The organism is Bradyrhizobium sp. Ghvi, from assembly GCF_900115265.1.
Lineage (GTDB): Bacteria > Pseudomonadota > Alphaproteobacteria > Rhizobiales > Xanthobacteraceae > Bradyrhizobium.
This window is the reverse complement of record NZ_FOVU01000001.1, coordinates 166,515-221,547: the sequence shown is the minus strand read 5'-3', so window position 1 is coordinate 221,547 and position 55,033 is coordinate 166,515. Positions and strand designations below refer to the sequence as shown.

Sequence of the window (55,033 nt, the reverse complement as noted above, 5' to 3'; positions counted from 1 at the left end):
ATGCGGCGGCACGCGGCTTCGTCGAGGCCCATCAGCCGCAGCGCTTCCATCAGGTCGAGATGCGCTTTGCCCGTGGTCACGATGCCGTAGCTCGCATTGGGGATGTCGTAGATGTGGCGATCGATCGGATTGGCCTTTGCGAAGGCGTAGACCGCGTGCTTCTTTGCTTCGAGCCGCTCCTCGATCTGCGGGCCCGGCAGATCCGGCCAGCGATAGTGCAGTCCGCCTGGGGGCGGCGTGAAATCGGGCGTGCGGAAGAGGCGTGGTGGACGCAGCGTGACGGATGCGCCTGACTCAACAATTTCCGAGATGGCCTTGAAGCCGACCCACATGCCGGAGAAGCGGCTGAGTGCGTAGCCATACTCGCCGAATTCGAGGTATTCGCCGACGCTTGCGGGATGCAGCGTCGGCATGAACCAGCTCATGAAGGCGACGTCGGATTGGTGCGGCATCGACGAGGACACGCAGCCATGGTCATCGCCGGCGACGACCAGCACGCCGCCATGCGGCGATGAGCCATAAGCGTTGCCGTGCTTGAGCGCGTCGCCGGAGCGATCGACGCCGGGGCCCTTGCCGTACCACAGGGCGAACACGCCATCGACCTCGCGGTCTCCTTGCGTCTCGACCTGCTGCGAGCCGAGGACGGCGGTTGCCGCGAGGTCCTCGTTCACCGCGGGGAGGAATTCGATACGGTCTCGCTTCAATCGCTCCTGGATACGCCAGAGCTCGAGATCGATGCCGCCGAGCGGCGAGCCGCGATAACCGGAGATGAAGCCAGCGGTGTTGAGCCCGTGCGCGCGATCGCGCCTGATCTGGTCGAGGGCGATGCGGACGATCGCCTGCGTGCCCGTGAGGAAGACGCGGCCCTCCTTGCGGTCATAGCGGTCGGAGAGTTCGTAGGCGTCGAGTGACGGAATGGCGTCCATGGCGGACCTCGTGCGGCATCCTGCCGAATAGGCAAAGGGTAAGCCTGGGGCCCTGGTAGGTCTTACCTATTTATCCGCATTAAGGTGCCGTTTCGGTAATATTTTGCATATCGAGTTGTTATTTGGTAGGATTAGTCAATTTGAGGACGATCGATGATCGAATACCAGGACGCGCGGATTCTCGCCCACCTGCAGAAGGACGGCCGCGCCACCAACCAGCAGCTTGCCGATGAGGTCGGTATGTCCACCTCGGCTTGCTGGCGCCGGGTGCGTGCGCTCGAGGACGGTGGCGTCATCCGCGGCTATGCGGCACTGGTCTCGCGCGAGCAGGCGGGCTTTGCGATGTCCGCCATCCTCCATGTCTCGCTGGAGCGGCACGACGCCAAATTTGTCGACGAGTTCGTCTCACGCGTGACCACGCGCCGCGAGGTGCTGGAGTGTTTTGCGACCACGGGGGATGCGGATTATCACCTGCGGGTCGTCGTGCAGGACATGGCCGCCTACAATCGCTTTCTCGACGAGTTCATGTTCCGCATTCCCGGCATCCGCTACGTCCGCAGCAATGTGGTGTTGAAGGAGATCAAGACGGGTGTAGCGCTGCCGTTCTGAGAGGCTTGCACAACTGTCTTCGCGTGGTCAAAGCGGCTTGTCGGCCATAGCGCGAAAAGCGAAGGCGGAAGCGTGCCCACCACCTTTTCGACTGGAGAAAGATGGTTGGCACGGCGTTGACGCGCCTTTGCCCACCCGGTCACGATTTCTGTGCTTCCGATCCGGGCCTCAGCAGAAGCATGAAGATGAGAGCGTGCCCGACCAGGAGCAAAGGCACATAAAGCGCCGGGACATAAATGCCGGCGCCGATCAGGCCAGGACCCAGGATTTTCGTTGCGCCCATGTAGTACGCATTCAGGAGATCGAGCGTACCCCAGACGTTGAAGATCCAGACGATCGGAATGGCGACCGACCACCGCCAGGACAGCGCCGCCATCGAGATGAGTGCGAGAGTGGCGGCGATGAGATCTCCCCATCCGACTTGGCTGGCGAAGTCCGGGTTCAACTCGGGGGAGACGAACCCGGCGACCATGAAGTTCATGCCCAGGAAACGGAACGCATGGAAGGCTACGAGAAGCCTCAACGCGTCATGGCGAGGCATTGCACGGACAAAGGGCCACACATAGACCGAGGCCACCACTGCGCTCGTCAGTAAGGCGCCGGCGACGCTGAGGATGAATGGAAGATTGAATCCCGTTGGCACGTTCGATCTCCTTGTCATGCTTCGTCCGGTCGGAGGGGAGGCCAGCGGCGTCAGGGCTTCGTCATCAACAGGCGGAGCGGCATGAGCGGGCCGACCGCGATGTATTCGTGGTCGACGAGATCCTGCCTGGCGAGCGGCAGGGGATCCATGATCGCGTGCGCTTCGGCATCATTCCTGGCGTCCAGCAGGAAGACGGCGCCTCGCCCATCGGAGCGCGAATACCATTCACGAACCTTGCCGGTGAGATAGAGCTGGACGGTCTGTCTGATTTCATCGGGCATGACGGCCATGATCTGCTCGCGTGTGATGCCCGCCTTGGCGGTCAGGATGACCATCACTCCGGTGGTCGTGGGTGATGGCGCTTGTGCTTGGGCGGCGGATGGTTCGGTCATGGCGGTAATCCCTGTCAGTGTGAGGGCGAGTGTCAGGATGGCGTTTCGAATTGCCTTCATCGGCTTCGCGTCTCCGGTGGGGCTCATTTGCAATCCGGATATAGGGCGCCTTTCCGTGGCCAACTATTCGCGATAATGTTGACGGGCTATGAAGCAGAACTTCACAGTCAGGCAGGGAGCGCTCGACGGGGTCGAGGCTTTCCTCAGTGTCGCCCAGCACCGCAGCTTCCGGCGGGCAGCTACAGAGCTCGGTGTCACACCCTCGGCGATCAGTCAGGCGGTCCGCGCCCTGGAAGCGCGCGTCGGGGCCGCGCTGTTCATTCGCACGACCCGCAGCGTTGGTTTGACCGAAGCCGGCGAGAGATTTCTTGCCCGCGCAAGGCCGGCCTTTGAGGAGCTTGTCGCAGCCAGCGGGGCCGCGCGCGAGCTGGGTCAGCGGCCGGCCGGGCTGCTGCGCCTGACCGTGCCGCGTTCGGTCGTTCCGATCCTGCTCGAGCCGCTGATCGCCTCGTTCTGCCAGGCCTACCCGGAGATCGAGGTCGAGCTTGCGGCAAGCGAGGAGCTTGTCGATCTCGCAGCCGGAGGCTTTGATGCCGGCATCAGGATGGGCCAGTTCATTTCTCCGGACATGGTCGCGGTGCGCCTGACCAAGCCGTTTCCTTTGGTCATCGCCGGCAGTCCGGCTTACCTCGCAAGCCGCGGTCGGCCCGCTCGTCCGGAGCAGCTGCGTGAACACGCCTGCCTGCGATTGCGACGATCGAATGGTGCGCTCGCGCCCTGGTCGCTCGACGACGGAGGTCATTCGATCGAGATCGCGGTGTCCGGACCTTTCATTGCCAATGACTTCCCGACCATGCTCGGTGCCGCGGTCGAGGGTTTAGGTCTGGCCCAGGTGCCGGCGCCGTTGGCCGCTGACGCTCTCAGGACGGGAAGCCTTGTGGCCGTGCTGGAGAAATTCGTGCCAATGGCGCCGGGCGTGTTTCTGTATTATCCGGGCCATCGACAAATCATGCCCAAGCTCCGGGCCTTCATCGATCATGTGAAGGGTCGATCGAGAGCGGGGAGCTGAGCTATCGCCCCTCCCGCACGAACCTGTTCCGCAGCGTCCCGATGCCGGTGATCTCGATCTCCACGACATCGCCGTGCTTGATGTCAGGGGAGGCGCCATCGGTGCCCATCCAGATTACATCGCCCGGCCATAGCGTAAAATACTTGGTCAGCTCGACCAGGAACGGCACCACGCCAAAGATCATGTCGGAGGTAGCGAAGCGGTTGGTCTCCTCGCCGTTGACGCGGACGATCGTCTCCATCTTGTCGAGATCGGCCTCGGTCTCGATCCAAGGGCCCATCGGCTTGAATGTGTCGGCGTTCTTCGAGCGCCACAAACTGCGGTCGGCCTTCTGCCAGGAGCGCTCGCTGACGTCATTGCCGATGGTGTAGCCGAACACGCAATCCATCGCATTCGCTTCGGTGAGGTGCTTCACCTTCTTGCCGATGACGACGACGAGCTCGCCCTCGTAGTGGATTTTCTCCGTCGCGAAGGACGGGATCACGACGTCCTCGTCATGCGCGATCAGCGCGTTCTGGGCGCGGTAACCGATCTCGGGCCTGTCAGGAACGGCCGGGACCTCGCCGCGTTTGTCGGCGGCTTCCTTGAGGTGTTTCAGGTAGTTCAGGCCGACGCAATAGAAGGTGCGCGGGATCAGCGGCAGCTCGATCTTGACGTCGCTGAGTGGAACTGTCCGCGAGGTGCGGTGCCACTCGCCAAAGGGATCGCCGTCGATCGCGACGACCTGGTTGCCTTCGACCAGGCCCCATGAGGTCTTGCCGGAGGCAGTGAATTTCAGCCAGCGCATTGTGTCTCCTCGTCATTATTCCGCGGCATCGCGGGGCCGCACCTTCCACGCGCCGGCGGCAGGTCGCTTCAAGCCGAGATTCTCCCGCAGTGTCTTGCCACGGTAGTCTCTCTGAAACAGGCCGCGCCGCTGCAGTTCCGGCACGATATGCCGCACGAAATCGGCGTAGGAGCCGGGCACATAGGTGGCGGCAATGACGAAGCCGTCGCAGCCGCGCTCAACGAACATTTCCTCCAGCTTGTCTGCGATCTCCTTGGGGCCGCCGACCATGGCGTCATGCACCTGGCCCCGGCCGGAGTAGGTGACGAAGTCGCGCGCGCTTGGATTGCTCTTGCCCGAAGCCTTGAGCACGCCGTCGCGGATGCCCAAAATGCCTTGCATGCTCCTCAGCTCGTCCGTCGTCAGCGGCTCGTCGAGACCCTTGGAGGCAAAGTCGTAATTGAGCGCTTCGGCGAGCAGTGACAGCGCGTCGATCTCGAGCGGCAGCTTGTTGATCAGCGCCATCTTGTCTTCGGCTTCCGCTTTCGTCGCGGCGCAGACCGGCGTCGTCAGGTTGCAGAGGAACATCTCATCAGGATCGCGCCCGACCTTCGCGGCCTCGTTGCGCACGGCCGCGTACCCCTCCTTGGCAGCAGTGAGGTTGCGCGCGGCGGTGAAGATCACCTCGCCCCATCGGCCGGCAAAGCGCTGGCCGCGGCCCGATGCGCCGGCCTGGATGATGACGGGGTGACCCTGCTGCGAACGCGGCACCGTGAACGGCCCGCGCGACTTGAAGGCCGGCCCGTTGTGATCGAGCCGCTTGACCTTGGTGGGATCGGCAAAGCGGCCGCTCTTTTTGTCCATGATGAGCGCGCCGTCTTCCCAGGTATCCCAATGGCCGAGCACGACCTCCATGAACTCGTCGGCCTTGTCGTAGCGGGAATCGTGCTCGGGATGTGAGTCGCGCCCCATGTTGAGGGCTTCACCGTCGTTGAGCGAGGTCACGACGTTCCAGCCCGCGCGCCCGCCCGACATCAGATCGAGCGTGGCGAAGCGGCGTGCGACGTCGAATGGCTCGTAGTAAGTGGTCGAGCAGGTCGCCCCTAACCCGAGCCTGTCGGTGACCATGCCCATCGTGGTCAGCACGATCAGCGGATCCATCTTCACGCAGCGGATGCCATATTCGACGGTGTGGGCGTGGTCGTTGCCGTAGCGGTCGGGCATGGCCAGGCGATCATCGAAGAAGGCCATGTGGAATTTGCCGGCTTCGAGAATTCTGGCGATCTCCTGGTAATAATCCGCCGACATCGAATCGCTGCGGGACTCCGGATGCCGCCAGGAGCTAGGCAGATTCGTGCAATTCTGCGCCTGAAGGAAGCCGACCAGGACCATCTGCCTGTTCATATTGCTGTTCTCCGGATTGCGTCAGGACAGATCGAGGACGGTGTCGAGCCTGTACTCGCGCGCCAGCGCGCGCAGCTTCTCCCAGGTCGCATCCTCGACCTCGATGCCGTCGCGCAGGCGCTGCTGTTCGCGCAGGCCCTCGATCTCGCCTGGGTAGTAGACGCCCTTGCTGCCGTCGGAGGGCGGTGTCGATTTCAGGTAGCGCGCGAACTCCGCGACCTCGCGCTTGAACTCCTTCAGCGGGCGGAACGCGGCGACATTGAACACCGCCATGAAGCATCCGTCATTGTGCCGTCCCGTCGGCTCGACACCGAAGCCGAGGCCGGTGAGCAGGCCGCACAGCACCTCGACCATCGCGGCAAGCCCGCTGCCTTTGTAGCCCTCGGTGCCGCCGAGCGGCAGCAGCGCGCCGCCCTTGCGATATTGCGTGGGATCGGTGGTGTGCCGTCCGTCGGCATCGATGATCCAGCCGGTCGGGATCGTCTCGCCGCGGGCGGCTGCGAGCTGGATCTTGCCGGCGGCGACAGCTGACGTCGCCATGTCCAGGTAGAACGGCGCTTCGAGGTCGGACGGCACCGCGATGGAGATCGGATTGGTGCCGAGCCGCGCCTCCTTGCCGCCGAACGGCGCGACGTGCTTCGGCGAGCGGCCGGAGTCGGCCGTCGCAATCCCGATCATGCCCTCGCGTATCGCCATCAGCGGATAGGCGGCAAGGCGGCCGACATGGCTCTGCCGGAACACGGTGCAGGCGGCGACATTTGCCGTCTTCGCCTTTTCGATGGTCAGCGCCATCGCCTTGGCATTGACATGGAAGCCGAAACCCCAGTGACCGTCGATCACGGTCGTGGTGGGCGATTCCTGGACGATGGTCCAGGTGGCGCCGGGGACGATATGTCCAGCCTTGATCCGGTCGATATAGGTGGGAATCGCGATCACGCCGTGGGAGTCATGGCCGGCGAGATTGGCGTTGACGCAGCCGACGGCCACGGCGTCGGCTTCTTCCTCGGAAGCTCCGGCAGCACGGAGCAACGCAGCACTGATGCGCGTGAGGCGGTCGGCCTTGACGATCGGCATGGCGTTCCCTCGGCTTTCGTGCCCTTCACGGGCCGCTTGTTGGAAGCCATCGTCTCAAAGCGGAGCTGCGATATCAATCTCCCGTAAACCAATACAGGGCTGCAAATTCGTAAAGAGAGCGTCCTTTGGTCGAGGACCCCTCCCGCGCAGCGGTATTTTCGACAGTTCGGCGCCCCATATTCGCAGCTCGTTCACTTTGATCGAGGGTTTGCAGCGCGCAATAACGACCACTTAGGTGATCGGCGCCGATAAAGTCCCCCGGGAAAGAAAGGCAGAAATGCCCGGGAGCTGAGATCGTGTCGACGACACTCGCGCGCACATTTGCGGCGTTGAGCGCCATTAACGAAGCGATTCTCTACGCGAAATCGCCGGATGAGCTGTACCAGAAGGTCTGCGACGCCGGGTTTTCGAGCGGGGATTTCCTGGCTGTTGCCGTGTTTCTGGTCGAACGGGATGGCAATCGCCTGCAGTTTGCGGCGGGCTGTGGCGACGACGTTCCGCGCCTGCGTTCACTCCTGATCACGACGGAGGCCGGCACGCCCGAAGGCTCCGGCGTCGGGGGGGAGGCGTTTCGCGATCAGAAGCTGTGCATCAGCAACGATTATCTGAACGATCCGCGCTCGCTGGCGTGGCGCGCGGGCGCAGCGTCGGCCCATATCGGCGCGGCGGCGGCGCTGCCGCTGCTCTGCAATGGGCACAGCGTTGGCGTGCTGTATGTGACGCGCCGCGAGCCCAATTCGCTGAACCAGCAGATGGTTTCGCTGTTCGAGCGCATGTCGGCCAACATCTCCTATGCGCTGGATAATTTCGCGCGCGAGACCGCGCGGAAAACCAGCGAACGGGCGACGCGGCGGCTCAACCGCATGTTCGGCGCCATCAGCGCCACCAACGAAGCGATCCTGCGTGCCAAAACCGAGCAGGAACTGTATCAACTCGTGTGCAACGCCTCCGTGCATAGTGGCGAATCGTTGGCCACCATCGTCTTGCTCCGGGAGCCGAATTCGCACTGGATGAAGCCGGTCGCGTCCACGGGACAGAACCTCGAGCTCGTCACTCAGGCGCACTATTCGATCGATCCAGAGAATCCTTACGGCAAAGGCATCTCCGGCCAGGTGTTCCGGACGCAGAAAGCCGTCGTCGAGGACGATCTTGCCAGGCGCACCAAGGGGACGGTGTGGGAGCAGGCCAACGTGGCGACCGGCGTCGCCGCCTGCGTGGCCGCGCCGCTGATCAGGCACGGCGAAAGTGTCGGCGTGCTCCTGTTCTTCATCAGCCGCTCCTGGGCCAAGGACGAGGAGATCGTTGCGCTGCTGCTGCGCATCGCCGAGAACGTCTCGTTTGCGATCGAGAATTTCAGTCGCGAGGCCGAGAAGGCCCGGATTGCCGCGGAAGAGGAGCGGCTGGCGCGCATGTATGCGGCGCTCAGCGCTACCAACGAAGCGATCCTGCGCGCGCGGTCGCGTTCCGAGCTGTTCGAGCTGGTCTGCGAAGCGACGGCGAAAGGCGCCAAGTTCACCTCTGCCAGCATTGCGCTGGTCGATCATGACGCCGGGCTGTTGCGCATTGTTGCCAGCTACGGACCGAATGCGGACCAGGTCCGCAATTTCAAGTTTTCCATCTCGTCCGAGGTGCCGGAAGGGCGCGGGTTGACCGGCAGCGCATTCCGCACGCGCCAGCCCGCCGTCAGCAACGACGTGCTCGCCGACGGCCGCATCGCGCCCTGGCACGCCAGCGCGCGCCGCAACGGCATCGCGTCTTCCGCGGCGCTGCCGCTGCTCAACGGCGATCGCCTCGAAGGCGTGTTCTTGTTCAACTCTCCGGAGCGCGGCACTTTCACGCCTGAGCTGGTCGAGTTGCTGCGCAAGCTCCAGGCCAATGTCGCCTTCGCGCTGGAAAATTTCGACCGGGCGCAGGAAAAGGCGCAGGCCGACAGGCTGCGTAATCGCCTGAGCGGAATGTTCGAGGCGCTGAGCGCGACCAATGAAGCCATCATGCGCGCCAAGTCGCGCGAAGAGCTGTTCGAGGCCGCGTGCCGCGCCGCCGTCCTTGGCGACGTGTTCGCTTCGGCGACCATCGGCATTATCGACGAGGATAGCGAGCTCCTTCGCGTCGTCGCGGCGAAGGGACGCATGCAAGGCCGGATGGTCGGGCGGACCTGTGTGATTTCCGCCGACCATCCCGAGGGCCAGGGCATCATCGGCACCTCGGTTCGGACCTGTCGGCCCTGCGTCATGAACGACTATCTGAGCGAGCCGAGGTCTGCCTACTGGCGGGCAAAGGCGATCGAGGATGGGACGCGGGCGGCCGCCAGCTTTCCGCTCCTGAGAGCAGGTCAGCAGCCAATCGGCATCCTGCTTTTTCTTGCGCCCGAACAGAACACGTTCACGCCCGACTTGGTCCAGCTGCTCGGGCGGCTCGCCGAGAATGTTTCCTTCGCGCTCGACAATTTCGATCGCGCCGACGAAAAGGCCCGCACCGAGGCGCAGAAAGAGCGCCTGACGCGCATGTTCGCCGCGTTGAGCGCGACCAACGAGGCGATCATGCGCGCGAAATCGCGCGCCGAGCTGTTCGACCTCGTCTGCCTCGCCGCATCGAACGGCGCCAAGTTCACATCGACCACCATCGCACTCGCGAGCGCCGACAGCGATCAGATCGAGATCGTCGCCAGCGCCGGACCGTCGTCCAACACCACTCGCACCGTCCGCCTTTCGGTCGATCCCGAGCGCCCCGAGGGGCGCGGGATGGCCGGCACGGCGTTCCGGACCCGGCAACCCTGCATCAGCAATGACTATCTCAATGACTCGCGCGTCAGCGCCTTTCACGCCATCGTTCGCGGTGACCGCGCCCGGGCCGGTGCGGCGTTCCCGCTGATCGTGCACGATCAACCTGTCGGCGTCATGATCTATATGTCGACGGAAAAGGACATCTTCACCAGTGAATTCGTCGAACTGTTGCAGCGCCTTGCCGACAACGTCGCGTTCGCCATGGAGAATTTCGATCGGGCGGACGAGAAGAACGAGGCCGACGAGCGCATCGAGTATCTCGCATGCCACGACAGCCTGACCAGCCTGCCGAATCGCGAGACCTTCAACAGCCTGCTGCGCGAGGCGATCGGCATGGCACAGCGCGACGATTACCGCTTTGCGGTGCTGTTCATCGACCTCGATCGCTTCAAGGTCATCAACGATTCGCTGGGCCACGAAGCGGGCGATCTGCTGCTGCTCGAGGTCGCCGCTCGCCTGCGCAACGCTCTGCGTGCCAGCGACGTGGTGGCGCGCCTCGGCGGCGACGAGTTCGTCGTGATCCTCCATCAGTGCGGTGAGATCGACGACGTTCAGCGCATCGCTGGCGAGTTGCTCTCGGCGCTCGCCCAGCCCATGGAGCTCGCTGGCCACGAATGCCACACCACGGCCTCGATCGGCATTGCGATGTATCCGGCCAACGGTGCCGATGCGCAGACGCTGACCAAGAACGCCGATATGGCGATGTATCTCGCCAAGGAAGACGGCAAGAACGGCTATCGCTTCTTCTCCAAGGAAGTGAAGACGCAATCGATCGAGCGGCTGTCGCTCGAGAGCGCGCTGCGGCGGGCACTCGAGCGCGAGCAATTCTCCTTGAACTACCAGCCCAAGGTCGACATGGCGAGCGGCCAGATCACCGGCGTGGAAGCGCTGTTGCGCTGGACCCATCCCGATCTCGGCAACGTCTCGCCGGCGCAATTCATTCCGCTTGCGGAGGAAACGGGCCTGATCGTGCCGATCGGTCGCTGGGTGTTGAAAGAGGCCTGCGCGCAGGCCATGGCCTGGCAGCGCCGCGGCCTGCTGCCGCTGTCGATGGCGGTCAATCTGTCCCCACGGCAGTTTGCCGACGAGCACCTGTTGCAGGACGTCGACGAGGCCTTGGCAGCTTCCGGCATGTCACCGGTCCTGCTCCAGCTCGAAGTGACCGAGAGCATGATGATGCGCAATGTTGGTCGCGCACTGAAGGTGCTCGACGCCATCCAGAGCCGCGGCATCCGCCTGGCCATCGACGATTTCGGCACCGGTTATTCGTCGATGTCGCTGATGAAGCATTTTCCGATCGACACCATCAAGATCGACCGCTCCTTCGTGCGCGACCTGCCGCAGGATTCGGAGGACCAGGCGATCGCACAGGCGATCATCAGCATGGGCAAGGCGCTCGGCATGACCGTGGTCGCCGAGGGCGTCGAGAACGCCGAGCAGGAGGCATTCCTGCGCACCCACGGCTGTGACGAGATGCAGGGCTTCCTGATCTCCAGGCCGCTGCCGGCAAAGGAGATGGCCGAGTTGCTGCGGCCGATGATCCTGCCCATCGCGCCGCCGCTCCAGCCGGAGACGGACCCGGCCCTGGTGGAGGCCGTCGCGCTACGGCTGAAACGCGCGGTCGTTTGATCGCGTCTGTCGGGCGGGACGTGACTTTGTCCTAACGGACCTTGAGCGGATGCGCCTTTTGATGCCAGGCCCAGGCGGTCCTGATCACGGTCGGCAGGTCGGAATGGCGCGGCACGAAGTTGAGAACCTTTCGCGCGGCGGAGGCGTCGGCGACGAGATAGGTCGGATCGCCGGCGCGGCGCGGCTTGACGGTGTGCGGCACCTCGCGCCCGGTCTCCTGCCTGATGGCGTTGAGGATCTCGCGCACCGAGAAGCCTGAACCGGTCCCGAGATTGAAGCTGCCGCCGGCGTGCCCTGTTTCCAGCAGCTTCAACGCCGCGACATGCGCTGCGGCGAGGTCGGTGACGTGGATGTAGTCACGGATCGCGGTGCCGTCGGGGGTGTCGTAATCGTCGCCGAACACGGCGAAATCGGCATGGCCTTGCAACGCCATCATGGCGCGCGGAATGAGATGGGTCTCGTTGTCGCGCAATTCGCCGATGCCGCCGGCCGGATCGGCGCCACTGGCATTGAAATAGCGCAGACAGAACGCACCGAAGCCGTAAGCGGTGCGGTAGTCGGCGAGCATGCGCTCGATCATCCACTTCGAAGCCCCGTAGGGGTTGATCGGTGTGCAGGGAAAATCTTCCGGCAGTGCCTTGGAATCGGCGTTGCCGTAGACGGCGCCGGTCGAAGAGAACACGATGTGACGACAGCCTGCGTTGCGCATCGCCTGCAGCAGCGACAATGTGCCCTGGACATTGTTGATGTAATATTTCTGCGGGTCGGTCATGGACTCGCCGACGAGGCTTGCTGCCGCGAAATGCATCACGGCCGCGACTTTGTGCTCGGTAAAGGCGCGCGCCAGCGCTGCGCCGTCGAGCAGATCGCCCGTGACAAGTTCCCCCGACACAAAATTGCGATGACCTGTCGAGAGATTGTCATAAACGACGGGCTGATAGCCGGCAGCGGTCAGGGCGCGGCAGGCATGCGAGCCAATATAGCCCGCGCCCCCTGTGACGAGGACTGTCGGTCGATCGGTCATGTCGATTTTCTACTCTTTCAGCGATTCAGGGGCCGGTTGCGGCTGAAGAGAAGATAGATCGCGCGGGGGTTGGTGGTCAAATAGCGCCAGAACAGGCGGCGCGGCTCGAGCCAGGTGCGCCAGGCCCATTCGAGCCCGATCTTCTGCATCCATTGCGGCGCGCGAGAGCGGGTGCCCGACAGGAAGTTGAACAGGCCGCCTGACGTTTTGATGACGCCGACATTGGTCAGCTGCGGTGTGTATTGTTCGACGAAAGCCTGCTCGTTGGGCACGCCGAGCGCGACCCACAGGAAATCGGGTGCGAGAGCGTTGATCTCCTCGACCTTGGCGCGCAACGCCTCGCCACGAAGATAGCCATGGCTGTGCCCGACGATCCTGAGCTTCGGATACAGGTTCTGAACGCGTTTGACCGCCGCTTCGTTCTCTTTCTCGCTGGCGCCGAACATGTAGAACGTGCGGCCGGCGGCTTCCGCCTTGCGCGCGACGACATGGAACAGGTCCGTGGTAGCAACGCGCTCCGGCAGCGGAAACCAGGATTGAAGCTTCGAGGCCGTCACCAGCGGCTGGCCATCGGCATTGATCAGATCGGCGACGCGGAACAGGCGTTCGGTCTGCGGCTCCGTCGAGCAGCGCGCCAGCACCTCGCCGTTGGCCGAGGTCAGGTACAGGGGCCGCCCGATGCGGTGACTTTGATCGGTCGCCTCGATCATGAAGTTGGCGGTGGCTTCCAGGTCGAGTGCGGCCATGCGAAGGCCGCCGACGGTGATCCGTGGCACCTCGGCGGTTGCGGCCCGGCCTTCAATATTGACGCGGCGCTCAAGCATATTGTTTGCCTCGCTGGCGCGGTTGGGGTGCGGGAGTGAGCTCGTCGAGCACGACGCCAACGAGCTTGCATTCGGCACCGCCGAGCGCGCTCAGAATCTTTTCCATGCTGTCGTTGATGTCGAGGCTGGTCGGCAGCACCGCCACCAGCGCATCGACGCTATCGAGCAGCTTACGACCGGCGGCGGAAAGCGGCATCGCGGGGCCGTCGAGAATAGCGACGTCGTAGCCGCCGGCCGAGCGCGCCTGCGCGATCGCCTTGCGGACGGCGTCTGCGGCCTTGTCGGCGTCGTTCTCGATCGTCGGCAGTACCGAGATGCCATTGACGGTCTTGATCTCGCGCGCGGCCTTGCTGCCGATCGAGAGCCAGCCAAGCTTGCCCGGCTCGGTCTTGCCCGGACGATTGACCTTGTTGGAGAGCGTGTGCGCCTGATGATCGGCATCGATCATCAGGACGCGGCTGCCGTCACGCGCGGCTGCGAGCGCGAAATTCAGCGCGGTCACGCTGCGTCCGGTGGTGTCGCCGGCGCCGACCAGGGCCATCACCGGCATGGTCGTGCCGCCGGCGCGGCGGGCCATCGCCGCGCGCATGTCGCGCAAGGCGTTGAGCAGCGTCGTCAGCGGGAATCCGGGGCGCAGCGTCGGCCAATCGATCCGCGTCAGGTCGACGCCGTCGCCGGTGGCAAGAATGGCGCCGAGCGTGCGGATCACGTCCGCCTCCTGGAGGCGGGCGATCAGCGGTTTCTCCACCAGCGTAAGCCCCGGTGGTGGTGCGGCAGCTTCCCCCAGGGGTTTCGAAACCTCAGGCACCGGTGTGCGTTCGCGGCGGTCGGGCTCGGGCGCGTTCGTGCCGTTGAACAGATGCTCGGCTGCGACAAACCAGCAGGCGGCAGCCAGCGCGCCGAAGCCGAAGCCGATCATCGCAAACAGGCCCATTGTCGGCGGGAACGAGCGCCGCTGCGGCACCGTAGCCTCGCCGATGACGCGTGCGGCCGAGGTGTTCAGCGTCTCCTGCTCCTCGGTCTCGCGCGAGCGCTTGAGGAACGATTGGTAGACCTCGCGGCTGGCGTCGGCCTCACGCTCGAGCTCGCGCAGGCGTACGGCGGCCTGGCTGAGCTGCACGCTCTGCCGCTTCTGCGCTTCGAGCGCGCGGTTGAGAGAGGCCTCGTAGTCGCGGGCGCGGGTCAAATCGTTCTTGGCTGAAAGCGCGAAGCGTTCGATCTCCTCGTTGATGGTGCGCTTGAGATCCTCGACCTGCTTTTCGGTCTGGCGCAGGGCGGGGTGCCGCGGGCCGAGCTCGGCGGTCTGCTCCGCATATTTCTTGCGGGCGTCGGCATATTGGGCGCGCAGGTTTGCGATCGTCGGCGATTGCAGCGCTTCGGGAATCGCGCCTGCATCCGCCGCGCTCCGTTTGTTCGCCTCGATCTGGTCCAGCCGCGCCTGCGCGTCCATCGTCGCCGCGCGGGCCGCGGACAGCCGCTGGTTGCTGGAGGAGAGCTGCTGATCGGAGATCAGCGCGTCCTGGGTGCCGACGAAATTGTTCTGGGCCTTGTAGGTGGCAAGCGCGGTCTCGGCATTGCGTAGCCGCTCGCGCAGCTCCTTCAGACGACCCGACAATTCGCTGGTGGCGCGCCGCGCCGCCAACGCCTGGGAGTTGCGGGATTCCGTGAGATAGACGTTGGTCAGGGTATTGGCGAGCATCGCCGCCTTCGCCGGATCAATCGACCAGACCTCGACGTCGACGATGAAGCTCTTCTCTGTCTTGCGGATAGTGATGTGCTTGTTCAGCGCGTCGAGAGCGGCGAGCTGCACCTCCTTGGTCTCCGCAGCGGAGGGCGCGCGGGGCTGGAGGCCGATCAGGCCGAGCAGGGACGAGGTCAGGGTCTTGCCGTCGCTACCGCCGAATTCGGGATCCTTGTCGAGCCCCGCCTGCTGGATCACCTGCAACAGCACGCTGTTGGAGGTCATCAGGCGCGCCTGGCTCTCCACCACCATGGACATGCCGGAGACGTCCTGCGCGCGCGGCGTGAGCTCGCGATCGACGAGCTGAAGCTCGCGCGGGTCGACATAAAGCTGGGCGGTCGCGGTGTAACGGGGCGTCAGGCTCTTGCCGACGGTGACGGCGAGGCTCGCGCCAATCAGCGCCGCAGAGGCGATCGCAATCTTGCGCCGCCACAGCAAATTGACGAGCTCCAGCACGTTGAAGCCGGCCTCGGATTTCCGCTGCGGGGCCGCCGACCTGACCCGTTCTATCGGCTGGTTGTAGTCAAGCATAATCCCCAGCTTTCATTCCAACGATCGCGGGCTGAGGGGTTACTCTTCGCTTTACGCCTCGCACCCGGAATATAGGTGCGTAACCAACGCAACAGGGAAAATTAACCATACTCATTGAGGGACTATTCACCGAAATGGCAAACAAAGCGTTTAAGTCGAGCGCTGCGCGCGGCCTCATCGCAAGCCACGTCGCGCCTTGCAGCAAAAGTTAATCGACCGTTACTCCCCGACATGACGCCGCGTCGCTGTCGCGATTGATCGCTTCCTTCGAAGATCCCACTGCACGGCGATGTCTGCCAGTTTCAAACGAGCAAGTGCCAGGCCGGTTCGCAGCCGCCTACGCGCGTGGCAGATGTCGAACAGCCAGCACAAGGCGAGATAAGTCGTCAGGCCCACCGTCACCAAGGTGACGCAGGCCGCGAAATCGGAGATACGTAGGCTTGCATCGGCCATTGTGACGACCGAGGCCATCAGCAGGCCCGCGATCATGACCAGTGCCAGCCGGGCGATCGGGATCGGAACGGGGAACGCGCGCCTGGAGAGTGCAAGCGCCACGACAAATCCGAACGCATCGGCGCAAAGTCTCGCCCACGCGGCGCCGAGCGGGCCGTACTCACTGACGAAGACATAGGACAACACCACGTTGGCGGCGATGATCGCGCTGATGTTGATCAGGTAGAAGCTGTTTCGCCGGGACAGCAGAAAGCTGGCGTGAAGGTACTGTTGCGTAAGAATCTGGAAGACGACCGCAACGGCGAGAATGGGCATGGTTTGCGCGGCAACTTGCCGAAAATCAGCGCCAAAGACCACGTTGGCAATATGCGCAGAGATCACGGCGAAGCCGAGGCACGCGGGCAACGTCACCCCGAACAGCAGCTCGACGCATTCGGCCAGATGCGACCGTACTGCGTCGCGGCCCCGGCTGGAATTGATTTGCACGGCCATCGGAATGAAGGCGGCGGCGGCACTCATCGCCGGCATCATCAACGTCTGCCGGACGAGGTCGAGCCCCGCAATGTACCTGCCGGTATCCGCCGACCCGATCAAATTCGCGATCATGAAGCGGTCGGTCACGCTCGACACCGCAAGCAATGTGAGCGAGAGCGTGAGCGGCAGGCCCTGGAGCGCAACGGATCGAATCGACGTATCGGACTTGCTCCTGCTTCCGCGCCAGGTCGTCGACCATTGCACGACCACGGCAACGCAGCAGGCGAGCGCCGCCGAGCTGAGCAGGAAAGCGCCTTCAGGTGCGACGAAGGCGACCGTCACGCCGAGGCAGAGAGCCGATATGGCGCGAGCCAGTGTTCCCTTCAGCGCTTCGAGCGCGCGGAGGCGGGCACGCGCCAGATCCTGCGTAAGCTCGAACAGGCCAATGGCGATGGCGAGCGCTACCGCCGCGGCAGTCGGCGCCGCCTCGAGGCCGACGAGGAGTCCCAATCCATAGGTGGCGGGCGCGATGAGGCAGCACAGGATATAGCCTCGAAGAACGAGACCGCGAATATCGGGGCCGTCTTCCCGCGCGTGCTCGCTCAAGATCAAGTTGCGGAACCAGCCTGCCAGGAAAGTGCTGACGACGGACGCGAACCCGACGCCGAGAAGATAGACGCCGTATTCGTGCGGGGCGAATAGCCGCGTGAAAACGAAAACGCCCAGCAGTCCAAGAGCCGCGGACAGCGCGTTGGCGGTCAGATTGATGCTGGCCAGCCCGATCATCATCGCACGTCAAGTCCTGCTGGCCCTTGCAGCCCGACGGGCGAGCGCGGCCGCGGCCGCTGTTGGTCGATGACCTCGCGGATGGTTGCCGCCGGCGTTTCTGAAAAGGAAGTCGCGGAAAAGGCGAAGTCGTCCGCGGTGGCCGTGCCGAGAAGACGAACGAGTGCCGCCTTATCGAGCTTGAACTCGTCCCAATAGCTGATGCAGCCGGTCTGCAAGGAGGGCGTGTGCATGGCGAACAAGTCCGCCTCGTTCTGCACGAAATAGCCGTACAGCAGATATTCGGAAAATTCCCGGGTGCGGCACAGGGCCTCGATCCAGTCACGTCGGGTGGTACTTTCGATCTTGCGGATCATGCGGCGGACCGCCGGTTGATCCCAAAATATGATGTGACCAATGAAGTCTGCGGCGGGGAGTGAGGGCGCCGTCAGGCCGAGCAGACGATGCGTGGTCTCGATCCATCGCGCATGTCTGACGTGATCCGACGTGATGCCCTTCGGTGCCCAGTACAATGGGAGCGGTTGAGGAACTTGAAAGCGCGCCAGATCAAAATCGCGGAAAAGCACAACGTCCGAATCGAGAATGCAGAAGCGCGAATGCGGGAGCGTTGCCGCCGATGCAATTTTGAGAATCTGCTGAATGTGCCAGCCGCTCACGGGTCTGGCGCGAAGCGACCACCAATGCTGGCGCCGCTGACGGCGGATGATGGCGGGCAGGGGCCGCAGCCATCGGGGCAGGAATTGGCTTGCCGGCAGGACTGTTCGTTGCGGCCCTTCGAAGCGGGAGAACAGTGCGAGGTCGGAATCAGGAACCAGCAGATAGTGCTTGGAGAACGACCGGGCATGGTGGTCGACGCTGTCGCAAAGCAATGCGCAGAGCGACAGATCGCGCTCATAGGTCGGGGTTAACAGCGCGACGCTGTTCCGCTCGGGCGTCTGTTCGAAGGCGTTGGAACTCATGATGTCCTGCGGACAGTTCTATGGCAGGCCCAGGAGAGCAAGATCAATGCCGCGGCACGCGTTTTTGCGCGACAAATGCAAGGTGGTTAATCGGGCATGTTAACCACACCGGCAGAGGGTGCAGTTCTGATCACTTCCGTTGGACCGGATTTTGCTGCTGATTGGCATAATGGCCCAGGCGGCAACCCGCCCGAAACTTGTTGCGCGATTCCATGACGATGTCGCTTCCATCCCGGCGTAAATTTTTGACTCAAACGGCTGCCGGCCTCGCCTTGAGTCTCTCGGGCGCCGCCGCTTTTGCGGAATCGCGGAGGCCTTTGGGTTCAGCTGAATCAACGCTGATTCCCTACGGTGCCGCGGTGCGCGCCGGGGCGCTGGCGTCCGATCCGACCTACCGCGCCACAATCGCCAGAATGTGCGACATGATCGTCCCGGAAGGGGAAATGAAGTGGTCCGACATTCACCCCAAACGGGACGAGTATCGGTTCGAGAATGCCGATGCGCTGGTTGATTTCGCGCGGCAAAACCACCTCGGAATTCGCGGCCATACGCTGGCCTGGTATGGCGCGCTCCCGGCATGGACCTCTGAGCTTGCCAGCGCGGCGGAGGCCGAGCGGGAACTGGTCGATCATATCGAGACAGTTGTGTCTCGATACCGAGGCGCCGTTCCCTCGTGGGACGTGGTGAATGAACCGCTGATCGATTGGCCGCAGGACCGGTCTTCCATCCGGCCTTCGATCTGGATGAACCGGCTCGGACCGGAATACCTACCGATTGCGTTGAAGGCCACGGCGTCAACGGATCCGGACGCTAAACTCGTGCTTAACGAATATGACGTTGAATACCGCGGCGCGCGCTTCGAGGCCCGGCGCCGCAGCTTGATTCAGTTGCTGCGATGGCTGCGGGATCGGGACGTGCCTCTGCACGCGGTCGGCCTGCAAGCGCATCTATTTGCCGGGCGCGGGATCGATCGCGACGGATTGCAGTCGCTTTTGGCCGAGATTGTCGCTCTCAAGCTCGACGTTCTCATCACAGAGCTCGATGTGATCGATTTCGACTTGCCTGGAAAAATCAAGGAGCGGGATGCGCTTGTCGCCGCAACGGCTGCCGAATTCCTTGGCGCGTGTTGCGAAGTGGTCCGGCCAAAGGCGATCCTGACGTGGGGGCTGACCGATCGATACACCTGGGTGCCGACCTACTTCAAGCGCGCCGACGGCATGCCGAACCGCCCGCTACCGCTTGATGCCGAATTCAAACCGAAACCATTGTTCGACGTGATCGAAGAGTATCGCCGAAAGCTCACCTAACAGCGCCTCGAAGGCGCTCTCTTGCAAGCATCATGAGTAACATCGAGACCATATTGCCAAACGACAGCAAGCTTACCCCGGCCGTTTCCCGCGAAGTCGTGATAACGTCGGCCGCTCTTGATTCTTCGGTCGACATCGTCGTCTGCATTCCCTGCTTCCGCCGTCCGGACGATTTGCAAAGAACGCTTCAGTCGCTCGCCGGCCAGCGCTCGGATCGGCGTTTTGCCGTTGTGATGGTCGAAAACGATGCATCGGCACGCGGTAGCGTGCCTGTCGCCAATGAATTCCTGCAATCCGGAAAACTGAATGGCCTTTGTGTGGTCGAGCCAAGGCAGGGCAATTGTCAGGCGATCAACGCGGCGTTTGAGACGGCGCAAGCGATCTTTCCGAATGCGACCAACTTCCTGATGATCGATGATGACGAGATCGCCGCGCCGGACTGGCTGGAGCGGATGGTGCAAGCGGCCGAGGCGACAGGCGCCGACATCGTTGGTGGGCCGGTGTTTCAGCACTTCCATGACGAGGCCAAGCGTGGACTGCAGCAACATCCGGCGTTTCGCCCCGCATATGAAACCAGTGGTCACGTGCCGATCATCTACGGTTGCGGAAACTGTCTGATCCGGCGTGGCGTGTTCGAAAAGCTCGGCAGTCCCCCCTTTGATCTTCGTTTCAATTTTCTCGGCGGCGGAGATGTCGATTTCTTCACCCGCTGCCGGCGGATCGGACTGGAGTTCTACTGGGTCGCGGAAGCGGTCATCGTCGAGACCGTTCCGGACACGAGAACACGCCCATCCTGGATCGCGCTGCGCGGACTTCGAATCGGCGCGATCAACTATCGCGTTCAGCGCAAGGTCGCGGATACGCGATGGTCGCGCCTGAGGCTCACCGCCAAGGTGCTGGCGCTGCTGCCGCTCTCGGTGCTCCGCGCGCTCCGCTTGCTGTTGACCGGGTGGACACCGCTGATCGCCCTGCATCCGATGATCGTGGCCGCCGGCGGACTGCTGGCGGCGATCGGTATCGAACCTCAACCCTACAAAGCTTCGAAGATTACAGCTTGAGCCGGTTCTTGACCCAGCTTTCTGCGGTTTCCGATTTTGGCGCCATCGCCGAAGAGCTTCGTGGGCTGCTGCTCGTCGATATCGCGCGGGCGGCCGCTTTCATCGGTGCGTTGCTGCTGGCTTGGATATCGATGCACCCGTTCATCGATCTCAGCGACATGCTGCTCACCGAAGTGACCATGGGTAACGAGGCCTGGACCTACGCAGCGTTTGCCGGCTTTGCAGTCCTGACGGTCGCGCTGACGATGCGCGACGGCGCGAGGGGATTTGCGACGCTGCTCTCGCCGTCCTATCTCGCCATAGGCGGATGGATCGTCGTGATGGTGATGATGTCGATCGAGCCCGGCACGTCGGCCCGCCGGTTCTTGCTTGCGATCAGCGTCGCCACGGTGGCTGCGTCGTTGATGTTATTGCCAAGAACTCAGACCGAACTAAGAAACTGGCTCGCGACCGCGATCCTGACGCTGCTGACGGTTTGCTATCTCGGCTTCCTGCTGGCGCCGAATCTGTCGATACATCTGGCGACGGACGCCCAGGAACCGGCGCTGGCCGGGGCTTGGCGCGGCGTGTTCGGACACAAGAACATGGCCGCGGGCATGATGGCGATGCTGCTGTTTCTCGGCATTTACATCATGCGCGCCGGTTCGTGGCTGGCCGGCGGGGTCGCGGTTGGTTTGACGCTTCTGTTCTTGATCAAAGCCGAAGGAAAAAGCGCACTGGCGCTCTGCTTCGGCGTGCTGGTCTTGACGTCGCTTTCCTCGATGATTCGTTCGTTCTGGTTCCGCGCGGTGGTCCTGCTGACGCCGCTCGTGCTGCTCAACATGATCGGCATCGGCAGCGTGATGAGCGAGATCCTCGCGTCGATTTCCAGGGCGCTGCCGTTGGATGCAAGCTTTACGGGCCGCACCGACATCTGGACGTTTGGTTTGGAGGCGGCGCGGCTGAAGCTCTGGACCGGATATGGATTCTCGGCGTTCTGGGGCAGCGCTGCCGTTCGAAACTTGCCGCAGGGCATGGAGTGGGCGGCGACCGCCGCCCACAGCCACAACGGATATCTGGATATTACGCTTGCGTTGGGGCTGCCGGGGCTGGCGCTGCTGATCGCGGCGTTTGTCATCAAGCCCTTGCGGGATTTCCATAGCGCCGGCGAAGGCGGCAACGACGGACCGCTGGCGCAAGCCCTGCTCCAGGTCTGGCTGTTCGGACTATATTTGTCGTCGCTGGAGAGCTTCTTCTTCGATCGCGCCGATCAGATGTGGTTCACCATGATGGTGGCGATGTTCGGCTTGCATTATCTCGGGCGGTTCCGTCTCGCCGAGTAAGCCGCGCGGTCTAAAGCCGGGCCTTGATCGCGCTCGCCGCGTCATACCACCAGCTTGGGAAATCGAGCGGAGGATATGCCGCCGATCGCTCGAGCGAGTTGAGGATCGCGTCGGCGTACACGTCGTCGCTCGAGCCACGCGGCACCAGGACGATGGCGCCGTGCTCGATCAAGCTCTTGAAGCGCAAGTGGTGATCGAACTCGTCAGCGTGGGAGGGGCCGGTGACGATCACGGGACGGCCGGCTTGCACGGCGGTGAGGATACTGGCGCGGCGCGCCGTCAAGCCTTCCTCGAGCGGATAGCAGAACGCATCGACCTCGTCGAACAGCCCGAATACCTCCGCGCTGGAATCGACGTAGCCTGAGACGATCACGTCGTCCGATAATCCGAGCTCGCTCAACCGCGAATGAAAACCCGCTTCAACGTTGTCGAGCGCCTTGATGAAGGACCCGATGTAGACGGTGAGCGGACGGTGTCCGCGATCGCGGAGAATGGCGCTGACGTTGAGCAACGTGTTGGGCTGCTTGCCGGGATAGATCGATCCGAAATGTCCGATCACCATGCGGCCGTCTTGGCGCGCGGCCTTCAGCCGTCGGCGCAGCGGGGTGTCGGTCGTTTGCGAAGGGGCCTCGATATTCGGTGGCAGCGGGGCGAGCACGCATTTCGCTGCGGTCCGGCCGATGATCGGATCGCTCGCGAGTTCGCGGCGTACCTGCGGCGAGAACATCACGATCGTGTTTGCAAGCAGCAAAGCCGGGAGGTAGGTGAGGCGACGCAGCCAGTGCAGGCTTGCCCATTCGTGCTGAATCAGGACGACGCGCCGGCCGCGCAACCGCGCGAACGCAAGTGCCAGAAACGGCCGCAAAATCACGCGTTTCCAGGCGACTATCGGGAAGTTGCAAACCACGGTTTGGGCCGAGCCGATTGCGCGCCAGATCTCGCCAAGCGAACCCGCCGATCGCGTCAAGGTTAACACCGTGCAGCTGGTGCGGTCGAGCTGCTCGACGGCCTCACGCAGCAGGTGCGTGAATTGGCCGACCCCACACTGCATTTGCGGCCCCGCACCGAGAAACAGCGCTTTGTATTCTACCGGTTTGCTCATGCTGCTTGGGGGCTTGCGTTAGGGATTCCGAAGGGATGACGGTGGCGAGAGGAGGCGGCCCGCAGTTCCATCCGGCGGGGAAGTTAGCCATATATCCCTGTGATTGTCTTACCATCGGCCGCTGCGATTGCATTGGCCCCCATTTTCGCGGGATAACAACCCAGGCTTGAGCGTCCACCCGAACTCTGAACAATGCATAAATTCATTCGGGCGGAGTGAAGATTGGCGGCGATTGGCGGCGAGCACGGACCGGGATCGCACGGTCGTGCCGTCGAACGATCGGGGCAAGGGCCGGGTGAAGGAAGTTGATGGGCGATGGCGATCGTGGAAGCCGAGCGAAGCATCGGACGCGCATCCTGTGTGTCCGCGTCGGGATTCAAGGTTGATTTTGTTGCCGACTGGGCTCTGGCCGCTTCCGGCTGGACTGCCGATGGTCAGGAGACGGCCTTTCAACATCCGCTATGGTTCGATGTCTGGTACGGTGCTTTCAAGAACGCCTCGCCACTCGTGGCGATTGTGAGCGACACCACCACGGCACGTAAGGTCGCTCTCGTGCCGTTGATTCGTCACGTGCGCCACAGCGTGCGGATCGTCGAATTCGCCGACTTGAACGTCACCGACTACAACGCGCCGATCTTGCGGGCAGGCATCGCCTTCGAACCCGCGGAGGCCCACGCCGTCGTCAAGGCGCTGCTCGCCGGGCTGCGCAAGGTGCCGGGCGGTGTTGATCTCGTTCGCCTGCGAAAAATGCCCCGCCGTATTGGACGCGGCATCAATCCGCTCGCCATGCTTGGCCGGGACGGCTCCAGTTCGCTCAACGGCAACATCGTCGAAGTGGGCGAGGACTTCGAGGCCTATCGCGACTCGATTAAACGAATCCAGATGCCGCGCTACTGGCGCGTCTTCAACCGCCACCCAGGTGCGGCATTTCGCATGATCGATTCGGTCGACGAAGCCTTGAAGATCGTCGATGTGATGGACGGCCAGCAGCAGCACCGCATGCGCAGTCTCGGCCTCAACTTCGTGCTCAACGACGAAAGTCACGGCAGCTTCTACCGCAATCTGGTCAGGCGCGGGCTCGCGCAAGGCTATGTGGTGGTGTCGGCGCTCTCCTGCGAGGAGGCGGTTGTCGCGACCATGCTCGGAATTCGGCACGGCGACTATTTCGCGGTGTTGAGGATCAGCAATGCCGGTGAGGGCTGGTCGCATTGTTCGCCGAGCAAGCTCGTCGTCGAACGCACCATGGCCGCGCTCCACGCGCAGGGCGTTCGCCGCTTCGACTTCAGCGTCGGCAATTACGCTTTCAAGCGCCGTTTCGGCGCCAAGCCGGTTCCACTGACCGATGCGAGCATCGCGATCGGCTGGCGCGGCATCCCTTACGTGTTGCGCGACTACGCCGCGCAAGCTGTGCGCCGTTCCCCACGACTTTCACAATTGGTCGGACGCGCGTTGGGAAGACCGTCACGCGAGGAATGAGATGGAACTGGCTGCAGAAACCACGAAGATGCATTTTCGGGTGCTCGACGGTTGGCGCGGAATTGCCGCGTTGCTTGTTGCGCTGTTTCACCTCAATCTCTACAGTGCCATCTACCCGCTCGATTTCGTTCGTAACGGCTATCTGTTCGTCGACTTTTTCTTCGTGCTGAGCGGCTTCGTGATCACCTACAGCTATGGTGGTCGGTTAAAAACATCGGGCGATTTGGCCGCATTCGCCGTTCGTCGGTTCGGCCGACTGTGGCCACTCCACGCTGTCGTGCTGCTGGCGTTTGTGGCCGCCGAAATTGCCAAGGCCGTGCTCGCGGCGCGCGGCGCGGCGTTTTATCTGCCGCCGTTTGCAGGCGCCAATTCGCTCGACACCCTTCCGATCAATCTGGCCCTTGGGCAATCCTTCGGCCTCGTCAGGCATTTGACCTGGAATCCGCCGAGCTGGAGCATCTGTGCAGAGTTCTGGACCTATCTCGTTTTCGCAGCGGTGCTGGTTGTCAGCTCGACATGGCTGGCGCGATTCCGGTTCGCTGCCTTGAGCCTGATCGGGATGATACTGGCGATCAGTGTGTCGGTGCTTGTCCTGTTCGCTCCGCATGGCATCGACGTCAGCTACGACTTTGGATTTGTCCGCTGCCTGTACGGATTCTTCGTCGGCCATCTGACGTATCGGCTGTTTCAGATTACGCCGAGAGGCGCGCTCGATTCCAGGTTCCCCGAATTGGCGATGCTGATCGGCATCGTTTGGTACGTGTCGGCAGCCGGCCGCGGCGAGACGTCGTTTTTCGCACCGTTGGTCTTTGCAGCCGCCGTTTTCGTGTTCGCGTTCGAAGCCGGACCGGTTTCGCGCCTGATGTCGAACAGGGTCAATGACTGGCTCGGCAAGGTCTCCTATTCGGTCTACATGTGGCAGGCGTTCATCATCTTCAACTTTGTCGATCGTCCGGTCTCGATCGCGGAGAAGGTCACAGGGCGCGTGTTGACGACCACCGAGGGCGTCAGCTCGGCGCTCGGAGGCGAAGCGGGCAAGCTGATCCTGCTCGGCGGACAGGTGTTGCCGATCATGGCGACGTTGCTGTTTCTTGTCGTTCTCGTCGCCGTCGCCAGCGTCAGCTACTATCTGATCGAGCGGCCGGGACAGGAGCTGTTTGCGCGTCTGTCGCAATCGCGATGGCGCCGCTCGCCGACGGCGGTCCGTGGGGTCGGCATCGCGCAGTAAGACACGCGGGCTGCCTGATCGACCTTGTAATGGAGGCTTTGGCGACCTCGGCCGGCACCGGCTCCGGCACGCGCTTGACGGATCCTGCGCAAGCGATGGACAAGGCCGCGCGCTAAGGTCTCCAGCGCCTGCGGGTTGCAGCGCCGCTCGAAATCGCACTGATTGTGGTATCGTCACCTCCACAGCCAGGAGGCGACATGGACGATCGTTCGGGAAAACTTCGCACGTTCTTTGCGCAGTTGATCTGCGCCGCGGCCAGGGCCACGGACCCGCGCCTCGAGCAGGCCTTTCGTACGGTCAGGCGCGAGGCCTTCGCAGGGCCCGGCCCGTGGTCGATCACGCTGGGAGGGCACCCCTATGTCGTGACCCCCGATGACGATCCCGCCTTTCTGTATCAGAACGTGCTGCTGGCGCTGGATCCGGCACGTGGCATCAACATCGGCATGCCCGGCGCGCACGCTTACTGGCTCAGCGGCTGCGGCGTGAGGGAGGGCGAGACCGTGGTCCAGATCGGCGCCGGCACCGGCTATTACACCGCCATCCTCGCCGAACTCGTCGGACCCAATGGCCGCGTCTATGGCTATGAGATCGACGAACGACTGGCGGCGCTTGCGCGCGAGAATCTGAAGGACATCGCCACGGTCGAGCTGCGCGAACGCTCGGGCATTGCGTCCGATCTGCCTGATGTCGACGTGATCTATGTCTGCGCGGGCGCGGCGCAGCCGGCCGTGGAATGGCTCGAGGCTTTGCGGCCGGGCGGGCGGCTGGTGTTTCCGCTGGCGCCCGAGGGCATGCTTGGCGGCATGTTGATGATCACACGGCCGGAGCAGGGGACGGCCTGGCCGGCCAAATTTCTCAGCCGGGCCCAGTTCATCGGGTGTGCGGGGCTTCAGGATTCCGATGCCGCGCGCCGATTGGCCGAGGCGTTCGGCAAGGGATGGGAACGTGTACAGTCGCTGCGGCGAGGGGATGCGCCCGACGACACCTGCTGGTTTGCCGGCGACGGCTGGTGGCTGTCGACCGCGCCTGCTTCCGCACCGGTTGAGAGCATTCCGCCTCACGCGGACATCACGCGGGCCTGAGAGCTCGGGCGGCATTTCCTGGGGTGAATGCCGCCCAGCCGCGTGCTTGGCGGTGAAGCTCAGCCGTGCAGCTCAGCCGTGCAGTTTCTTGGCAGTCTCGGCGATCTGACGCCCCTGGTAGCGCGCGCCGGCGAGTTCATTGGCGCTGGGCTGGCGGCTGCCGTCGCCGCCTGTGATCGTGGTGGCGCCGTAGGGCGCGCCGCCCGTGATCTCGTCGAGCTTCATCTGGCCGGCAAAGCCGTAATTCATGCCGACGATCACCATGCCGAAATGCAGCAGGTTGGTGATAACGGAGAACAGCGTCGTCTCCTGGCCGCCATGCTGGGTCGCGGTCGAGGTGAAGGCACCGCCAACCTTGCCGTGCAGCGCGCCCTTGGCCCAGAGTCCGCCGGCCTGATCCAGGAAGTTTGCCATCTGCGAGGCCATGCGGCCGAAGCGCGTGCCGGTGCCGACGATGATCGCGTCGTAATTGGCGAGGTCCTCGACCTTGGCGACTGGTGCTGCCTGGTCGACCTTGTAATGGGAGGCTTTGGCGACCTCGGCCGGCACCAGCTCGGGCACGCGCTTGATGTCGACGGTGGCGCCGGCCTCGCGCGCACCTTCAGCGACGGCATTGGCCATCGCCTCGATATGGCCATAGGCGGAGTAGTAGAGGACGAGAACTTTGGTCATGTTGGTCTCCGTTGACTGGATTTGATGAGTTGAGTTGTTTGGTTGGCTGTCATTGCCGGGCTTGACCCGGCAATCCATCGCTCTTCGAAAAGCTCCTTGCGAAGGGATGGATGCCCGGGTCACGCCCGGGCATGACGACTTCTCGTGTGGTTACGCCGCGTCGACGAGCACGAGCTCGGAATCTTCGAGCGCCGTGATCTTCAACTTGCTTTCGTCGCGGATCGCAGCGCCGTCGCGGGCATTGACGCGCACGCCGTTGATCTCGACCGCACCTGCTGCGGGCACGAGATAGAGATGTCGCGCCTTCTGCGGTTCGTACTCCGCGCTTTCGCCGGCCTTGAGCGTGGTGGCCAGCACCCGCGCGTCGGCGCGGATCGGCAGCGCGTCGCTGTCACCCTCGATGCCGCTCGCAATGGTGACGAGCTTGCCGGAGCGATCCGCCTTCGGAAACGGCTTTGATCCCCAGGTCGGTTGTCCCCCGCGCGCAACGGGCTCGATCCAGATCTGGAAGATCCGCGTCCTGGTCGGCTCGAGATTGTATTCGGAGTGGCGGATGCCGCTGCCGGCGCTCATCACCTGCACGTCGCCGGCTTCGGTCCGGCCCTCGTTGCCGAGGCTGTCCTGATGAGTGATCGCGCCCTCGCGCACATAGGTGATGATTTCCATGTTGGCATGGGGATGGGCCGGAAAGCCGGTGTTCGGTGCGATCTCGTCGTCGTTCCATACCCGCAACGCGCCATGGCCCATGTTGTTCGGGTCATAGTGGCTGGCGAAGGAGAAATGATGCTTGGCCTTGAGCCAGCCGTGATCGGCGCCGCCGAGCTTTGCGAAAGGTCTGAGTTCGATCATGGACGTGTTTCCTTGGGTTTGGTGATGGCTGCCTTGTTCCTGATGACCCCTTGGATAAGCTCCCGCCCGTGGTATAGAAATAGAAACTGTTGAAACTCATTGTTTCCCTAAATATCTTGATTGGACCGCGGCCATGGCCAAACTCCCCGATTTCGAGGCGCTCGCGATTTTTGCAAAAGTCGTGGAGTTACGGTCGTTTGCGGGGGCTGCGAGCGAGCTCACCATGTCCAAGGCCACCGTCTCCAAGGCCGTGACGCGGCTGGAGGAGCGGCTCGGCGCCCGCCTGTTCAACCGCACCTCGCGCCGGCTCGCGCTGACCGATGCCGGCCACAAGCTCGCCGACCGCGCTACGCGCCTGCTGGCCGACGGCGAGGCGGCCGAGAACGAGGCATTGGCGCAATCGGTGGCGCCGCGCGGGCTGGTGCGGCTCGCGGTGCCCATGACGTTCGGCATCAAGGCGGTGGCACCACTGCTGCCGGAATTTCTTGAAGCCTATCCGGAGGTCTCGGTCGACCTGCACTTGAGCGACGCGAGCGTCGATCTCATCGGCGAAGGCTTTGACATGGCGGTGCGGATCGCGCGGCTGCCGGATTCCTCGCTGATCGCGCGGCGGCTCTTCACCATGCCGCGCTTCACCGTCGCGGCGCCGTCCTACTTGAAGAAATACGGCAGGCCCACGCATCCGATGCATCTCGCCCAGCACAAATGCTTCAGCTACGCCTATCTCTCGACGCCGAACGTCTGGCACTACACCAATTCGGCCGGCGAGCAGGCGAGCGTCCGCCCCGGCGGCCAGCTTCGCGTCAATAACGGCGAAGCGGTGATGCCGTCGCTGCTCGCCGGCCTCGGCATCGCCGAGCTGCCCGAATTCATCGTCGGCGACGCCATTTCGTCGGGCGCCGTCGAAGTGATCCTGAAGGACTGGAAGCAGGCCGAAGGCGCCGTGCATCTCGTCACCCCGCCCGGCGGCCCGCGCCCCGCGCGCGTCGAAGCGCTCGGCGACTTTCTCGCCGCGAAGCTGCCCGGCACCTGCAAGCGGCGGCCGCGCGGGAAGGCCAAGGCTTAGAGCGAATCGCTTGCAATGAGGTTGTCGGACTACGACACCTTCACCCCATCGATCGCGACAATGCGCAGACTCGGCTTCAGCGTCTGCTCCAGCTGCGACTTCAATTCATGCACGCGGGGATCGGTCGAGCGCGCCGCGCACACCGCGTATTGTTGGACGGATTGCGCCAGGGCCCGCCGCGCTTCCGGCGTTCGCGTTGTTTCGGGCTTTGACAGCCGCAGGACGATCGCCGCTAAGTTCACCAACATCTCGTCCAGGGCCGTATCGATGGTCGCAAGGTTTCCCATGGCGCACTCCTTGGCAGGGCAACGGAGGCTGCAGGAATGCGTTCCGACGCGGGCCGAACATGGCTAACGCTTCGTAAAGGGTCGTTGTTGCCGATCGCCGCCGCGCAAAGCCTTCTTCGACCTCGTTGGCTGTCGACAGCGCGCGGCGGATTGCAGCCGTCGAGACGATCGGTCGAGTGGAATAGGTTCCAGTCCTGGCTTCACATTTTTTTGTTGGTTCCGAACCTGCCCGCGTCTCATTGATTGATGAGAATTCGAGGGATATCGGAAGGATCAGAACCATGCGAACAGAGCGGATTGCGCTTGGCGTGGCGCTTGCGATCGGCAGCATCGTCGCGCAGAGCGCCGCCGCAGAAGAATATCGCGGAACCCTGGAGCAGCAGATGGCCTGCACGCCCGATGTCTGGCGACTGTGCAGCGATCAGATTCCGGATGTGAGCCGAATCACCGCCTGCCTGCGCCAGAATACGCCGCAACTCTCCACCGGCTGCCGCGCGGTGTTCGAGTCCAACAACCAGATGCCGCCGCAACATCAGGTCCCCCGCAATCGCGCCGCACCGGCGCCGCGCTACAACAACGCACCGCCGCCACCTGCGCAGCCGCGGCCTTACGATGATGATGATGATTAGCGTCGCCTACGGCTTATGCTCGCAAACGTCGACCCACTCGGCCGCGGTCAGCTCCGCCATCCGTTCCGGCGTGATGCGCACCGCGCTGTGGGTCGAGCCTGCGGCGGGCACCACCACGTCGAAGGACTTCAGCGACACGTCGCAATAAACCGGCAGCGGTGACTTCAATCCGAACGGACAGACGCCGCCGACCTCGTGGCCGGTGATGTCGGCGACCTCTTCCAGCCCCAGCATCTTCGGCTTGCCGCCGAACTGCGCCTTCACCTTCCTGTTGTCCATGCGCGAGGTGCCGGCGGCGACGATCAGGATGACGCGCTCGCCGACGCGTAAGGACAGCGTCTTGGCGATCATTCCGGGCTCGACGCCATAGGCTTCGGCGGCCAGCGTCACGGTCGCCGAGCTGATCGGGGATTCCATGACTGATATGTCGGGGGCTTTCTCGGCGAAGAAGGCGCGAACGGATTCCAGGCTCATTCCAGTCAGCTCATTCCAGACTTACGGGCGGCGGCGATGCTCAGGCGATCCCGGGCAGTTCCGAGAGTGAACGGACACGATAATCCGGCGCAAAGCCGAGCTCGTCCATCTGGGTGCGGATCGCCCTGAACATGGTGAGCGGTGCCACGAGTTCGGTCTCGACGCAAGCCAGCGCCATCGCTTCCGGCGTCACCCGCTCGATCCAGGCGACGTTGAGGCCGAACGCTTTCGCGCCCGCGACGTCCCAGGGATTGGAGGACACGAACAGCACCTCATCAGACGCGGTGCCGAGCACCTCGCCGATCAGCTCATAGGCCTGCGGGCTCGGCTTGAAGATCTGCTTGGCGTCCACGCTGATGGTGGCATCGAGCAGCCGGTCGAGGCCGGAATTGCGCACCAGCGCATTCAGCATGTCCGGGCTGCCATTGGAGAGGATGGCAAGCTTGCGCGGCTTCAGCGCGGCGAGCGCTGCGGTCGCCTCGGGATAGAGATCGAGATGCAGGTATTTCTCGATCACGCGCTCGAAGGCCTCGTTCTCATAGGCAAGCCCGAGCACGCGCAGCGTATAGGCCAGCGAGTCGCGCGTGACGGCATAAAAATCCTGATAGCGCCGCATCAGCGAGCGCAACCAGGTGTATTCGAGCTGCTTGATCCGCCAGACCTGCGTGATGATGTCGCCATAGCCCGGGAACGCATCCTCGGTGATCTCGGCGACCGACTGGATATCGTAGAGCGTTCCGTAGGCGTCGAAGACGACGGCTTGGAGATTCATCGGCTGTCCTTCCCGGCGCTCGTGGTCACTCCGCTTGGGGAGTGGGCATAATCGCCAGCTTACCAGAGCAGAGCGGACGTTTGCCACTGCAAGCGCGATCGGAGGCTTGTGACCCGGTGCAGACATCTTCCCCTCTTCGACGAGTCACGGGAGTCGATTGCACGCCGTAATTGAGCTATGATGTCCATACTCGTTTATTGGATTTCTTCATGGCTACAGCTCACTTGATTCACGGATACATTGGTGCGGGAAAGACGACCTTTGCCCGGCGCTTGGAGGAAGAGCTGCCAGCCATTCGTTTCAGCCACGACGAATGGATGGCGAATTTGTATGGCGATGATCCACCGATGAATCAGTTTGCTGAACTTCATCAACGGGTATCGAAGCTGATCGACACATATTGGACACGGTCTCTGGCGCTCGGCCTGGATGTCGTACTTGATTTCGGCTTCTGGTCGCGGCGCCAGCGTGATGAGACAAAGGCGACTGCTGTAGCGCTAGGCGCTCGCACGCGGCTCTACCTTCTCGAGTGCTCAGAAGACGAAGCGTGGCGCCGCGTCGACAAACGTAATGCACATCTCGGCGGAAGCCTGCTCATCGTCCGAAACACCTTCGAGATGCTAAAGAGCCGCTTTGAGCCGCTGGCAGACGATGAGGACCGAACTGAAGTCAGTTCGTAAGATGGTTGAGCTCTTGCGAAACCCGTCGCCTGACGGGCGGAGCTAGTACCAAGCAATCGTTGGTGCGCCCTGATTAAGAGAATGAAGTTGGATGGGTTTCGCTTACACTCTACCCATCCTACACGCTGGCCAAAGATGACTGGCCGGATTGTCCTCGACCACAATGGTGAGCGGCGCAAGGAAACGAGAGCATGCAAATCAAGCGCTGGCAACGTCTCGGCCTATTGGCGTCGCTGATTTGGGTGATCGTAAGTGGTCTGCTCGCATCCTGGAACGAAACCTGGCTCGCGGCGTGGAAGCTTTATTGCTCTTTCACGGCTGACCCTGCGTGTGCAGGCGCCACTGCCTTCCTCGTGGTGCATTGGGGTGCAATCGCGGGCCTCGTGATCCTTCCTCTTGCTCTGGCGTGGCTCATTGCCTGCGGACTGAGGTGGGGGATACGAGAATCCAGCTCGTAGACCGGCGGACTTGCGCCAGGCACCTTAGAGCAGGCACATGCGCGGCTCTGATTCCGCCGCGCACGTGTGCCATGATCATGCTCACCCGGCTTAAGCAGCCTGCCGCATGCGTTCGATGCTCTGAGTTATATGGTTTCCGGCATCGTCAGCCACCTTCAGAGACAACTCCGCCATGCGGCGGCTGGTATCCAAGGCGCTACTGATCGTGTCGCGCATCAGATCGGTCTGTACGGCTGCCAAATCGTGAGGCGTTCGGCAGCGCCAGAGTTCATTCATGCGGTCCATAGTTCTATCGATCTGCTGTCGAACGAAATCGAAGTACTCGCGCGACGCACCATTCATTCCTTTGGCGACTGCGGTCGTAGAGTACATGATGGCTTCGGCATTGCGGACCGAGCGTTCCGCTGCCCGCTGCGCTTCATTGCCCGTAATACCGAACGTGCGACCTAGCTGATCAGTTGAGCGGCCCATCATTGCCGTGATCATGTCGGCGCCGAAGCGCCAGGTGTTTTGCAACATCTCGGTATTTTGTCGGAGGAGATGGCTGCTGGCTTGCGCCACCTCCTCTCCGGCCTCGGCTGTAGCCAAACCGATCCGTCTGGTCTGCTCGGCGGTCCTCTCGCCGGCGCGGCGGATGGTCTCCTCGGGGGGGCGGGTAGGCTTTTCCTCCGGGCGTGGATTGGCCATTTGTTGCTCCATCGTTGTTGTTGGTGAGGTCGGATCCTGTGCTCACAGGTGCGATCCTAAGCGAGCAAACGTGGGCTTTTCTCGACCGTTCCGGGACGAGCGATTTTTTAATCAATCCTCCGCCACTGCGCGCAGGAACGAGCACTTCAACTTCCGATTATTCCCGGGGGTTGGCTCATCTGCTCCGCACTGGGGCAGATGATTTTAGCACCTCGATCACCAAGGCGCGGCAATGACCACCACTGAAACCGTATTGCTCATCGCTGCCTCGTCATTGGCACTTCTCGTCATAGGTAACATCGGCTTCTCCAAACTGGCCGAGTGGAGAAATCCACCGATCGGCAAGTTTCTCGAGTGCGACGGCGTCGTACTCCACTGTATCGATCGGGGCGATCCCGCGGCTCCCTGTGTCGTGCTGCTCCATGGCAACGGATCCATGATCCAGGACTTCACAATCAGTGGGCTGGTCGATCTTCTTGCTCGCAGCAACCGCGTGGTGTGCTTCGATCGCCCGGGCTTCGGCTATAGTCAGCGGCCGCGGCTCCGAATATGGAGTGCAACTGCTCAAGCAGCTTTGTTGATGAAGGCGCTCGACCAGCTCGGGGTCCGTGATCCCGTGTTGCTGGGCCATTCTTGGGGCGCCTTTGTCGCTATCGCTCTCGGCATGCGGAAGGATTATCCGATCCGGGGTCTTGTGCTTGCGTCCGGGTATTACTTCCCGACCGTCCGATTGGACGTGTGGCTGATGTCTGGTCCGGCCATACCGATTCTGGGCGACTTGGTCAGTTACACTGTCGCGCCTATCGTCTCATGGGCTCTTTTGTCGGGAGCCCTCCGCAAGATTTTCGCGCCCCGATCTGTCCCCTCGACGTTCAAGAATGAGTTTCCAAAGTCTCTCGTTCTCAGACCCACACAATTGAGGGCAGCTGCGGAGGAAAGCGCACTCCTCATTCCAACTGCAGCGCAATTCCAGGCGTATTATTCGACCATGCACGAGGACGTGCAAATATTCCATGGAATGGAAGATCAGGTGATCGAACACAAACAAGCGCGAGATTTACATCAAGCACTGCCTCGGTCCGATCTTCACCTGGTTCCGAACGCTGGACATATGGTCACCTACGCAGACCCAGCTGCCATGACGGAGGCCGTCAATTCAATGATCAATTCTTGAGACCGTTTGAGGCATGACCTCCTGCCCGTGCAATGGCCGCTCCCGAAGAGCGACATGGATCACCCCTGGTCCGAGGGCAGACTAAACTGAAACACGGCGCCCCGTGGTTCATTCGCATCAGTCCAAAGTCGTCCTCGGTGCGCCTCGATGATTGATTGGCAAATCGACAAGCCCATGCCGGTCCCGTGCGGCTTGGTGGTGTAGAAGGGCTCGAACAGGCGATCAACCATTGCGACGTCAAGTCCAGGTCCGGTATCCCGTACGGCGACAACAACGAGATTTGAGGCATCTGCAGCCGTGCTGATCCGCAGCTCTCGTTCGCCGACGTCGACGCCGTTCATTGCTTCGATCGCGTTGAGGATCAAATTGAGAACCACCTGTTGCAGCTGAACGCGATAGCCCTCCACCAGCGGCAGGCCCGGAGCGAGGTCGGTCTGGATCAAGACATCATGTTTGAGCAGCTCGCTACGGGCCATGGTGATCACGTCCATGATTGCGCGATTGACATCGACGCTCTCCTTCGGCGCCGGAGCTTTCTTGATCAAGGAACGGATCCAACTGATGATCTCGCCGCCTCGGGTGGCTTCAGCGACGATGGATGCGAGCGCCTGCTGCGCCTTTTCGAGATCCGGAGATTGTGTTCCTAGCCAGTTCAGCGCGGCCTCTGCGTTGCAGAGCACCGCGGTGATTGGTTGGCTTAGTTCGTGTGTCACCGAAGCCGTGACCTGGCCCATTGCCGCCGCGCGGTTGGCGTGTGTTAGCTCAGCCTGCATCTCGCGGAGCGTCTCGGCGGTTCGCTTGCGTTCAGTGATGTCGCGGCTCAAACATATGACTCGTGACTGGCCGCGTTCGCAGAATTCCCGCATACGGACTTCGACGGGAAACACAGTGCCGTCCTTTCGGCAATAGCGCCTCTCGAGCGTAGCGATGTCGCCGGCTTTGAGGCGCTCGCGGTTGCTACGCCAAGTCGCTTCATCCATGTCCAGATCGAACAAGGCCGCAGTTGCCCCAACCAGTTCGGCCCGGCTATAGCCGAGACTTTCGCAGGCATTCCGATTCACGTCGAGAACGTGACCATCTTCGCTGTGGAGCATGAACGTATCGGTCGCGTGGTCCACGAAGGTACGGAAACGAGCCTCGCTCTCGATCAGCGCTTGTTCGGCGCGCTTGCGCTCCGTGATGTGGCGCCCCACACCCCGGTAGCCCACGAAGTTTCCCGTCGTGTCAAAGATGGGCAGGCCGGAAACCGAGATATAACGCTTGCCACCCTCGGGCGTCGGCCGCGCGAGCTCGAAATCGCGAAACGGGAGGTGAGCGTCGAGCATCTCCCGGTGCTTGCGCCAGCCATCTGCGTCAGGCTCCAGATACGGGACCTCCCATCGTGTCTTGCCGATCTCGGAGACCGGCGGCTCGGGAAGTGTCTCAGCGAACTCCTGGCGGATGAAGCGATGCTGCGCATCCGTTTCCCAGTACACATCAAAGGAGAATTGCACCAGCGTGCGAAAGCGTTCCTCGCTCTCGCGCAGTGCCTCCTCGGGCCGTTTGCGCTCGCTCGAATCGAGCGCGACCGACGGCGCTTGAATCGGATGTTGCATGATCATCTCTTGCTCGCGCGCGATGGATCAATCGACAGATTTCTGGTCCCGGCGGGCGCCGTCTCTTCCCCGGGGGGCGCCCAAGATCGATCAGGAATATGCCTTTGACGACTATACTCACGTATACGGGGCTTCTCTATGGCGATATGGCTGTGACGACCGCGACCTGAAACAACGCGCGCTGAAACCCCGGTTCCGTCAACGCGTGCGTGTGAGGCCGACTCGTCAACGTGCTGTCGCCGGGGCCGACCAGGACCGAGCTTGCGCTGGAGGCCGTCGGCAAGGAAGCCTTCGATGCGCTCGGCAGCGCGACGCCGATCGGCCGCGTGGGCGACCCTTCCGAGACAGGCGCGGTGGCGGCGTTCCTGGCCATCACCGGCGGTGAAGTGTTCGTCGGGAGGCCTGGCGCAGGTGTAAGGTCTTGCGCGAGGGGGCTTCGGACATTCGACCGAAGCCCTCATGGCGATTGGCGAGGCGACGCGATCCGGCAAGACATGCGAACCGGGGTCCGGGCGCAAAGCCGTCCGCTTCTAAAGCGTCACGACGACCTTGCCGAAGTGTGAGCCACTCCGCAGGTGTTCATAGGCGTCAAGGACCTCGTCGAAGCCATAGATTCTATCCACGACCGGGTGGATCGCATGTTCAGTCAGGAAGCTGCTCATCGCCGTGAAATGTTCGACCGATCCGACGGTGACTCCGATGATGTCGGCATTCTCCCATTGCAGACGGGCGAGGTCCGGTTTCGGGCCGAACCCCGTCAGGGCGCCAATCTGTATGATCTTGCCGCCTGACGCGACGGAACGCAGCGACCGGTCATAGGTGCCTGGGCCGCCGAGCTCGAGAATGTGGCTGGCGCCTTTCCCATCCGTCGCCTTCATCAGGGCGACATCCCAGTCAGGCGTGTCGCGATAGTTGATCAGGATCGAGCCGCCCAGCGCCTTGGCACGGGCGAGCTTCTCATCCGAGGAGGAGATGACGATCGCGCGCGCGCCCAGCGCAGCGGCAAATTGCAAGCCGAAGAGCGCGACGCCGCCTGTTCCCTGGACCAGCAGCGTGTCGCCCCTGCGCATCCGGCCGCGCGCGATCAGGCCGTGCCATGCTGTGACAGCCGCGCAAGGCAAGCTTGCCGCCTCGACCAGAGACAGATGCGCCGGCACGGCGATGAGCGCCGTGGCCGGCAGCACGACATACTCCGCGAGCATTCCATCGGTCGTGTTGCCGCCGAGGGATGACGAAACGTAGCGGGACTTGAACGGCCCCGAAACCCAATCGCGAAAGAACGACGCGGCGACGCGGTCCCCAATGTGCCATTGCGCGACATTGGAGCCGATCGAGTCAACGATTCCCGCGCCGTCGGAGAGCGGCACGCGGCCGTTGAGTCCGCCTTGTCCTGCGCGGTCGAGGGTGATCAGGTCGCGGTAGTTCAGGCTGGTCGCTTCGACGCGGATGCGAACCTCGCCTTCGCCGGGCTCGGGTTTGTCGACCTCGACGGGTTCGAGGCGGGCGGCTCCGGCATGGCTGTTCAAATGGTAGACTTTCATGGTGGCTCCCTCTCAAGCGGCATTCACCTGGGTGAGCAGAGTCTGTAAGGTCTGACAGCGCTGTGAGGGTCAAGAGGTTTCCAGATGAAAATAGGCGAGCTCTCCCGAAGGACGGGAGTCAGCGTTCGAATGCTGCGTTATTACGAAGGTGAGGGTCTGCTTGCGCCGCAGCGCACCGATAGCGGCTATCGCGATTATGGCCGGGCCGAAGAGGAAACCGTACGGCGGATCAAGATGCTCGGCGCGGCCGGGATGACGCTCCAGACGATCCAGCAATTGCTGCCCTGCGTTCGCAACAATGATCCGACCTTCACGCCGTGCAATGAGCTGCGAAAAATACTCACCGAGCAGGTTGGCCTGATCGACGAGCGCATCGAGACGCTCAGCCAGAGCCGGACGATCCTGGCCGGCTATCTGGCAAGCGTGAACTGATCGCGCCGACGTTCGCGGATGAGCGGACATCAGCGCTGGTCGCTGGGCCTTTCTTAGATCGCGAGAATCTTCCGCTAGATCCCCAAAATCTTGCGCGCGTTGGCCTTCAGCACCTTCGGCCGGATCTCGTCGCGGATCTCGATCTTGGAAAAATCCGACAGCCAGCGGTCCGGTGTGATGACAGGCCAGTCCGAGCCGAACAGCATCTTGTCCTGCAGAATCGAGTTGATGTAGCGCACCAGGATCGGCGGGAAGTATTTCGGCGACCAGCCGGAGAGGTCGATATAGACGTTCGGCTTGTGGGTCGCGACCGACAGCGCCTCTTCCTGCCAGGGGAAGGAGGGGTGGGCGAGGATGATCTTGAGGTCGGGGAAATCGGCCGCGACGTCGTCCATGTACATCGGGTTGGAATATTTCAGCCGCATGCCCATGCCGCCCGGCATGCCCGAGCCGACTCCGGTCTGGCCGGTGTGGAACAGCGCGATTGCGCCGCCATTGTTGATCTCTTCATAGAGCGGATAGGCCATGCGGTCGTTTGCGTAGAAGCCCTGCATGGTCGGGTGGAATTTGAAGCCGCGCACGCCGTATTCCTCGATCAGCTTGCGCGCCTCGCGCGCGCCGAGCTTGCCCTTGTGCGGGTCGATCGAGGCGAACGGGATGAGGACGTCGAGATGGTCGGACGCGGCCTCGATCATCTCGTAATTGTTGTAGCGGCGGAAGCCGGTCTCGCGCTCGGCATCGACGGGGAAGATCACCGCGGCGATGTTCTTGGCGCGATAGTAGGCCGCGGTCTCCGGCACGGTCGGCGGGTGCTTGTTGGGCGACTTGAAATACTCGGCCATCTGGGCCTGGAAGTCGTCATAGCCGTCGTCGGGATGACAGCCGCAGGGCTCCTCGGCATGGGTGTGGATGTCGATCGCGACGACCTTGTCGATATCAGGCAGCTTCAGCTTCGGCATTGGTTTCCTCCCGACGGGTTGGCAAATTGATTATATGATATAACGAATTTGGCAAGGTGTTGCTGGCGGCGAAATCGCAGGCGGCAAAGGTCTTTGGACGGCTCGGCCTCGGACACGTCGGATTGGACCGATCCGGCCGCATCTACTGTGCATGGGGTTGTTTTCACGATTTTGCCTTGAGGGATCCGGGCAGTTAACATTGACATCACCTGCCGCCATGCCTTAAGAACCGCCCCATCCCGGGCGGCCGGTCCGCCAGCGGGAAAGATCTCATTTTGCCACATTCGCGCGTGCCGAAACGGTAGTGCCGAACACGGCCTTTCGAACGTTCAGGATTCTGCCATGAAGGTCCGTAACTCGCTGAAGTCGCTGCGCGGTCGCCATCGCGCCAACCGCCTGGTCCGCCGCAAGGGCCGGGTCTATGTGATCAACAAGGTGCAGCGCCGCTTCAAGGCTCGCCAGGGCTGATCAGTCCCGGCTGCGCCCTTCCGCGCGCCCCGCAAGACCACGGCTCACACGAGTTTGACGCCGCCTTTGCTTTGCAAGGGCGGCTTTGCGCGTTTAGACTTTCACCATGACCGTGAGATTCCGTTTCGCGCGCACCCTGTGTCTGGCCCTCGCTCTGGGAGCCGCCGGCCTCGCCCCGGCGGTGGCGCAGGATGATCCGGCCCCGCCGGCGAAGCAGCAGAAGAAGCTGCCGGAGGCGCCGGCCAAGCTGCCCAAGGCCGACCGCACCAAGAATCTCGATTTCCTGTTCGGCGCGTTGAAGGCCGCCCCTGACGAGGCCAGCGCCAAGCATGTCGAGGCACGGATCTGGGCGATCTGGCTGCAGACCCCGAGCGATACCGCGGCGCTGCTGATGGCGCGGGCCAAGGCCGCGGTCGATGCGCAGAAGGTCGACGTCGCAATCAAGTTGCTGGATGCCGTCATCAAGCTGCGGCCCGACTACATCGAGGCCTGGAACCGGCGCGCCACGCTCTACTATATGCAGAACGACTATGCCCGCTCGCTCGCCGACATCCGCGAGGTGCTGATCCGCGAGCCCCGACATTTCGGCGCGCTCGCGGGACTCGGCATGATCATGCAGGACGTCGGTGACGAGAAGCGCGCGCTCGAAGCCTATCGCAAGGCGCTCGCCGTCAATCCGCACCTCGAGAAGATTCCCGATCAGGTGAAGGCCCTGACCGAGAAGGTCGAGGGCCGCGACATCTAGTCGATATTTCGAGCGGTTGCGGCGCGGACCGATTAACCACGATCGGAAGCACTGTGCCGCGGCGGCTACTGTCGGCGCCGCCGCAGGTCTACCTGCAAGGCAGGAGCAAAAGCCATGAAGCGCTTGATCTTTGCTTGCAGCTTGCTGTTGGCGTCGGGGACGATGAGCCTCGCCGACGGACTGTTCTGGGTGGTCGGCAATCGCGCCACCGGCAAATGCCACATCGTGACCAGCAATCCGGTCATCATCGGCGATATCTGGTTCGGCGACGGTCCTTACAAGTCCAAGGCCGATGCCAAGCTGGCCCGCTCGACCATCCGTGCCTGCCCGGCGCCCACGCCCGACGAGGAAAAGGCCGAGGATAGCGCCGGCTAGTGCAGGACGCTGGTGCCGCGTTCGGCGAGACCGCGATCGGCGGCTGCGGCATAGGCCTTGGCGAGCTCGCTCTCGAGGTGCTCGTTGATCAAGAGCAGCGCCCGCACGGCGCCGCGCAAATCGCCGTTGCAGCTCGCCACGATCTCGTCGATTGCGGTGTCGTTCGATCTGAAGCGCATCGAAAATCCTCCGGTTCAAACCAGGACAATCCTGCCGGTCTTTCCCGCATCCTCTGGGGCTGCGAGGAGGGATCGGCGCCCATCCGCGTCTAAATGGCGGAACCGACCGTGGCGATTATATGGACAGCGCGATGACGACTGCATGAAACCGGTCCGAAGCTTGGCGGATCAAATGGGGTCTTTGATTCCGTTGGACTTTTTGGCTCTTGATTGTGCACATATCCACAGGGGCGGCATTTACCGTCGAAGCGCGGGGCCGCCTTGCGCGAAACTGCCGCCCGCGCCACCCGTAACGTTGATGTGCCCCGGATCGCCCGGACCCTCTCCATGATCGTGCTCTCAGTCGTGACCGCGCTGGTGCTGCTGGCGCTGGTCACACAAGCCGGCGTCATTGCCCTGCAACGCGCGTTTCCGCCGCAAGGCCGGATGATCGAGGTCGATGGCGCGACGTTGCACGTCGTCGATATCGGCCCGCGCGAGGCGGGCCCGCCGATCGTGATGCTGCACGGCGCAAGCTCAAACCTCGAAGTGATGCGGCGTCCGCTCGGCGACCTCCTGGCCAAGCAGCACCGCGTCATCCTGATCGACCGTCCCGGCCACGGCTGGAGCACGCGCGCATTGCGGCAGGATTCGACGCCGGAGATCCAGGCGCGGATGATCGACGCGGCGCTTGGCGAGCTCGGGATCGAGCGTGCGATCTTCGTCGTGCATTCCTGGAGTGGCGCCCTCGGCGCGCGGCTGGCGCTCGATCATGCGAGCCGCGTCGCTGGTCTCGTGATGCTGGCGCCGGTGACCCATCCCTGGCGCGGCGGCGTCGGCCGCTATAACGAGATCATCGCAATGCCGGTGATCGGCCCGCTGCTCGCCTACACCATCACGCTGCCGCTGGGCTATTTCGTCACGGACTCCGGTGCGCGCAATGTCTTCCTGCCGCAGACGATGCCGGATGGTTTCGTGAAGGACTCGGCGACGCCGCTGTTGCTGCGCCCGCGCGAATTCATCGCCAATGCCTATGATCTTGTGACCTTGAAAGCGTCGGTGGCCGCACAGGCCGCGCGCTACGGCGAGATCAGATTGCCTGTCACGATCATCGCCGGTGAGCCCGACAAGACGGTGAAGACCGACATCCACGCGCGCCCTTTCGCCGCGACGGTGCCGAATGCAAGGCTGATCGTGCTGCCGGATCTCGGCCACATGGTGCAGAACGCAGTGCCGGATCTCGTGAAGGCGGAGATCGAGACGATGATCGCTCATATCGCCCCGATGCAGGCGGCCGCCGATTAGCGGCCGCCTCTAGCGCGCTTACTGCTTGATCTTTCCGTCCTTGTCGAACTGCGACACATAGGCCCAGAGATTGTTGATCTCGGTCTCGTTCTTGATGCCGGCGAACGCCATCTTCGTGCCGGGGATCTTGGCCTTCGGGTCCTTGATGTATTCCTTGAACTGGGCCTCGTTCCAAGTGATGCCGGAGTTCTTGTTGGCTTCCGAATAGTTGTAATCCGGCGCGGTGCCGGACTTGCGGCCGTCGAGACCGTTGAGCTCGGGGCCAACCTTGTTCTTGGCGCCTTCGCCGATCGCGTGGCAGGCCAGGCACTTGTTGAACGACGTCTTGCCGGCTGCGACGTCCTGCGCCATCGCACTGGACGCTGCGGCAGTCATGGCAAGGGCAACCAGCGCGCCGAAAGTCAGTTTTGTCATAGGATGCTCTTCGTCTCTTCCCGGGGGTCAGATGGTGGGTCGTCGTTTTGGCAGGTCCGGTGCAAGTGGACAAGCCGCGAAACTGTGGCAGGTTTCCTGCTAGCAGACTTGCCCCAGAGAGAACTTGCGCTGCAACAAAGCAATGCGACCTTCGGACGACCCTACCCAAACGGCGGGAGACATGGTTGATTTGCTGGAACGAATTCCAATGCCGGACGAAGGTTTCGTAATATGGCCATCATCATGCCCGCGAGCGATCAGGCGGTGCTGGCGCGCCGCGCTGAGATCGTCGCTGCATTGCGCGCAATCGTGCCCGGCGAGGGCGTGATCGATACGCCAACCGAGATGCGCGCCTATGAATCCGACGGGCTGACGGCCTATCGGCAGCCGCCGATGGTCGTGGTGTTGCCCGATACGACCGAGCAGGTTTCGCTCGTCCTGAAATATTGTGCCGCCCACGGCATCAAGGTGGTGCCGCGTGGCTCCGGCACCTCGCTGTCCGGCGGCGCGCTGCCGCTGGAGGACGGCGTGCTGCTTGGGCTCGGCAAGTTCAAGCGCATCCGGGAAATCGATTTCGACAACCGGGTCGTCGTCACCGAGCCCGGCGTCACCAACCTGGCCATCAGCCAGGCGGTGGCGCATGCCGGCTTCTACTACGCGCCCGATCCGTCCTCGCAGATCGCCTGCTCGATCGGCGGCAATGTCGCCGAGAATTCCGGCGGCGTGCACTGCCTGAAATACGGCATGACCACCAACAACGTGCTCGGTTGCGAGATCGTGCTGATGAGCGGCGAGATCCTGCGGATCGGCGGCAAGGGGTGCGAGAACTGCGGCTACGACCTGATGGGCGTCATCACCGGCTCGGAAGGCCTGCTCGGCGTCATCACCGAGATCACGGTACGCATCCTGCAGAAGCCGGAGACGGCGCGCGCGCTGATGGTGGGATTCGCACAAGTCGAGGCCGCCGGCGAATGCGTCGCGCGGATCATCGGCGCCGGAATCATTCCCGGCGGCATGGAGATGATGGACAAGCCCGCGATCCACGCCGCCGAAGCCTTCGTCCACGCCGGCTATCCGCTCGACGTCGAAGCTCTGCTCATCATCGAGCTCGACGGCCCCAAGATCGAGGTCGACGAATTGATCACGCGCGTCGAGGCGATCGCCAACGGCTGCGGCTCCACAACCTGCCAGATCTCGAGCTCGGAGGCCGAGCGCAACCTGTTCTGGGCAGGCCGTAAAGCGGCATTTCCCGCCGTGGGCCGCATCTCGCCCGATTATCTCTGCATGGACGGCACCATTCCGCGTGGCGCGCTGCCGAAAGCGCTGGCGCGCATCCGCGAGCTCTCCGAAAAATACCAGCTCGGCTGCGCCAACGTGTTCCACGCTGGCGACGGCAATCTGCACCCGCTGATCCTTTATGATGCGAACAAGCCGGGCGAGATCGAGCGCGCCGAAGCCTTCGGCGCCGATATCCTGCGCGCCTGCGTCGAGTTCGGCGGCGTGCTCACCGGGGAGCACGGCGTCGGCATCGAGAAGCGCGACCTGATGCCGGACATGTTCACCGAGATCGATCTCAACCAGCAGCAGCGGCTGAAATGTGCGTTCGACGCGCAGGGTCTGCTCAATCCCGGAAAGGTGTTTCCGACCCTGCACCGCTGCGCCGAGCTTGGCCGCATGCATGTGCATGCGGGCAAGCTGGCATTCCCCGATATTCCGCGGTTTTGAGCTCTGGCCGACTCCCCCTCCCTTGTCTCGGGGAGAGGGCGAGCCAGTATTTTCCTTCACATGAGCGCGTATTGCGTCCGCTCGCGTTTCGCCAGCAGCGGCAGCGCTTGCCCGGCGATGTAGCTCTTGAAATGCACGCTCTCCTGATGCGCCTTAAAAGCCGCTTCGTCGCGGAATAATTCGTAGAACAGGAACTGGGCCGGATTGTCCTTGGCGCGGCTGATCAGGAACAGCTTCACGCCGGGCTCGCTTTGAGCTTGTGGCAGGAAGCCGCGCAGGATCTCAGCCACGCGATCGGCTTGCTCGGCCTTCGCTTCCCATTGCGCCACGACCAGAAGACCACCGCCGCTGACCGCCTGGTGGATGGCTTGCTGATTCATCGACTGCTCGTTCATGAGGGAACTCCATTGCAGAGGGAACAGTTCGACCAATAACGAAGTTTGTGCGGAAATGATTCGATAGCGATCGAAGCACGAGTGTGCCCAATGAGCCGTGCTCGACCGCCGCGCGCTCGCCGGATCAGCCGCCGCAAGATGCGTGCACCTCCTTTGGAATGAGGCCGCGAAAGCTCCGCGCGAATTGATTTTGGCTGCGAATTTCGCTACCGCCTTTCCCCGTGGATACGCTCAGGGTCAGAGACGCCAAAGACGTCGAAGAGGTGGTGCGCGCGGCGATTGCCAACGAGCAGCCGCTGGAGATCGTCGGTCATGGCAGCAAGCGCAGCATCGGGCATGCGATGGCGACCAACGCGGTGCTCGACGTATCCGCGCTGAATGCCGTCACCTCCTATGAGCCCAACGAGCTGATCGTTACGCTGCAGGCCGGCGCGCCACTGGCCGACGTGCTGTCGCTGATCGACGCCAAGAACCAGCAGTTCGCCTTCGAACCCGTCAACACCGCGCCGCTGCTCGGCACGTCTTTATCGGGCACCATCGGCGGCATGATCGCTTCTGGCCTGGCGGGGCCGCGCCGCATCAGGGCGGGAGGGGCGCGCGACCATCTCCTGGGGGCGCATGCCGTCTCCGGCTTTGGCGACAGCTTCAAGACGGGCGGCAAGGTGGTCAAGAACGTCACGGGCTATGATCTCTGCAAGCTGCTGGCAGGATCCTGGGGCACGCTGTCCGTCATGACCGAGGTGACGCTGAAGGTGATGCCGAAGCCAGAGGCCGAGCGGACGCTGCTGCTGCGCGGGTTGGATGATGCTGCCGCCAACAAGGCGATGACAGCGGCGCTCGGCTCGGCCTTCGACGTCTCCGCCGCCGCGCACCTGCCGAAATCGGCCTTCCGTGCCAGGACCGAGGGACTTGGCGATATCGTCGGCGAAGGCGAGGCGCTGACGGTGCTGCGGCTCGAGGGCATCACCGCTTCTGCCAGCCACCGCGCCGGCTCCTTGCGCGAATTGCTGAGGCCGTTCGGAACCGCTGAGGTCATCGAGGATGCCGAATCGTCCGCGCTGTGGACCACCATTCGCGACGTGTTGCCGTTCGCGGCCAGCGGCGCGCTCGGGGCCTGGCCCGTATGGCGGATCGTCTGTCCGCCGGCTTCGGGCGCTGCGCTCGGGACGCAGTTGGCACGCGAGACCGGCGGCGATATCATTTATGATTGGGGCGGCGGCTTGATTTGGGCGGCACTGCCGCCCGCGGGTGATGCGCACGCCGCAGCCGTTCGCCAGCGGACCAACGCGTTCGGCGGGCATGCCACGCTGATCCGGGCGGCCGAGGATGTCAGGCGTGAAGTCGATGTCTTCCATCCGCAAGCACCAGGTGTTGCGGCCCTGAGCGAACGGGTCCGCACCAGTTTCGATCCGAAGTCCATTCTGAACCGGGGACGGCTGACGCGGAGCTCTCCGGCATGAAGACCGAATTCTCACTGGCACAGCTCGCTGACCCTGATATCGCCGAAGCCGACAAGATCCTGCGCGCCTGCGTCCATTGCGGCTTCTGCACCGCGACCTGCCCGACCTACGTCCTGCTCGGCGACGAGCTCGATAGCCCGCGCGGCCGCATCTACCTGATCAAGGAGATGCTGGAAAAGGACCAGGCCCCGACATCGGAGGTGGTCAAGCATGTCGACCGCTGCCTGTCGTGCCTCGCCTGCATGACCACCTGCCCGTCGGGGGTGAACTACATGCACCTCGTCGATCAGGCCCGGGTCAGGATCGAGCAGCGCTATGAGCGCCCGCTTGCCGAGCGGCTGCTGCGCCGCCTGCTCGCCTTCGTGCTGCCGGACCCGCAACGATTTCGTATCAGCATGCGGCTGGCGCAGCTGGCTCGGCCGCTCGCTGTCTTCCTGCCGACCCCGCGGCCCTCGGCCATTCCAGGCCTGATCCAGCGCCTCAAGGCGATGCTGGCGCTGGCACCCGGCCGGCTGCCGGCGCCTGGTGCTCTTCCGGGCAGCGTGTTCGCGGCGCTCGGCAAGAAGCGTGGCCGCGTCGCGCTGCTCCAGGGCTGCGCCCAGCAGGTGCTGGCGCCGCGCATCAATCAGGCCGCCATCAATCTGCTCACCCGCCACGGCATCGAGGTCGTGCTGGTCAAGGATGAGCAATGCTGCGGCGCGCTCACCCATCATCTCGGCCACGACGATGATGCGCTGGCGCGGGCTCGCGCCAACGTCAGGGCCTGGCAGAAGGAGGCCGCCGGCGAGGGGCTCGACGCCATCCTGGTGACGACCTCCGGCTGCGGCACGGTGATCAAGGACTATGGCTACCTGCTGCGCGAGGACGCCGCATTCGCAGCCGATGCGGCGAAGGTGTCCGCGCTGGCGAAGGACATCACCGAATACGTCGCGGGTCTTGCGCTCGCGCCGAGCACGCAACAGGGCGATGTTGTCATCGCCTATCACTCCGCGTGTTCGTTGCAGCACGGACAGAAAATCACGGGGCTTCCGAAAGAATTGCTTTCCAAGAATGGATTCGTGGTGAAAGATGTGCCCGAGAGCCATTTGTGTTGCGGTTCGGCGGGGACTTACAACATTCTCCAGCCCGAGCTTGCGGGCCGGTTGCGCGATCGCAAGGTCGCCAACATCGCGAGCGTCAAGCCGGACATGATTGCCGCGGGCAATATCGGCTGCATGGTGCAGATTGCCAGTGGCACGTCAGTTCCGGTCGTACACACGATTGAGCTTCTCGATTGGGCTACGGGCGGGTCGCGGCCGGCATTGGATGCGTCGCGCTGAGCTTTCGCCTCGAGGTGACGGCTGAAGGGCGCCCGATCGACCATTGTTCGGCGGCAACAGGAGGACCACGATGGCGAAAGCGAGCAAGAAGAAAAGCAAGAAGGCCAAAAAGGCCAAGAAGGTCGTAAGCGCGAAGAAGGCGACGAAGAAAAAGGCGGCCAAGAAGTCGGCGAAGAAATCCGCCAAGAAGGCCGCACCGAAGAAAGCTGCCAAGAAGTCAGCAAAGAAGGCTGCGGCCAAGAACGCTGTGAAGAAGGCGGCGCCGAAGGCCGCCAAGAAAGCAGCGCCGAAGAAGGCGAAGGCAGCTCCCGCGCCGAAGCCAGCGGCCCCCGCGGCGCCGGAGCCGGCCGCTGAGACGAGCTGGGCGATGCCTTCGTCTTCTGCGGAAGCAACGCCGGCCGAAGGGCAGGGTTAGGCCCAAAAGGGGACAAGCCCAGACCGAACGCCGGGTCTGTCCCCTGACAAGGGATCAACAGCGGGAAGGCCGTAGCGGTGACGCTGCGGCCTTTTTGCTTGGCCGCCGATGGCTGCTCGTTTTTGAGTCACCTGATTCGTAGCAGGCGCGCCACGGTGCCTCGGCCTACGTAGTATCCCGGATCAATTTCTGCACTTTGGCGTGAAAATAATGTGATCAAGAAGCAACACCGGCTGACAACCTTTCGTGGAATCATCAGAACGCCCAAAAAGGCGGCAGATGCTCGTGTTTTTTGCTTCTCGGTTTTAGTTCCTCCATCCAGATTGGCCCGGTTACGAAATTTGCAATCAGGTCGGGCGGCCCCGGGGGGCTTCAGGAGCTCGACCGGGGTCTAGAACTGGTGATGGGGATCGAAATGAAGAAAGTGGCTTTGTTGGCAACGGCGCTGGCAATGGTGACGGGTTCGGCTTTCGCGGCGGACATGCCGTTGAAGGCCTTGAAGGCTCCCCCCGCGCCCGCCTTCGATCCCTGGGATGTCGCCTTCGGCGGCGCGATCATGAACGACTACGTCTTCCGCGGCGTGACCCAGTCGAACCACAAGCCGTCGGTCGCCGCCTATTTCGAGCCGCGCTACAACATCAACAAGGACCTCCAGCTCTACATCGGTACGTCCGGCGAAAGCATCTCGTTCACAAACCGCGCTGCTGCCGAAATCGACATCTACGGCGGTATCCGCCCGACCTTCGGCGCATTCGCGTTCGACATCGGTGTCTGGGGTTATCTGTATCCGGGCGGCACCTGCTACTACGGCGCAGCCAACGCCTTCAACGGTGGTTTGACGGACTCTGCCGGCCGGCCGCTTAGCGCCGAATGTCTGGCAAATGCGGTGCCGAACGCCAACACCATGAAGAAGGACGTCTCCTTCTACGAGGTTTACGGCAAGGCGAACTACACGGTGAACGACAACTGGCAGTTCGGCGTGACCGAGTTCTACTCGCCGAGCTTCCTGAATTCGGGAGCCTGGGGCAACTACGCATCGGTCACGGGCAAGTATACCGCGCCGAGCACCTTGTTCGGATCCAGCGGCGTCGGCATGTATGTGTCGGGTGAGTTTGGTCGGCAATGGTTTGGGACCACCGACAGCTTCTACGGCACCGCAGCGTTCCCCACTGGTATTCATTACGCGGACTACAATACCTGGAACGTGGGTGTCGGCTTCACTTACAAGGTCTTCACGCTCGACCTGCGTTACTCCGACACGAACCTCTCCAAGGGCGATTGCAGCGTCTTCACAGGAGCTTTCAACGCCAGCATCGGAACCGCCCCCATCACCGGCAACAATCCGGGTGGCAACAGCTCGAACTGGTGCGGTGCCACCGGCATCGCCAAGCTGTCCTTCGACCTGACGGCGATGACCAACCTGAAGTAAGTTTTGTCCCGAGAGTACTTACGAGGGCGGCAGAGCAATCTGCCGCCCTTTTGTTTTGAGGCAGTGCGAGCGAGAGAACGGCGCCGGCGCTTCACACGAGGAGAGCGGACGCCTCCAGCGCGGAAGCTGTCCTCGATTCCTTCGATCGCCTGGGTGTCGCTTCCGCTCTCGCCTCAGCGTGCCGCACTCGCCTCCGGCTCGGCCGGGGCGCCGTCCTTGCCCAGGACATGGATCTCGCCGTTCTCCGCCAGCGCCACCTTGCGGGTGTGGAAAGCGTCGAGCGTCGAGCGGTGTCCAATCGAGACGATGGTGGCCTGCGGCAGCCTCTCGACCAAGAGACGGTAGAGCCTGGCCTCTGACAATTCGTCGAGCGAAGCGGTGGCCTCGTCCAGGAACAGGTAGTCCGGCGCATGTAGCAGCGCCCGGGCAAGCCCCAGTCGCTGTTGCTCGCCGAGCGACAGCATCCGATTCCAATGGCCGTGCTCGCTCAGCCGTTCTGCGAGGTCGGGTAAGCCGACTGCGATGAGCGCGTCCCGGATCTGGGGCGCCTGGAAAGCGCCGGGCGTTGCGGGATAGATCACAGCGTCACCCAGTGCACCGACCGGGAAATAGGGACGTTGCGGCAGCATCATCAGCTTCGCCTGCGCGGGCACGACGATGGTGCCGGTGCCGAACGGCCAGATGCCGGCGATGGCCCGGAATAGCGTCGACTTGCCGGAGCCCGACGGTCCCGTCACGAGCACGCGTTCCGGCGCCTGGATGGCAAAGCCGTCGGCGGCGACCAGCGGCGTGCCGTTGGGGAGATACACACAGAGCTTTTCCAGGTCGATATTGCGGCTGCCGCCTGCCGCCTTGAGCTCGATCGTCGCTTCATGTGCCGGCAGGTTTGCCGCCGTGGCGACCGACATCTCGAAGCCGTCGAGACGGGCGACAATCGCGCGCCATTCCGCGATCGATCGATAGAACGAGACGAAAAACGACAGCGCATCCTGCACCTGGCCAAAGGCCGAACCGGTCTGCATCATGTCGCCGAGCTGGATGCTCTTGGCAAAGTAGGCGGGCGCGACCACCACATAGGGAAAGATCGTTGCAGCCTGACCGTAGCTCGCCGTGAAAGCGGTTAGGCGCTTGGTCCGGCTCATGATCGCATACCAGTTGGCGATGACGGAGCCGAAGCGATGCAGGAGATGGCCTTGCTCTGCGCGCTCTCCTTTCAACAATGCAATCTGCTCGGAATTCTCACGCACGCGGATCAGGTTGAAGCGGAAGTCCGCCTCATAGCGCTGCTTCTCGAAATAGAGATTGATAAGCGGGGCACCGATCCAATGCGTCAGCGCTGTGCCGAGGAGCGCGTAGGCCAGCGCACACCAGACCAGAAAACCGGGGATGACGATGTCGGTGCCGTAAATGTGCAGGGGCGCCTTGTTGGACAGGCCCCAGAGGATGACGATGAACGAGGCCAGCGTCACGATGGACGACAGCAGGCCGAGGCCGAGGACCAGCGTTTGCTCGACGAAGTTCGTGACGTCATCGGTAAGTCGCTGGTCGGGATTGTCGGCGGCATCGCCCTTCAGCTGCATGCGGTAATGCGTGGCACCGTTCAGCCATTCGCCGAGATAGTGTTGTGTCAGCCATCGTCGCCAGCGGATCTGCAGCCACTGGTTCAGGTAAAGCTTGTAGACGGCTATCGCGACGTAGGTGAAGGCGAGGCCGAGGAAGATCCAGACCTGCATCACGAACTCGTTCAGATCGTAGGCCTGGAGCGCACTGTAAAACCGGTTCTGCCACTGATTGAGCAGCACATTGATGGCGACGAGTGCCAGCTCCATCGCCACGACGACGGCGAGCAGGCCGCGACCGGCCCATTTGTCTTCCGATCGGAAATACGGGCCGGCGATTCGCCAGACGATCGCGAGCGTGGCGCGGATGTTCTTCACAGAGCGGGATCTCCTGCAGGGACTGTGCGCAAATGCCTCGAGCCAAACCGTTGAGGCAAGGGCGGAAATGAGCGCACTTAGACTAAAGTCGCAAGTGCTTTGCGTTGGCTTGTCGCGGCTTGCAACCCTAGCATGGGCCTCAACGGCGCGGGGTGGGGGCCTCCCGGATTTCGCGAGCTTGTGAGCGGACGGGAACCGCTGCATCGGCGAGGAATTCGCATCCCATTCGGGGGTTATCGCTTCAGCGTCAAGCAGGATCGGCTGTCCACGCGGGCCGCCTGCCGCACACATGCGTGGGGGAGGAAGACCATGTGGAATCAAATTTATGATCCGTTGCATAGCCCCGTGCTGTCGACGATCGCGGCGGCAGTGCCCGTCGTCACGCTGCTGGTCCTGATCGCGAGCGGGCGCGTTCAGGCTCACATCGCAGCCGTCATCGCCATGATCGTGACCAACCTGATCACGATCTTCGTTTTCACCATGCCGGCGAACATGTCGATCCGCGCCTCGATCCTCGGCATCGTGACCGGCTTTTTCCCGATCGGCTGGATCGTTCTCAACGTCATCTTCCTCTACCAGGTGACGGTCGGATGCGGGAAATTCGAGTTGCTCAAACGCGCGATCGGTAGCGTGACCGAGGATCGGCGGCTGCAATTGTTGCTGGTGGCCTTCTCGTTCGGTGCCTTCTTCGAAGGCGCCTCTGGCTTCGGCACGCCGGTCGCGATCACCGGTGCCGTGCTGATCGGGCTCGGCTTCTCGCCGCTGGCCGCCTCAGGACTCTCGCTGATCGCCAACACCGCACCCGTTGCCTATGGTGCGCTGGGCACGCCGATCCAGGGCCTTGCCTCGGTTACCGGGCTCGATCCCTACATCCTGGGCGCAATGGTCGGCCGGCAATTGCCGTTCTTCTCGCTGATCGTGCCGTTCTGGGTGGTGTGGGCATTCGCCGGCTGGCGAGGAATGAAGGACGTCTGGCCGGCCATCCTCGTCACCGGCGTGTCGTTCGCGATCCCGCAATTCGTGATCTCGAACTACATCAATCCCTGGATCGTCGACATCGGCGCATCGCTGATCTCGATGGGCGCGCTGATCCTGTTCCTTCGAGTCTGGCAGCCGAAGCAGCTGTGGCTTTCTCCGGCGCTACGCGGCCGCGATGAATCGGCAGGTACCATGGCGGCCGCAAAACCGCTCGACAAGACGCCGCTGACCTCGGGCGAACTGTTCAGCGCTCTGCTGCCATGGATCATCGTGTGCGTCGTCATGCTGATCTGGGGCAACGGCGCCTTCAAGACCTGGGCGAACGGCATCTTCACCTGGAACTATCCTGTTCCCGAGCTGCACCAGATGATCAACAAGATGCCGCCGGTCGCGCCGGGGCCGACAAAGGAAGCGGCCGTGTTCAGCTTTACCTATCTGTCGTTCACCGGCACGGGCATGCTGATTGCGGCGATCATCTCCGGCCTGCTGATGGGCGTCGGTCCCGGAAGGCTCGTGGCCGAATATGGCCGCACCATCCGGCTTTGCGCGATCTCGCTGATCACGATCTCGGCGATGCTCGCGATCGGCACGCTCACGCGGCTGTCCGGCGTCGACGCGACGCTCGGTCTCGCCTTTGCCGCAACCGGCGTGCTCTATCCCTTCTTCGGCACGCTGCTCGGCTGGTTGGGCGTGGCACTGACCGGATCGGATACCTCCTCGAACATCCTGTTCGGCAACCTCCAGAAGATCACCTCTCAGCAGCTCGGCTTGTCGCCGATCCTGATGGGCGCGGCGAACTCGTCCGGCGGTGTGATGGGCAAGATGATCGACGCACAATCGATCGTGGTCGCCTCCACCGCGACCAACTGGGTCGGCCACGAAGGCTCCATCCTGCGTTTCGTGTTCTGGCACTCGATCGTGCTCGCATGTCTCGTCGGTGTGCTCGTGACGTTGCAGGCCTATGTCTATCCGTTCACGGCCCTCGTCCTGAAGTAGCAGGCGCGGCGCGGCCTTGAGGCAAATCCCCGCGGGACCATCCCGCGGGGATTTTTGCCTCCTGCACCGACAAACCTTCTCAAAGGCTTTGCCGTCTTATAGAAGACCCGGCAACCTGATCGGTCGAGAGGTTTCATGGTGTCGTTGAAGCAGGTGGTGTGTGCCGCGGCCGCGGTACTTTTGACGTGTGCCGTTGCGCGTGCGGAAGAGGGCTTTCCCTTCGGCACCGAGATGACGCTGGAAGCCGTGCCGCAGCCTGGCTCGAAGCGGATCCCGAACATCGAGATCGGTGACCATGGCGAGGTCGTGCTCGAGCTCTGGTGCAAGGGCGGCAAGGGCCAGTTCTCGGTCGCCGGCAACACCGTGATCTTCGTTCCCGGCCCACTCCAGGATCGTTCCTGCCTGCCGGCCAAGGCCCAGGCTGACGACGAGCTTGTCGCAGCGCTCGCCGCCGTCGAGACCTGGAAGCGCCAGGGCGACGTGCTCACGCTGATCGGCCCGAAGACGCTGCGGTTTCGGACGAACGGGAATTAGCGTCTCGCAAGCGCTGCTCGCGTATCCCGGACAAGGCGTAGCGCATAAGCGCTGTCGCGCTGCGTCCGGGGCACGAAAGCTTTGCCTACTTCCACACCGACTTGTCGGCGTCCCAGCGCTGGCCCTTCAGCTCCTTGGCGAGCGCCTCGATCGAGCCGTTGTCGTCGGGCTGGTCGCCTTCCTCGTCGGCGGTCGCCTCGTCCGAGACGTTGAGCTTTGCGCCGCTGCTCTCGTCGGCCGTGGTGGTCGAGGGGCTGCCGATCCAGACCATCAACTTGTCTGACGTCCCCGGCTTGTCGGCGGAGACGAGACCCGCGACCTCGATCGTGTCGGTGAGCTCGAGCGCCGGGAAATCCTGGTTCGGCCGTTTGAACACCAGCTTGAGCTTGCCGGTTGAGGGGCTGAAGCTCTGCGAGACCGGCTTGGCCGCAAGCGTCTTGCTCAGCACCCCGGCAATCGCGCTGGCGAGCTTGTCGCGGTTGATCTTGTCGCCGTCGCGCCAGTCGGCGGCGGGCAGGCGGATGCTGCGGTCCATCTCCGCGATCCCCGCGGTCCAGCCGGCGGCCGTGACCCCCGGCATCGCCTTGAATTTCGCGAGCAGCGCGGCCGCGCGCTCCGGATCGACCGACATGTTGATGGTCTGCTCGCCGGCGCGCAGCGCGTCGCAGCCAACGGCGAGACTTGCCAGCGTCACCTCGACGTCCTGGCCCTTGAGGCTCTTCAGGAAGTCGGTCGCGTTCTCCAGCTTGACCTTGACCGCGATCGCCTCAGGCGAGACTTCGGTGAAATCCTTCGGCTGCGGCGTGATGCCGTCGTCGCTGGTCTGGTTGTCCAGAAATTCCTTCTCGCTGAGATCGGCATTGTCGGGCGAGGTCACTTCGGTCACGGCCTGGCCGATGCCGATCTGGCCGCGGAACTCGAAGGTGTCGCCGGTCGGCTTGCGCGTCAGCTTGACGGTCACAGGTGCCTTCGCGCCGAGGCTCTGCGTCGTGCCGGTCATGGTCTGGCCGGAGATCTGGAGATTGACGACGAAGCGGTCCTTGCGGTCGGAGTTCTTGGCGACGGGGTAGCAGACGTCGAGCACGGCCGCGGTGACCGTCTTGCCCTGCCGCGTCTCCTTCAGGATCACGTCGGCATTGCCATCCATCAGCCCATCGATCGAGGTGAAATAGCGCGTCTCCATGCCGCCGGGTGCCGCGGCCTTGGGCGACAGCTTCATCTGGGCGGAGACGACCTCGGGTGAGGTGGCGAGCAAAGCCGCCAAAAGGGCTGTCGAACAAACCAGAAGCGGGCGCATTGACGAAATCCTCGATCGAAAGAATCGGGCGCCACCGTAGTGGGTTTTGCTGGTCGGTTGAATCGGAAAGCGCAGGCCAGTGTCGGCAAAAAAGAAGGCCGCCCGGAGGCGGCCTTCGCAACTTCGTCGGATGAGGACGGGCTTAG

General features: G+C 63.0%; 54 protein-coding genes (2 of these 54 only partly in view). 27 read left to right on the top strand and 27 right to left on the bottom strand.

The features are described from left to right. Positions 1–926, bottom strand: the 5' end (the start) of a protein-coding gene (locus BM374_RS01075; protein WP_092288752.1) for an indolepyruvate ferredoxin oxidoreductase family protein. Its footprint begins 2,506 nt before the window's first position; 926 of the gene's 3,432 nt are visible here — the first part of the coding sequence; the start codon lies at positions 924–926; the stop codon falls past the left edge of the window. Between the two features lie 153 nt (positions 927–1,079). Here BM374_RS01075 and BM374_RS01070 point away from each other — a divergent pair, with 153 nt between their 5' ends. Beyond that, positions 1,080–1,535, top strand: a complete 456-nt coding sequence (locus BM374_RS01070; RefSeq protein WP_092288751.1) for an Lrp/AsnC family transcriptional regulator — start codon at positions 1,080–1,082, stop codon at positions 1,533–1,535. A gap of 139 nt (positions 1,536–1,674) precedes the next feature. On the opposite strand, the gene BM374_RS01065 is transcribed toward BM374_RS01070, so the two are convergent. Both BM374_RS01065 and BM374_RS01060 read right to left on the bottom strand, forming a co-directional pair. Then, complete coding sequence (locus tag BM374_RS01065) at positions 1,675–2,178, bottom strand: DUF8737 domain-containing protein (protein ID WP_092288750.1); 504 nt, start codon at positions 2,176–2,178, stop codon at positions 1,675–1,677. Between the two features lie 50 nt (positions 2,179–2,228). Further along, on the bottom strand, positions 2,229–2,570 hold the full coding sequence (locus tag BM374_RS01060) for a hypothetical protein (protein ID WP_177248031.1): 342 nt from the start codon (positions 2,568–2,570) through the stop codon (positions 2,229–2,231). Positions 2,571–2,718: 148 nt separating this feature from the next. On the opposite strand from BM374_RS01060, the gene BM374_RS01055 reads away from it, so the two are divergent. Continuing rightward, entirely contained in the window at positions 2,719–3,639 is a 921-nt protein-coding gene (locus tag BM374_RS01055; protein ID WP_092288749.1) for a LysR family transcriptional regulator, read from the top strand. Between the two features lies 1 nt (position 3,640). Here the strand turns inward: BM374_RS01055 and BM374_RS01050 are convergent, their stop codons facing one another. The 3 genes from BM374_RS01050 to BM374_RS01040 are packed head-to-tail and all read right to left on the bottom strand — an operon-like array spanning position 3,641 to position 6,883. After that, positions 3,641–4,426, bottom strand: a complete 786-nt coding sequence (locus tag BM374_RS01050) for a fumarylacetoacetate hydrolase family protein (protein ID WP_092288748.1) — start codon at positions 4,424–4,426, stop codon at positions 3,641–3,643. Between the two features lie 15 nt (positions 4,427–4,441). Next, positions 4,442–5,809 carry an LLM class flavin-dependent oxidoreductase gene (locus BM374_RS01045; protein WP_092288747.1) on the bottom strand — a complete coding sequence of 456 codons (1,368 nt, stop codon included), beginning with the start codon at positions 5,807–5,809 and terminating at the stop codon, positions 4,442–4,444. 21 nt (positions 5,810–5,830) lie between these two features. Continuing rightward, positions 5,831–6,883 carry an Ldh family oxidoreductase gene (locus tag BM374_RS01040; protein ID WP_092288746.1) on the bottom strand — a complete coding sequence of 351 codons (1,053 nt, stop codon included), beginning with the start codon at positions 6,881–6,883 and terminating at the stop codon, positions 5,831–5,833. Between the two features lie 296 nt (positions 6,884–7,179). Here BM374_RS01040 and BM374_RS01035 point away from each other — a divergent pair, with 296 nt between their 5' ends. Then, a complete protein-coding gene (locus tag BM374_RS01035; RefSeq protein ID WP_092288745.1) occupies positions 7,180–11,295 on the top strand; it encodes a GAF domain-containing protein in 4,116 nt (1,371 codons plus the stop codon). A gap of 31 nt (positions 11,296–11,326) precedes the next feature. Here the strand turns inward: BM374_RS01035 and galE are convergent, their stop codons facing one another. The 5 genes from galE to BM374_RS01010 all read right to left on the bottom strand — a co-directional run bounded on the left by galE (position 11,327) and on the right by BM374_RS01010 (position 18,087). Further along, positions 11,327–12,319: a UDP-glucose 4-epimerase GalE gene (gene galE / locus BM374_RS01030; protein ID WP_092288744.1), complete on the bottom strand. Its 993-nt coding sequence runs from the start codon at positions 12,317–12,319 to the stop codon at positions 11,327–11,329. 17 nt (positions 12,320–12,336) lie between these two features. After that, entirely contained in the window at positions 12,337–13,143 is an 807-nt protein-coding gene (locus BM374_RS01025) for a WecB/TagA/CpsF family glycosyltransferase (RefSeq protein ID WP_092288743.1), read from the bottom strand. Then, the gene (locus BM374_RS01020) at positions 13,136–15,415 is read right to left on the bottom strand and encodes a GumC family protein (protein WP_092288742.1); all 2,280 of its coding nucleotides are present in this window, start codon (positions 15,413–15,415) and stop codon (positions 13,136–13,138) included. Before BM374_RS01020 ends, BM374_RS01025 begins: the two co-directional genes overlap by 8 nt. A gap of 219 nt (positions 15,416–15,634) precedes the next feature. Next, on the bottom strand, positions 15,635–17,131 hold the full coding sequence (locus BM374_RS01015) for a lipopolysaccharide biosynthesis protein (protein ID WP_092288741.1): 1,497 nt from the start codon (positions 17,129–17,131) through the stop codon (positions 15,635–15,637). Then, positions 17,128–18,087: a DUF6492 family protein gene (locus tag BM374_RS01010; RefSeq protein ID WP_092288740.1), complete on the bottom strand. Its 960-nt coding sequence runs from the start codon at positions 18,085–18,087 to the stop codon at positions 17,128–17,130. The genes BM374_RS01015 and BM374_RS01010 overlap by 4 nt, the downstream gene beginning before the upstream one ends. Before the next feature lie 212 nt (positions 18,088–18,299). Here BM374_RS01010 and BM374_RS01005 point away from each other — a divergent pair, with 212 nt between their 5' ends. The 3 genes from BM374_RS01005 to BM374_RS00995 are packed head-to-tail and all read left to right on the top strand — an operon-like array spanning position 18,300 to position 21,774. Next, a complete protein-coding gene (locus tag BM374_RS01005) occupies positions 18,300–19,394 on the top strand; it encodes an endo-1,4-beta-xylanase (RefSeq protein ID WP_092288739.1) in 1,095 nt (364 codons plus the stop codon). Between the two features lie 32 nt (positions 19,395–19,426). Further along, positions 19,427–20,452 (top strand): glycosyltransferase family 2 protein, encoded by a 1,026-nt coding sequence (locus BM374_RS01000; RefSeq protein WP_092288738.1) that lies wholly within the window; start codon positions 19,427–19,429, stop codon positions 20,450–20,452. A gap of 8 nt (positions 20,453–20,460) precedes the next feature. Beyond that, positions 20,461–21,774: an O-antigen ligase family protein gene (locus tag BM374_RS00995; RefSeq protein ID WP_143270134.1), complete on the top strand. Its 1,314-nt coding sequence runs from the start codon at positions 20,461–20,463 to the stop codon at positions 21,772–21,774. A gap of 10 nt (positions 21,775–21,784) precedes the next feature. On the opposite strand, the gene BM374_RS00990 is transcribed toward BM374_RS00995, so the two are convergent. Beyond that, entirely contained in the window at positions 21,785–22,876 is a 1,092-nt protein-coding gene (locus tag BM374_RS00990; RefSeq protein ID WP_244552506.1) for a glycosyltransferase, read from the bottom strand. Between the two features lie 315 nt (positions 22,877–23,191). Between BM374_RS00990 and BM374_RS00985 the strand changes: the two genes are divergently transcribed. The 3 genes from BM374_RS00985 (at position 23,192) to BM374_RS00975 (ending at position 26,662) form a co-directional block, all read left to right on the top strand. Beyond that, positions 23,192–24,352 (top strand): GNAT family N-acetyltransferase, encoded by a 1,161-nt coding sequence (locus tag BM374_RS00985; RefSeq protein ID WP_092288736.1) that lies wholly within the window; start codon positions 23,192–23,194, stop codon positions 24,350–24,352. A gap of 1 nt (position 24,353) precedes the next feature. Further along, positions 24,354–25,580 (top strand): acyltransferase family protein, encoded by a 1,227-nt coding sequence (locus BM374_RS00980; RefSeq protein ID WP_092288735.1) that lies wholly within the window; start codon positions 24,354–24,356, stop codon positions 25,578–25,580. A gap of 197 nt (positions 25,581–25,777) precedes the next feature. Continuing rightward, complete coding sequence (locus tag BM374_RS00975) at positions 25,778–26,662, top strand: protein-L-isoaspartate O-methyltransferase family protein (protein WP_177248030.1); 885 nt, start codon at positions 25,778–25,780, stop codon at positions 26,660–26,662. 72 nt (positions 26,663–26,734) lie between these two features. Here the strand turns inward: BM374_RS00975 and wrbA are convergent, their stop codons facing one another. Both wrbA and BM374_RS00965 read right to left on the bottom strand, forming a co-directional pair. Continuing rightward, complete coding sequence (gene wrbA / locus BM374_RS00970) at positions 26,735–27,334, bottom strand: NAD(P)H:quinone oxidoreductase (protein WP_092288733.1); 600 nt, start codon at positions 27,332–27,334, stop codon at positions 26,735–26,737. 150 nt (positions 27,335–27,484) lie between these two features. Then, on the bottom strand, positions 27,485–28,183 hold the full coding sequence (locus tag BM374_RS00965; RefSeq protein ID WP_092288732.1) for a pirin family protein: 699 nt from the start codon (positions 28,181–28,183) through the stop codon (positions 27,485–27,487). A gap of 133 nt (positions 28,184–28,316) precedes the next feature. Here BM374_RS00965 and BM374_RS00960 point away from each other — a divergent pair, with 133 nt between their 5' ends. Further along, positions 28,317–29,249, top strand: a complete 933-nt coding sequence (locus BM374_RS00960; RefSeq protein WP_092288731.1) for a LysR family transcriptional regulator — start codon at positions 28,317–28,319, stop codon at positions 29,247–29,249. A gap of 29 nt (positions 29,250–29,278) precedes the next feature. Here BM374_RS00960 and BM374_RS00955 read toward each other — a convergent pair whose 3' ends face one another. Then, a complete protein-coding gene (locus tag BM374_RS00955) occupies positions 29,279–29,536 on the bottom strand; it encodes a hypothetical protein (RefSeq protein WP_092288730.1) in 258 nt (85 codons plus the stop codon). Between the two features lie 281 nt (positions 29,537–29,817). Here BM374_RS00955 and BM374_RS00950 point away from each other — a divergent pair, with 281 nt between their 5' ends. Then, the gene (locus BM374_RS00950; RefSeq protein WP_092288729.1) at positions 29,818–30,165 is read left to right on the top strand and encodes a hypothetical protein; all 348 of its coding nucleotides are present in this window, start codon (positions 29,818–29,820) and stop codon (positions 30,163–30,165) included. 6 nt (positions 30,166–30,171) lie between these two features. On the opposite strand, the gene BM374_RS00945 is transcribed toward BM374_RS00950, so the two are convergent. Further along, a complete protein-coding gene (locus BM374_RS00945) occupies positions 30,172–30,639 on the bottom strand; it encodes a YbaK/EbsC family protein (protein WP_092288728.1) in 468 nt (155 codons plus the stop codon). Between the two features lie 40 nt (positions 30,640–30,679). Then, positions 30,680–31,411, bottom strand: coding sequence for a haloacid dehalogenase type II (locus BM374_RS00940; RefSeq protein ID WP_092288727.1), 732 nt, complete (start codon positions 31,409–31,411; stop codon positions 30,680–30,682). Between the two features lie 209 nt (positions 31,412–31,620). Here BM374_RS00940 and BM374_RS00935 point away from each other — a divergent pair, with 209 nt between their 5' ends. Together BM374_RS00935 and BM374_RS00930 are read left to right on the top strand one after the other, a co-directional pair. Further along, a complete protein-coding gene (locus tag BM374_RS00935; protein ID WP_092288726.1) occupies positions 31,621–32,091 on the top strand; it encodes a P-loop nucleotide/nucleoside kinase family protein in 471 nt (156 codons plus the stop codon). Between the two features lie 191 nt (positions 32,092–32,282). Next, complete coding sequence (locus tag BM374_RS00930) at positions 32,283–32,549, top strand: hypothetical protein (RefSeq protein WP_092288725.1); 267 nt, start codon at positions 32,283–32,285, stop codon at positions 32,547–32,549. Between the two features lie 90 nt (positions 32,550–32,639). On the opposite strand, the gene BM374_RS00925 is transcribed toward BM374_RS00930, so the two are convergent. After that, positions 32,640–33,236, bottom strand: coding sequence for a phasin family protein (locus BM374_RS00925; protein ID WP_092290094.1), 597 nt, complete (start codon positions 33,234–33,236; stop codon positions 32,640–32,642). A gap of 232 nt (positions 33,237–33,468) precedes the next feature. Between BM374_RS00925 and BM374_RS00920 the strand changes: the two genes are divergently transcribed. After that, positions 33,469–34,410 (top strand): alpha/beta fold hydrolase, encoded by a 942-nt coding sequence (locus BM374_RS00920; RefSeq protein ID WP_092288724.1) that lies wholly within the window; start codon positions 33,469–33,471, stop codon positions 34,408–34,410. Between the two features lie 59 nt (positions 34,411–34,469). On the opposite strand, the gene BM374_RS00915 is transcribed toward BM374_RS00920, so the two are convergent. Beyond that, positions 34,470–36,005: a PAS domain-containing sensor histidine kinase gene (locus BM374_RS00915; protein WP_177248029.1), complete on the bottom strand. Its 1,536-nt coding sequence runs from the start codon at positions 36,003–36,005 to the stop codon at positions 34,470–34,472. Between the two features lie 230 nt (positions 36,006–36,235). Between BM374_RS00915 and BM374_RS40240 the strand changes: the two genes are divergently transcribed. Then, complete coding sequence (locus BM374_RS40240; RefSeq protein WP_502689408.1) at positions 36,236–36,568, top strand: hypothetical protein; 333 nt, start codon at positions 36,236–36,238, stop codon at positions 36,566–36,568. Here the strand turns inward: BM374_RS40240 and BM374_RS00905 are convergent. Next, complete coding sequence (locus BM374_RS00905) at positions 36,536–37,546, bottom strand: zinc-dependent alcohol dehydrogenase family protein (protein WP_092288722.1); 1,011 nt, start codon at positions 37,544–37,546, stop codon at positions 36,536–36,538. The genes BM374_RS40240 and BM374_RS00905 overlap by 33 nt on opposite strands. An 84-nt stretch (positions 37,547–37,630) precedes the next feature. Here BM374_RS00905 and BM374_RS00900 point away from each other — a divergent pair, with 84 nt between their 5' ends. Next, positions 37,631–37,978, top strand: coding sequence for a MerR family transcriptional regulator (locus tag BM374_RS00900; protein ID WP_092288721.1), 348 nt, complete (start codon positions 37,631–37,633; stop codon positions 37,976–37,978). Between the two features lie 74 nt (positions 37,979–38,052). On the opposite strand, the gene BM374_RS00895 is transcribed toward BM374_RS00900, so the two are convergent. Continuing rightward, a complete protein-coding gene (locus tag BM374_RS00895) occupies positions 38,053–38,937 on the bottom strand; it encodes an amidohydrolase family protein (protein ID WP_092288720.1) in 885 nt (294 codons plus the stop codon). Between the two features lie 342 nt (positions 38,938–39,279). Between BM374_RS00895 and ykgO the strand changes: the two genes are divergently transcribed. The 3 genes from ykgO (at position 39,280) to BM374_RS00880 (ending at position 40,525) form a co-directional block, all read left to right on the top strand. Further along, positions 39,280–39,405, top strand: coding sequence for a type B 50S ribosomal protein L36 (gene ykgO / locus BM374_RS00890; protein WP_006611362.1), 126 nt, complete (start codon positions 39,280–39,282; stop codon positions 39,403–39,405). Positions 39,406–39,511: 106 nt separating this feature from the next. After that, positions 39,512–40,150 carry a tetratricopeptide repeat protein gene (locus BM374_RS00885; protein ID WP_092288719.1) on the top strand — a complete coding sequence of 213 codons (639 nt, stop codon included), beginning with the start codon at positions 39,512–39,514 and terminating at the stop codon, positions 40,148–40,150. Positions 40,151–40,264: 114 nt separating this feature from the next. After that, positions 40,265–40,525: a hypothetical protein gene (locus BM374_RS00880; protein ID WP_092288718.1), complete on the top strand. Its 261-nt coding sequence runs from the start codon at positions 40,265–40,267 to the stop codon at positions 40,523–40,525. On the opposite strand, the gene BM374_RS00875 is transcribed toward BM374_RS00880, so the two are convergent. After that, positions 40,522–40,704, bottom strand: a complete 183-nt coding sequence (locus BM374_RS00875; protein ID WP_092288717.1) for a hypothetical protein — start codon at positions 40,702–40,704, stop codon at positions 40,522–40,524. The two genes, BM374_RS00880 and BM374_RS00875, sit on opposite strands and share 4 nt — an antisense overlap. A 327-nt stretch (positions 40,705–41,031) precedes the next feature. Between BM374_RS00875 and BM374_RS00870 the strand changes: the two genes are divergently transcribed. Further along, the gene (locus BM374_RS00870) at positions 41,032–41,988 is read left to right on the top strand and encodes an alpha/beta fold hydrolase (protein WP_092288716.1); all 957 of its coding nucleotides are present in this window, start codon (positions 41,032–41,034) and stop codon (positions 41,986–41,988) included. 18 nt (positions 41,989–42,006) lie between these two features. Here the strand turns inward: BM374_RS00870 and cycA are convergent, their stop codons facing one another. Further along, positions 42,007–42,402 carry a cytochrome c-550 CycA gene (cycA, locus tag BM374_RS00865; RefSeq protein ID WP_092288715.1) on the bottom strand — a complete coding sequence of 132 codons (396 nt, stop codon included), beginning with the start codon at positions 42,400–42,402 and terminating at the stop codon, positions 42,007–42,009. 231 nt (positions 42,403–42,633) lie between these two features. On the opposite strand from cycA, the gene BM374_RS00860 reads away from it, so the two are divergent. Then, positions 42,634–44,127: an FAD-linked oxidase C-terminal domain-containing protein gene (locus BM374_RS00860; RefSeq protein ID WP_092288714.1), complete on the top strand. Its 1,494-nt coding sequence runs from the start codon at positions 42,634–42,636 to the stop codon at positions 44,125–44,127. 56 nt (positions 44,128–44,183) lie between these two features. Here BM374_RS00860 and BM374_RS00855 read toward each other — a convergent pair whose 3' ends face one another. Further along, positions 44,184–44,507: a putative quinol monooxygenase gene (locus tag BM374_RS00855; protein ID WP_244552505.1), complete on the bottom strand. Its 324-nt coding sequence runs from the start codon at positions 44,505–44,507 to the stop codon at positions 44,184–44,186. A 236-nt stretch (positions 44,508–44,743) separates the two neighbouring features. On the opposite strand from BM374_RS00855, the gene BM374_RS00850 reads away from it, so the two are divergent. The 4 genes from BM374_RS00850 to BM374_RS00835 all read left to right on the top strand — a co-directional run bounded on the left by BM374_RS00850 (position 44,744) and on the right by BM374_RS00835 (position 49,145). Continuing rightward, positions 44,744–45,982 (top strand): FAD-binding protein, encoded by a 1,239-nt coding sequence (locus BM374_RS00850; RefSeq protein ID WP_092288712.1) that lies wholly within the window; start codon positions 44,744–44,746, stop codon positions 45,980–45,982. Next, positions 45,979–47,301, top strand: coding sequence for a glycolate oxidase subunit GlcF (gene glcF, locus BM374_RS00845; protein WP_092288711.1), 1,323 nt, complete (start codon positions 45,979–45,981; stop codon positions 47,299–47,301). The genes BM374_RS00850 and glcF overlap by 4 nt, the downstream gene beginning before the upstream one ends. A gap of 70 nt (positions 47,302–47,371) precedes the next feature. Beyond that, entirely contained in the window at positions 47,372–47,716 is a 345-nt protein-coding gene (locus BM374_RS00840) for a histone (RefSeq protein WP_092288710.1), read from the top strand. Between the two features lie 415 nt (positions 47,717–48,131). Beyond that, positions 48,132–49,145 carry a TorF family putative porin gene (locus tag BM374_RS00835; protein ID WP_092290092.1) on the top strand — a complete coding sequence of 338 codons (1,014 nt, stop codon included), beginning with the start codon at positions 48,132–48,134 and terminating at the stop codon, positions 49,143–49,145. Between the two features lie 173 nt (positions 49,146–49,318). On the opposite strand, the gene BM374_RS00830 is transcribed toward BM374_RS00835, so the two are convergent. After that, positions 49,319–51,082 (bottom strand): ABC transporter ATP-binding protein/permease, encoded by a 1,764-nt coding sequence (locus BM374_RS00830; RefSeq protein ID WP_092288709.1) that lies wholly within the window; start codon positions 51,080–51,082, stop codon positions 49,319–49,321. Positions 51,083–51,391: 309 nt separating this feature from the next. Here BM374_RS00830 and BM374_RS00825 point away from each other — a divergent pair, with 309 nt between their 5' ends. Both BM374_RS00825 and BM374_RS00820 read left to right on the top strand, forming a co-directional pair. Continuing rightward, positions 51,392–53,056 (top strand): L-lactate permease, encoded by a 1,665-nt coding sequence (locus BM374_RS00825; RefSeq protein WP_092288708.1) that lies wholly within the window; start codon positions 51,392–51,394, stop codon positions 53,054–53,056. 135 nt (positions 53,057–53,191) lie between these two features. Further along, positions 53,192–53,590 carry an META domain-containing protein gene (locus BM374_RS00820; protein WP_092288707.1) on the top strand — a complete coding sequence of 133 codons (399 nt, stop codon included), beginning with the start codon at positions 53,192–53,194 and terminating at the stop codon, positions 53,588–53,590. Positions 53,591–53,675: 85 nt separating this feature from the next. Here the strand turns inward: BM374_RS00820 and BM374_RS00815 are convergent, their stop codons facing one another. Next, a complete protein-coding gene (locus BM374_RS00815) occupies positions 53,676–54,887 on the bottom strand; it encodes a hypothetical protein (protein ID WP_092288706.1) in 1,212 nt (403 codons plus the stop codon). Positions 54,888–55,029: 142 nt separating this feature from the next. Beyond that, positions 55,030–55,033: the end of a chaperonin GroEL gene (gene groL / locus BM374_RS00810; protein WP_092288705.1), read on the bottom strand. It continues 1,628 nt past the right edge of the window; the window shows 4 of its 1,632 coding nt (coding positions 1,629–1,632); its start codon lies off the right edge, out of view; the stop codon is at positions 55,030–55,032.

What these genes read in the sequence shown, in the direction of transcription:
- BM374_RS00875 (WP_092288717.1), bottom strand. Translation starts at nt 40,704, where the DNA reads ATGCGCTTCAGATCGAACGACACCGCAATCGACGAGATCGTGGCGAGC.
- BM374_RS00840 (WP_092288710.1), top strand. Translation starts at nt 47,372, where the DNA reads ATGGCGAAAGCGAGCAAGAAGAAAAGCAAGAAGGCCAAAAAGGCCAAG.
- BM374_RS00935 (WP_092288726.1), top strand. Translation starts at nt 31,621, where the DNA reads ATGGCTACAGCTCACTTGATTCACGGATACATTGGTGCGGGAAAGACG.
- BM374_RS01005 (WP_092288739.1), top strand. Translation starts at nt 18,300, where the DNA reads ATGACGATGTCGCTTCCATCCCGGCGTAAATTTTTGACTCAAACGGCT.
- BM374_RS00815 (WP_092288706.1), bottom strand. Translation starts at nt 54,887, where the DNA reads ATGCGCCCGCTTCTGGTTTGTTCGACAGCCCTTTTGGCGGCTTTGCTC.
- BM374_RS00895 (WP_092288720.1), bottom strand. Translation starts at nt 38,937, where the DNA reads ATGCCGAAGCTGAAGCTGCCTGATATCGACAAGGTCGTCGCGATCGAC.
- galE (WP_092288744.1), bottom strand. Translation starts at nt 12,319, where the DNA reads ATGACCGATCGACCGACAGTCCTCGTCACAGGGGGCGCGGGCTATATT.
- BM374_RS00900 (WP_092288721.1), top strand. Translation starts at nt 37,631, where the DNA reads ATGAAAATAGGCGAGCTCTCCCGAAGGACGGGAGTCAGCGTTCGAATG.
- BM374_RS01055 (WP_092288749.1), top strand. Translation starts at nt 2,719, where the DNA reads ATGAAGCAGAACTTCACAGTCAGGCAGGGAGCGCTCGACGGGGTCGAG.
- BM374_RS01050 (WP_092288748.1), bottom strand. Translation starts at nt 4,426, where the DNA reads ATGCGCTGGCTGAAATTCACTGCCTCCGGCAAGACCTCATGGGGCCTG.
- cycA (WP_092288715.1), bottom strand. Translation starts at nt 42,402, where the DNA reads ATGACAAAACTGACTTTCGGCGCGCTGGTTGCCCTTGCCATGACTGCC.
- BM374_RS00975 (WP_177248030.1), top strand. Translation starts at nt 25,778, where the DNA reads ATGGACGATCGTTCGGGAAAACTTCGCACGTTCTTTGCGCAGTTGATC.
- BM374_RS00930 (WP_092288725.1), top strand. Translation starts at nt 32,283, where the DNA reads ATGCAAATCAAGCGCTGGCAACGTCTCGGCCTATTGGCGTCGCTGATT.
- BM374_RS00860 (WP_092288714.1), top strand. Translation starts at nt 42,634, where the DNA reads ATGGCCATCATCATGCCCGCGAGCGATCAGGCGGTGCTGGCGCGCCGC.
- glcF (WP_092288711.1), top strand. Translation starts at nt 45,979, where the DNA reads ATGAAGACCGAATTCTCACTGGCACAGCTCGCTGACCCTGATATCGCC.
- BM374_RS00885 (WP_092288719.1), top strand. Translation starts at nt 39,512, where the DNA reads ATGACCGTGAGATTCCGTTTCGCGCGCACCCTGTGTCTGGCCCTCGCT.
- BM374_RS00820 (WP_092288707.1), top strand. Translation starts at nt 53,192, where the DNA reads ATGGTGTCGTTGAAGCAGGTGGTGTGTGCCGCGGCCGCGGTACTTTTG.
- BM374_RS00985 (WP_092288736.1), top strand. Translation starts at nt 23,192, where the DNA reads ATGGCGATCGTGGAAGCCGAGCGAAGCATCGGACGCGCATCCTGTGTG.
- BM374_RS00920 (WP_092288724.1), top strand. Translation starts at nt 33,469, where the DNA reads ATGACCACCACTGAAACCGTATTGCTCATCGCTGCCTCGTCATTGGCA.
- BM374_RS01040 (WP_092288746.1), bottom strand. Translation starts at nt 6,883, where the DNA reads ATGCCGATCGTCAAGGCCGACCGCCTCACGCGCATCAGTGCTGCGTTG.
- BM374_RS01000 (WP_092288738.1), top strand. Translation starts at nt 19,427, where the DNA reads ATGAGTAACATCGAGACCATATTGCCAAACGACAGCAAGCTTACCCCG.
- BM374_RS00945 (WP_092288728.1), bottom strand. Translation starts at nt 30,639, where the DNA reads ATGAGCCTGGAATCCGTTCGCGCCTTCTTCGCCGAGAAAGCCCCCGAC.
- BM374_RS00950 (WP_092288729.1), top strand. Translation starts at nt 29,818, where the DNA reads ATGCGAACAGAGCGGATTGCGCTTGGCGTGGCGCTTGCGATCGGCAGC.
- BM374_RS00870 (WP_092288716.1), top strand. Translation starts at nt 41,032, where the DNA reads ATGATCGTGCTCTCAGTCGTGACCGCGCTGGTGCTGCTGGCGCTGGTC.
- BM374_RS01045 (WP_092288747.1), bottom strand. Translation starts at nt 5,809, where the DNA reads ATGAACAGGCAGATGGTCCTGGTCGGCTTCCTTCAGGCGCAGAATTGC.
- BM374_RS00990 (WP_244552506.1), bottom strand. Translation starts at nt 22,876, where the DNA reads ATGAGCAAACCGGTAGAATACAAAGCGCTGTTTCTCGGTGCGGGGCCG.
- BM374_RS01070 (WP_092288751.1), top strand. Translation starts at nt 1,080, where the DNA reads ATGATCGAATACCAGGACGCGCGGATTCTCGCCCACCTGCAGAAGGAC.
- BM374_RS00980 (WP_092288735.1), top strand. Translation starts at nt 24,354, where the DNA reads ATGGAACTGGCTGCAGAAACCACGAAGATGCATTTTCGGGTGCTCGAC.
- BM374_RS01020 (WP_092288742.1), bottom strand. Translation starts at nt 15,415, where the DNA reads ATGCTTGACTACAACCAGCCGATAGAACGGGTCAGGTCGGCGGCCCCG.
- BM374_RS01060 (WP_177248031.1), bottom strand. Translation starts at nt 2,570, where the DNA reads ATGACCGAACCATCCGCCGCCCAAGCACAAGCGCCATCACCCACGACC.
- BM374_RS00960 (WP_092288731.1), top strand. Translation starts at nt 28,317, where the DNA reads ATGGCCAAACTCCCCGATTTCGAGGCGCTCGCGATTTTTGCAAAAGTC.
- BM374_RS00825 (WP_092288708.1), top strand. Translation starts at nt 51,392, where the DNA reads ATGTGGAATCAAATTTATGATCCGTTGCATAGCCCCGTGCTGTCGACG.
- BM374_RS00880 (WP_092288718.1), top strand. Translation starts at nt 40,265, where the DNA reads ATGAAGCGCTTGATCTTTGCTTGCAGCTTGCTGTTGGCGTCGGGGACG.
- BM374_RS01015 (WP_092288741.1), bottom strand. Translation starts at nt 17,131, where the DNA reads ATGATGATCGGGCTGGCCAGCATCAATCTGACCGCCAACGCGCTGTCC.
- BM374_RS00925 (WP_092290094.1), bottom strand. Translation starts at nt 33,236, where the DNA reads ATGGCCAATCCACGCCCGGAGGAAAAGCCTACCCGCCCCCCCGAGGAG.
- BM374_RS00955 (WP_092288730.1), bottom strand. Translation starts at nt 29,536, where the DNA reads ATGGGAAACCTTGCGACCATCGATACGGCCCTGGACGAGATGTTGGTG.
- BM374_RS00940 (WP_092288727.1), bottom strand. Translation starts at nt 31,411, where the DNA reads ATGAATCTCCAAGCCGTCGTCTTCGACGCCTACGGAACGCTCTACGAT.
- BM374_RS01025 (WP_092288743.1), bottom strand. Translation starts at nt 13,143, where the DNA reads ATGCTTGAGCGCCGCGTCAATATTGAAGGCCGGGCCGCAACCGCCGAG.
- BM374_RS00835 (WP_092290092.1), top strand. Translation starts at nt 48,132, where the DNA reads ATGAAGAAAGTGGCTTTGTTGGCAACGGCGCTGGCAATGGTGACGGGT.
- wrbA (WP_092288733.1), bottom strand. Translation starts at nt 27,334, where the DNA reads ATGACCAAAGTTCTCGTCCTCTACTACTCCGCCTATGGCCATATCGAG.
- BM374_RS00965 (WP_092288732.1), bottom strand. Translation starts at nt 28,183, where the DNA reads ATGATCGAACTCAGACCTTTCGCAAAGCTCGGCGGCGCCGATCACGGC.
- BM374_RS00905 (WP_092288722.1), bottom strand. Translation starts at nt 37,546, where the DNA reads ATGAAAGTCTACCATTTGAACAGCCATGCCGGAGCCGCCCGCCTCGAA.
- BM374_RS00855 (WP_244552505.1), bottom strand. Translation starts at nt 44,507, where the DNA reads ATGAATCAGCAAGCCATCCACCAGGCGGTCAGCGGCGGTGGTCTTCTG.
- BM374_RS01010 (WP_092288740.1), bottom strand. Translation starts at nt 18,087, where the DNA reads ATGAGTTCCAACGCCTTCGAACAGACGCCCGAGCGGAACAGCGTCGCG.
- ykgO (WP_006611362.1), top strand. Translation starts at nt 39,280, where the DNA reads ATGAAGGTCCGTAACTCGCTGAAGTCGCTGCGCGGTCGCCATCGCGCC.
- BM374_RS00915 (WP_177248029.1), bottom strand. Translation starts at nt 36,005, where the DNA reads ATGCAACATCCGATTCAAGCGCCGTCGGTCGCGCTCGATTCGAGCGAG.